The sequence below is a fragment of the Saccharopolyspora taberi genome, assembly GCF_039534165.1.
Lineage (GTDB): Bacteria > Actinomycetota > Actinomycetes > Mycobacteriales > Pseudonocardiaceae > Saccharopolyspora_D > Saccharopolyspora_D taberi.
Window position 1 is genome coordinate 499,355 of the sequence record NZ_BAAAUX010000014.1, and the last position, 56,239, is coordinate 555,593.

49 protein-coding genes (2 of these 49 cut by a window edge) are annotated in these 56,239 nt (G+C 72.5%); 20 read left to right on the top strand and 29 right to left on the bottom strand.

Going from position 1 to position 56,239, the window contains the following annotated elements; genetic code table 11:
- Positions 1–809, bottom strand: the start of a protein-coding gene (locus ABD691_RS16615; protein WP_344680639.1) for an Hsp70 family protein. 1,519 nt of this gene lie to the left of the window's left edge; 809 of the gene's 2,328 nt are visible here — the first part of the coding sequence; it begins with the start codon at positions 807–809; the stop codon falls past the left edge of the window.
- A 187-nt stretch (positions 810–996) separates the two neighbouring features.
- Here ABD691_RS16615 and ABD691_RS16620 point away from each other — a divergent pair, with 187 nt between their 5' ends.
- The 3 genes from ABD691_RS16620 to ABD691_RS16630 all read left to right on the top strand — a co-directional run bounded on the left by ABD691_RS16620 (position 997) and on the right by ABD691_RS16630 (position 5,408).
- Entirely contained in the window at positions 997–1,581 is a 585-nt protein-coding gene (locus tag ABD691_RS16620) for a histidine kinase (protein WP_344680641.1), read from the top strand.
- On the top strand, positions 1,572–2,237 hold the full coding sequence (locus tag ABD691_RS16625) for a LuxR C-terminal-related transcriptional regulator (RefSeq protein ID WP_344680643.1): 666 nt from the start codon (positions 1,572–1,574) through the stop codon (positions 2,235–2,237). Before ABD691_RS16620 ends, ABD691_RS16625 begins: the two co-directional genes overlap by 10 nt.
- A 441-nt stretch (positions 2,238–2,678) precedes the next feature.
- Positions 2,679–5,408, top strand: coding sequence for a GTPase (locus tag ABD691_RS16630; protein ID WP_344680645.1), 2,730 nt, complete (start codon positions 2,679–2,681; stop codon positions 5,406–5,408).
- Here ABD691_RS16630 and ABD691_RS16635 read toward each other — a convergent pair.
- Both ABD691_RS16635 and ABD691_RS16640 read right to left on the bottom strand, forming a co-directional pair.
- Entirely contained in the window at positions 5,395–7,605 is a 2,211-nt protein-coding gene (locus ABD691_RS16635) for a sensor histidine kinase (protein ID WP_344680647.1), read from the bottom strand. The two genes, ABD691_RS16630 and ABD691_RS16635, sit on opposite strands and share 14 nt — an antisense overlap.
- A gap of 77 nt (positions 7,606–7,682) precedes the next feature.
- A complete protein-coding gene (locus ABD691_RS16640; RefSeq protein WP_344680649.1) occupies positions 7,683–7,970 on the bottom strand; it encodes a hypothetical protein in 288 nt (95 codons plus the stop codon).
- A 218-nt stretch (positions 7,971–8,188) separates the two neighbouring features.
- Here ABD691_RS16640 and ABD691_RS16645 point away from each other — a divergent pair, with 218 nt between their 5' ends.
- From ABD691_RS16645 to ABD691_RS16655, 3 genes are all read left to right on the top strand, one after another.
- Entirely contained in the window at positions 8,189–9,385 is a 1,197-nt protein-coding gene (locus tag ABD691_RS16645) for a cytochrome P450 (protein ID WP_344680650.1), read from the top strand.
- Positions 9,386–9,480: 95 nt separating this feature from the next.
- The gene (locus ABD691_RS16650; protein ID WP_344680651.1) at positions 9,481–10,449 is read left to right on the top strand and encodes a DUF3048 domain-containing protein; all 969 of its coding nucleotides are present in this window, start codon (positions 9,481–9,483) and stop codon (positions 10,447–10,449) included.
- 85 nt (positions 10,450–10,534) lie between these two features.
- Positions 10,535–10,879, top strand: coding sequence for a cupin domain-containing protein (locus ABD691_RS16655; RefSeq protein ID WP_344680652.1), 345 nt, complete (start codon positions 10,535–10,537; stop codon positions 10,877–10,879).
- A 35-nt stretch (positions 10,880–10,914) separates the two neighbouring features.
- Here ABD691_RS16655 and ABD691_RS16660 read toward each other — a convergent pair whose 3' ends face one another.
- The 4 genes from ABD691_RS16660 to ABD691_RS16675 all read right to left on the bottom strand — a co-directional run bounded on the left by ABD691_RS16660 (position 10,915) and on the right by ABD691_RS16675 (position 14,299).
- Positions 10,915–11,802 (bottom strand): LysR family transcriptional regulator, encoded by an 888-nt coding sequence (locus ABD691_RS16660; protein ID WP_344680653.1) that lies wholly within the window; start codon positions 11,800–11,802, stop codon positions 10,915–10,917.
- 306 nt (positions 11,803–12,108) lie between these two features.
- Positions 12,109–12,741 (bottom strand): protein-L-isoaspartate(D-aspartate) O-methyltransferase, encoded by a 633-nt coding sequence (locus ABD691_RS16665; RefSeq protein WP_344680655.1) that lies wholly within the window; start codon positions 12,739–12,741, stop codon positions 12,109–12,111.
- Positions 12,738–13,841, bottom strand: a complete 1,104-nt coding sequence (locus ABD691_RS16670; RefSeq protein ID WP_344680657.1) for a CapA family protein — start codon at positions 13,839–13,841, stop codon at positions 12,738–12,740. The genes ABD691_RS16665 and ABD691_RS16670 overlap by 4 nt, the downstream gene beginning before the upstream one ends.
- A 62-nt stretch (positions 13,842–13,903) precedes the next feature.
- Complete coding sequence (locus tag ABD691_RS16675) at positions 13,904–14,299, bottom strand: DUF5313 family protein (RefSeq protein WP_344680659.1); 396 nt, start codon at positions 14,297–14,299, stop codon at positions 13,904–13,906.
- Between the two features lie 70 nt (positions 14,300–14,369).
- Between ABD691_RS16675 and ABD691_RS16680 the strand changes: the two genes are divergently transcribed.
- From ABD691_RS16680 to ABD691_RS16695, 4 genes are all read left to right on the top strand, one after another.
- Positions 14,370–14,855, top strand: coding sequence for a MarR family winged helix-turn-helix transcriptional regulator (locus tag ABD691_RS16680; RefSeq protein WP_344680661.1), 486 nt, complete (start codon positions 14,370–14,372; stop codon positions 14,853–14,855).
- 91 nt (positions 14,856–14,946) lie between these two features.
- The gene (locus ABD691_RS16685) at positions 14,947–15,375 is read left to right on the top strand and encodes a YciI family protein (protein WP_344680663.1); all 429 of its coding nucleotides are present in this window, start codon (positions 14,947–14,949) and stop codon (positions 15,373–15,375) included.
- 38 nt (positions 15,376–15,413) lie between these two features.
- Positions 15,414–16,658 carry an RNA polymerase sigma factor gene (locus ABD691_RS16690; RefSeq protein ID WP_425565092.1) on the top strand — a complete coding sequence of 415 codons (1,245 nt, stop codon included), beginning with the start codon at positions 15,414–15,416 and terminating at the stop codon, positions 16,656–16,658.
- 59 nt (positions 16,659–16,717) lie between these two features.
- Positions 16,718–17,764 carry a CobW family GTP-binding protein gene (locus ABD691_RS16695; RefSeq protein WP_344680665.1) on the top strand — a complete coding sequence of 349 codons (1,047 nt, stop codon included), beginning with the start codon at positions 16,718–16,720 and terminating at the stop codon, positions 17,762–17,764.
- A 10-nt stretch (positions 17,765–17,774) separates the two neighbouring features.
- Here ABD691_RS16695 and ABD691_RS16700 read toward each other — a convergent pair whose 3' ends face one another.
- Positions 17,775–18,461 (bottom strand): alpha/beta fold hydrolase, encoded by a 687-nt coding sequence (locus ABD691_RS16700; protein WP_344680667.1) that lies wholly within the window; start codon positions 18,459–18,461, stop codon positions 17,775–17,777.
- A gap of 105 nt (positions 18,462–18,566) precedes the next feature.
- Positions 18,567–19,439 (bottom strand): diacylglycerol/lipid kinase family protein, encoded by an 873-nt coding sequence (locus ABD691_RS16705; RefSeq protein ID WP_344680669.1) that lies wholly within the window; start codon positions 19,437–19,439, stop codon positions 18,567–18,569.
- Positions 19,440–19,615: 176 nt separating this feature from the next.
- Between ABD691_RS16705 and ABD691_RS16710 the strand changes: the two genes are divergently transcribed.
- Positions 19,616–20,824 (top strand): APC family permease, encoded by a 1,209-nt coding sequence (locus ABD691_RS16710; RefSeq protein ID WP_344680671.1) that lies wholly within the window; start codon positions 19,616–19,618, stop codon positions 20,822–20,824.
- On the opposite strand, the gene ABD691_RS16715 is transcribed toward ABD691_RS16710, so the two are convergent.
- From ABD691_RS16715 to ABD691_RS16740, 6 genes are read right to left on the bottom strand one after another with little or no spacing between them, the layout of a single operon-like run.
- Positions 20,819–22,390 (bottom strand): ABC transporter ATP-binding protein, encoded by a 1,572-nt coding sequence (locus tag ABD691_RS16715; RefSeq protein WP_344680673.1) that lies wholly within the window; start codon positions 22,388–22,390, stop codon positions 20,819–20,821. The genes ABD691_RS16710 and ABD691_RS16715 overlap by 6 nt on opposite strands.
- Complete coding sequence (locus tag ABD691_RS16720) at positions 22,383–24,680, bottom strand: sulfatase-like hydrolase/transferase (RefSeq protein WP_344680675.1); 2,298 nt, start codon at positions 24,678–24,680, stop codon at positions 22,383–22,385. The genes ABD691_RS16715 and ABD691_RS16720 overlap by 8 nt, the downstream gene beginning before the upstream one ends.
- Entirely contained in the window at positions 24,677–25,522 is an 846-nt protein-coding gene (locus ABD691_RS16725) for an ABC transporter permease (protein WP_344680677.1), read from the bottom strand. The genes ABD691_RS16720 and ABD691_RS16725 overlap by 4 nt, the downstream gene beginning before the upstream one ends.
- The gene (locus tag ABD691_RS16730) at positions 25,519–26,478 is read right to left on the bottom strand and encodes an ABC transporter permease (RefSeq protein ID WP_344680679.1); all 960 of its coding nucleotides are present in this window, start codon (positions 26,476–26,478) and stop codon (positions 25,519–25,521) included. The genes ABD691_RS16725 and ABD691_RS16730 overlap by 4 nt, the downstream gene beginning before the upstream one ends.
- 10 nt (positions 26,479–26,488) lie before the next feature.
- A complete protein-coding gene (locus ABD691_RS16735) occupies positions 26,489–28,066 on the bottom strand; it encodes an ABC transporter substrate-binding protein (RefSeq protein ID WP_344680681.1) in 1,578 nt (525 codons plus the stop codon).
- Entirely contained in the window at positions 28,063–29,259 is a 1,197-nt protein-coding gene (locus tag ABD691_RS16740) for an ROK family transcriptional regulator (RefSeq protein ID WP_344680683.1), read from the bottom strand. Before ABD691_RS16740 ends, ABD691_RS16735 begins: the two co-directional genes overlap by 4 nt.
- Positions 29,260–29,600: 341 nt before the next feature.
- Between ABD691_RS16740 and ABD691_RS16745 the strand changes: the two genes are divergently transcribed.
- The 3 genes from ABD691_RS16745 to ABD691_RS16755 all read left to right on the top strand — a co-directional run bounded on the left by ABD691_RS16745 (position 29,601) and on the right by ABD691_RS16755 (position 33,957).
- The gene (locus tag ABD691_RS16745) at positions 29,601–30,533 is read left to right on the top strand and encodes a TauD/TfdA dioxygenase family protein (RefSeq protein ID WP_344680685.1); all 933 of its coding nucleotides are present in this window, start codon (positions 29,601–29,603) and stop codon (positions 30,531–30,533) included.
- An 85-nt stretch (positions 30,534–30,618) separates the two neighbouring features.
- Entirely contained in the window at positions 30,619–31,758 is a 1,140-nt protein-coding gene (locus ABD691_RS16750; RefSeq protein ID WP_344680687.1) for a GDSL-type esterase/lipase family protein, read from the top strand.
- Positions 31,759–31,911: 153 nt separating this feature from the next.
- Positions 31,912–33,957, top strand: coding sequence for a diguanylate cyclase (locus ABD691_RS16755; RefSeq protein ID WP_344680688.1), 2,046 nt, complete (start codon positions 31,912–31,914; stop codon positions 33,955–33,957).
- 104 nt (positions 33,958–34,061) lie between these two features.
- On the opposite strand, the gene ABD691_RS16760 is transcribed toward ABD691_RS16755, so the two are convergent.
- The 6 genes from ABD691_RS16760 to ABD691_RS16785 all read right to left on the bottom strand — a co-directional run bounded on the left by ABD691_RS16760 (position 34,062) and on the right by ABD691_RS16785 (position 40,877).
- Positions 34,062–36,743 (bottom strand): fumarate reductase/succinate dehydrogenase flavoprotein subunit, encoded by a 2,682-nt coding sequence (locus ABD691_RS16760; protein WP_344680690.1) that lies wholly within the window; start codon positions 36,741–36,743, stop codon positions 34,062–34,064.
- Positions 36,740–37,516 carry an ABC transporter ATP-binding protein gene (locus tag ABD691_RS16765; protein WP_344680692.1) on the bottom strand — a complete coding sequence of 259 codons (777 nt, stop codon included), beginning with the start codon at positions 37,514–37,516 and terminating at the stop codon, positions 36,740–36,742. Before ABD691_RS16765 ends, ABD691_RS16760 begins: the two co-directional genes overlap by 4 nt.
- Positions 37,513–38,286 (bottom strand): ABC transporter permease, encoded by a 774-nt coding sequence (locus tag ABD691_RS16770; protein WP_344680694.1) that lies wholly within the window; start codon positions 38,284–38,286, stop codon positions 37,513–37,515. The genes ABD691_RS16765 and ABD691_RS16770 overlap by 4 nt, the downstream gene beginning before the upstream one ends.
- Positions 38,287–39,690 (bottom strand): ABC transporter substrate-binding protein, encoded by a 1,404-nt coding sequence (locus tag ABD691_RS16775; RefSeq protein ID WP_344680696.1) that lies wholly within the window; start codon positions 39,688–39,690, stop codon positions 38,287–38,289.
- Between the two features lie 7 nt (positions 39,691–39,697).
- Positions 39,698–39,925 (bottom strand): 4Fe-4S dicluster domain-containing protein, encoded by a 228-nt coding sequence (locus ABD691_RS16780; protein WP_344680697.1) that lies wholly within the window; start codon positions 39,923–39,925, stop codon positions 39,698–39,700.
- Between the two features lie 169 nt (positions 39,926–40,094).
- Complete coding sequence (locus ABD691_RS16785; RefSeq protein WP_344680698.1) at positions 40,095–40,877, bottom strand: GntR family transcriptional regulator; 783 nt, start codon at positions 40,875–40,877, stop codon at positions 40,095–40,097.
- A 253-nt stretch (positions 40,878–41,130) separates the two neighbouring features.
- Here ABD691_RS16785 and ABD691_RS16790 point away from each other — a divergent pair, with 253 nt between their 5' ends.
- Positions 41,131–42,249 (top strand): MsnO8 family LLM class oxidoreductase, encoded by a 1,119-nt coding sequence (locus ABD691_RS16790; protein WP_344680699.1) that lies wholly within the window; start codon positions 41,131–41,133, stop codon positions 42,247–42,249.
- 55 nt (positions 42,250–42,304) lie between these two features.
- On the opposite strand, the gene ABD691_RS16795 is transcribed toward ABD691_RS16790, so the two are convergent.
- Both ABD691_RS16795 and ABD691_RS16800 read right to left on the bottom strand, forming a co-directional pair.
- The gene (locus ABD691_RS16795; RefSeq protein WP_344680702.1) at positions 42,305–42,514 is read right to left on the bottom strand and encodes a hypothetical protein; all 210 of its coding nucleotides are present in this window, start codon (positions 42,512–42,514) and stop codon (positions 42,305–42,307) included.
- Between the two features lie 132 nt (positions 42,515–42,646).
- Entirely contained in the window at positions 42,647–43,405 is a 759-nt protein-coding gene (locus ABD691_RS16800; RefSeq protein ID WP_344681312.1) for an endonuclease I family protein, read from the bottom strand.
- A gap of 483 nt (positions 43,406–43,888) precedes the next feature.
- Here ABD691_RS16800 and ABD691_RS16805 point away from each other — a divergent pair, with 483 nt between their 5' ends.
- Positions 43,889–44,722 (top strand): SGNH/GDSL hydrolase family protein, encoded by an 834-nt coding sequence (locus tag ABD691_RS16805; RefSeq protein ID WP_344680704.1) that lies wholly within the window; start codon positions 43,889–43,891, stop codon positions 44,720–44,722.
- Positions 44,723–44,725: 3 nt separating this feature from the next.
- Here ABD691_RS16805 and ABD691_RS16810 read toward each other — a convergent pair whose 3' ends face one another.
- Positions 44,726–45,061 carry a hypothetical protein gene (locus tag ABD691_RS16810; protein ID WP_344680706.1) on the bottom strand — a complete coding sequence of 112 codons (336 nt, stop codon included), beginning with the start codon at positions 45,059–45,061 and terminating at the stop codon, positions 44,726–44,728.
- 690 nt (positions 45,062–45,751) lie between these two features.
- Between ABD691_RS16810 and ABD691_RS16815 the strand changes: the two genes are divergently transcribed.
- On the top strand, positions 45,752–46,090 hold the full coding sequence (locus ABD691_RS16815) for a DUF8129 domain-containing protein (RefSeq protein ID WP_344680708.1): 339 nt from the start codon (positions 45,752–45,754) through the stop codon (positions 46,088–46,090).
- A gap of 37 nt (positions 46,091–46,127) precedes the next feature.
- Here ABD691_RS16815 and ABD691_RS16820 read toward each other — a convergent pair whose 3' ends face one another.
- The 4 genes from ABD691_RS16820 to ABD691_RS16835 all read right to left on the bottom strand — a co-directional run bounded on the left by ABD691_RS16820 (position 46,128) and on the right by ABD691_RS16835 (position 51,490).
- On the bottom strand, positions 46,128–47,483 hold the full coding sequence (locus ABD691_RS16820; RefSeq protein WP_344680710.1) for an NtaA/DmoA family FMN-dependent monooxygenase: 1,356 nt from the start codon (positions 47,481–47,483) through the stop codon (positions 46,128–46,130).
- Between the two features lies 1 nt (position 47,484).
- Positions 47,485–48,630 (bottom strand): LLM class flavin-dependent oxidoreductase, encoded by a 1,146-nt coding sequence (locus ABD691_RS16825; protein WP_344680712.1) that lies wholly within the window; start codon positions 48,628–48,630, stop codon positions 47,485–47,487.
- 146 nt (positions 48,631–48,776) lie between these two features.
- Positions 48,777–49,997 carry an MATE family efflux transporter gene (locus ABD691_RS16830; protein ID WP_344680714.1) on the bottom strand — a complete coding sequence of 407 codons (1,221 nt, stop codon included), beginning with the start codon at positions 49,995–49,997 and terminating at the stop codon, positions 48,777–48,779.
- Positions 49,994–51,490, bottom strand: coding sequence for a nucleotide-binding protein (locus tag ABD691_RS16835; protein ID WP_344680716.1), 1,497 nt, complete (start codon positions 51,488–51,490; stop codon positions 49,994–49,996). The genes ABD691_RS16830 and ABD691_RS16835 overlap by 4 nt, the downstream gene beginning before the upstream one ends.
- Positions 51,491–51,761: 271 nt before the next feature.
- On the opposite strand from ABD691_RS16835, the gene ABD691_RS16840 reads away from it, so the two are divergent.
- From ABD691_RS16840 to ABD691_RS16850, 3 genes are all read left to right on the top strand, one after another.
- Positions 51,762–52,511 (top strand): CDP-alcohol phosphatidyltransferase family protein, encoded by a 750-nt coding sequence (locus ABD691_RS16840; RefSeq protein ID WP_344680718.1) that lies wholly within the window; start codon positions 51,762–51,764, stop codon positions 52,509–52,511.
- Positions 52,512–52,513: 2 nt separating this feature from the next.
- Positions 52,514–52,957, top strand: coding sequence for an FAD synthase family protein (locus ABD691_RS16845; protein WP_344680720.1), 444 nt, complete (start codon positions 52,514–52,516; stop codon positions 52,955–52,957).
- 98 nt (positions 52,958–53,055) lie between these two features.
- Positions 53,056–54,711: a right-handed parallel beta-helix repeat-containing protein gene (locus tag ABD691_RS16850; RefSeq protein WP_344680722.1), complete on the top strand. Its 1,656-nt coding sequence runs from the start codon at positions 53,056–53,058 to the stop codon at positions 54,709–54,711.
- Position 54,712: 1 nt separating this feature from the next.
- On the opposite strand, the gene ABD691_RS16855 is transcribed toward ABD691_RS16850, so the two are convergent.
- Positions 54,713–56,239 carry the 3' portion of a PQQ-binding-like beta-propeller repeat protein gene (locus ABD691_RS16855; protein ID WP_344680724.1) on the bottom strand. Its footprint extends 114 nt past the window's final position, so the window shows 1,527 of its 1,641 coding nt (coding positions 115–1,641); the start codon falls outside the window, past its right edge; the stop codon is at positions 54,713–54,715.

The following is a 56,239-nucleotide window of genomic DNA, read 5'->3' on the forward strand; positions in this document are numbered from 1 at the left end:
TTCACCGAGCAGTGCCGGTTCGGCAGGAACACCGGGATCGTGGTCTCGGTGTCGACCGAGAGCGCTTCCTTGGCCTCGATGCAGTCCTGCCGCAGCCTGCGCAGCGCGGTGGCCGCCTGCGGATCCTGGGGGTCGAGCTCGCTGATGGCTCCGGCCAGCTCGTGGTCGACGTGGGTGAGGACGGCCTCGTCGAAGTCGACCCCGCCGAGCCGTTCGATGCCCTCGGGGTTGCCGAGGATCGCGATCCCGTCCGGGAGCTTGCGCACCACGGTCGCGTCGAAGGTGCCGCCCCCGAGGTCGTAGACGGCGACCACCTCGCCGTCGGCGAGCTGCCGCTTGGCCGCGTAGTAGGCCGCGGCGGCCTCGGGTTCGGTGACCGTGCGTGCCGCGTCGAGCCCGCCGAGCCGGGGAACCTCGTCGAACAGCTCCCGCCGGTACGGGCCCCAGTTCGCCGGATGGGTCAGCACGACGTGACCGGGCGGCTCGCCCTCGGTCTCGGTGACCTTGTCCAGCGCGTCGCGCAGCAGATAGCCCAGCAGCGCCACCGCGGAGTACGGGGTGCCGCCCAGCATCAGCGGCGTGGGGTCGCCCAGCCTGCGCTTGAACTCGCGGCCGATCCGGTAGGGGTCGCTGACCGCTCTCCTGGCCGCCGCGTCCCCGGTGACGACCAGTCCGTCGTCGCGGGCGAACACCACCGCCGGGGCGACCACCGTCCTGTCACCGAGCGTCAGCATCTCGACCCGGTCGGTGCGGTCCACGGCTACAGCGGTGAAGGTCGTACCGAGATCCACCCCGAGGCTGTACCTCATCGTGTCCCCCGTTGGGATGAGCACGGATCTCTTCGGCCCACCTAACGTAACTCCGAACGGCGCCAACCCCATAGGGCAAATGGCCCGGCTCTGGGGACAGCCCTACCCCCTGGTTGGGGTCCGCCCCCTTCCCCCGTGCGCCCCGGCGGTGGAGGCTGAGCGCGGGACCGGAGAAGGGTCGATCGCGATGACCGAGCGGTTCGAGAACAGCACCGAACCGGGTGCCGTTGCCGAGTTCGGCGACAACGGCTGGGCGCACCGTCGGCGGCTGGAACGACAGCTGCACGACGGACCCGCACTGCGCCTGGCCGCGTTGTCGCTGCGGCTGGGCGTGTGCCGTCATCGCACCGAGCACGAGCAGGCGGTGCACGAGTGCCTCATCGGCGCTCAGGACGAACTGCACGCCGTGCTCCAGGAACTGCGCGACGTGGCCAGCCAGATCTACCCTCCGGTGCTGGCCTCGGCGGGGCTCGGCGTCGCCCTGCAGGCGCTGGCCGAGCGCGTCGGACTGCCGGTGACGGTACGCGCGCCGCGCCGCCGCTTCCCCGCCGCCGTGGAGGCAGCGGCCTACTTCGAGGTGGCCGAGCACCTGCCCGCGCTGGTCGACGGGGCTTCCGCGCTGGCCATCACGGTCGACGACAGCGAGCGGTCGCTGCTGCTGACCATGGCCGCCGAGCGCGACGGCGCTGGGCAAGATGGCGCTGGGCAGAACGCCACTGGGCAGTCCGGCACTGGGCAAGACGAGATCACGGTGAGGATCCCATGCGAGTAGCCATCGCCGAGGACGGCGCCCTGTTCCGGGAGGGGCTGGTGATGCTGCTCGGGGCGACCGGCCACGAGGTCGTGGCCTGCGTGGGCGGGGGCGACGAGCTGATCGCGGAGCTCGACCACGAACCCGCCGACGTGGCGGTGCTCGACATCCGGATGCCGCCGGAGCCCGAGGGCGGGCTGGTGACCGCCGAGCGTCTGCGCGCCACGCACCCGGGCCTGGGGCTGCTGCTGCTCTCGCACTACGCCGAAACGCACTACCTGATGCGGGTGCTCGACATCGGGACCGAGCGGATCGGCTACCGGCTCAAGGAGAAGATCGCCAGCGTCGACGTGCTGGGCGACACCCTGGAGCGGATCAACGCGGGCGAGATCGTCATCGAGCCGGTGCTGGCCAAGCGCCTGGTGGAGCGCCCGCGCGGGCGGGAGGAGAAGGCGCTGGCCGAGCTGAGCGAACGGGAGGAGGAGGTGCTCAAGCTGATGGCCGAGGGCCGCTCCAACCCCGGCATCGCGGGCCAGCTCTACATCAGCCCCAAGGCGGTCGAGAAGCACGTGGCCAGCATCCTGTCCAAGCTCGGCATCCCTCCGGACGACACCGGCCACCACCGCCGGGTGCTCGCGGTCCTGACCTACCTGCGCGCCCGCTGGATCGAGAGCTAGCCGAAGCGGTCCTGCCGCTTCGGAGCCCCATGCAAGCTAACGGGACTGTCCTCGCCAAAGGACGCCTGAGAACCCGCAAGGCAGAGCCGGCGCCCGACGCACAGATCCACTGCCGAAGCGGTCCTGCCGCTTCGGAGCCCCATGCAAGTGGACGGGACTGTCCTCGCCAAAGGACGCCTGAGAACCCGCAAGGCAGAGCCGGCGCCCGACGCAGAGATCCACTGTGGACCACCCACGTCGGACCACCCGATGAGGTCGGTTTTCCCTTGCGGGGCGGACACAGAACGGAAACCTGAGGGAAATCAGGCCGTTACGGGGCATTGGTCCCTATTCGGCCGCCGGGGCGCGTCCTAGCGTGGCTGGGTCGGTGGGAGAGCGCGGGCCTGGTCTCCCCGGGCCAACGTGGCTTTCCCCTGTGCCGGAAATGGTGATGCCGGTCTGATGTCGATCCCCCGGCTGCTGTCGGCGACCTACGTGGCGGTGGCCTTCGGTTCGGTGATGGGCGCGGGCGTGCTGCTGGGGTTGTCCGGGCAGGCGGTGATCGCACTTGCGTTCGTCGCTGCCGCGCTGTGTACCGCCGGGTTCGGCCCGGTGCAGCGCCTCGCCGCCAGGATGGCGCGGTCAAGGGCCGCGCCACCCGAAGGGCTCCCGGCGGTCGCGGGCGAGGTGTCCGCGGTCGGTTCGCTGGAGCAGGCCCTGCCGACGCTGGCGCGCATGCTCGCCGAGGGCACCGGGGCCGCGCACGCCTCGCTGTGGCTGACCGCGGGCGAACGCCTGGTCAGCGCGGCGTCGTGGCCGTCGCGCTGGGCCGGGTCGACCCACGCCGTGGCCGATCTCGACGCCCTCCGGGCGCTGCCGGGCGTCGACCACGCCGTGCCCGTCATCGACGCGCACCTGCGGCGCGGTGCGCTGGCCATCGGCAAACCCGGCCCGGTCACCGAGCGCGACCTGCGGTTCATGCACAACATCGCCGGAGGCGCTGGGCTGCTGCTGCGCAGCGTCGCGCTGAACACCGAACTGCGAGCGCGGGTCCAGCAGGCCGAGGAGCTCGGCACCGAGCTGAGCGAGTCCAAGCAGCGGCTGGTGCACGCCCGTGACGTCGAGCGCAGGCGGCTGGTCACCGAGATCACCGCGGTCACCGCGGGCAGCCTTGCCGAGATCCGCACCGAGCTCGACCAGCTCAAGCAGCTGGTCGACACCGATCCCACCGCCGCCCAGCCGGTGCTGGCCCGGCTGCGGCCCCGGCTGGACGAGGTCATCGAGCGGTTCCGCGCCGTGGTGCGCGGCGTCTACCCCGGCGTGCTGCGCGACGAGGGCCCCAGGGCCGCGCTGGAGGAGCTGGCCAGCGACCTGCCCCGGCCGGTCCTGCTCACCGGCCACTTCGGCGACCGGGTCGACTGGGAGACCGAGTCCGGCATCTACTTCGCCGCCGCGGCGGCGATGCGGCTGTTCGGCCGGGAGCCCTCGACCGTCCCGCTGAAGGTCCACATCGGACACGAGCGCGGCAGGCTGACCGCCAGGATCGAGGAGACCGGCCCGCTGGCCGCCGATCCGAACACCGCGCTCGCCGACGACGAGGACCGGCTGGCCGCCCTCGGCGGCGGCCTGCGCTGCCGCGCGACCACCGCGGGCGTCACGGTCACGGCGTGGCTGCCGGACCGGCTCGAACCGACAGTGCCGGAGCCCTCGGAGACGCCCGCCGAGACCGTCGCCGAGGAACCGGTGGAGCCGCGTCCCGAACTCGCCCCGACCGGCATCGGCGCCCGGGTCCGCACGCTGCTCGACGCCGCGATGGCGCATTTCGGCACCGCACCGGCCGGGGCGGTGCTGTCGGATCTGGCGCGCCGCCTGGACGAACCGCCGCGGGTGGCCGTCGCCGGACGCACCGGCGCGGGCAAGTCCACCCTCGTCAACGCGCTCGCCGGACAGGAGCTGGCGGATCCGGGCAGCACCCTGGCCACCACCTGGTACCGCGGCGCCGACCGGCCGTCGGTCACCCTGCACCCGCGCGACGGCGAGCCGCGCGGCCTGACCACCACCGCCGGCCTCGGCGGCCTGCAGCCCGAGCAGGTCGACCACGTCGTGGTCGGCTCGCGCTCCCCCGCGCTGCACGGGCTCAGCCTGATCGACCTGCCGCCGGTCGACTCGGTGGACACCGCCGTGGCCGAACGGGTCCTCAAGCAGCTGATCTCCACCCACCTCAGCATCGCCGACATCGTCGTCTACCTCGCCCGCGAGTTCGACGCCGCCGACGCCGACCTGCTGGCGCAGATCGACCGCAGGTCGGCCGCGGTCGCCGTGCTCTGCCACGCCGACGAGCTCGGCGGCTGCGGCCGGGACGCGCTGCAACGGGCGCGGCAGGCGGCCGAGCAGCACTTCCGCGACCCCCGGTTCCGGCGCTCGTGCCAGGAGGTCCTGCCGGTGGCGGCGCTGCTGGGCGCTTCCGGCGCGACCCTGCGGGAACCGGAGTTCCACGCCTTCGAACGCCTCGGCGCGCTGCCCCGCGAGCAGACCGACGACCTCCTGGGGTCGGCCGAGCGGTTCACCGGCCGCGTCCCGCTGCCCGACCTCGGGTCCGCGCAGCGGGCGGGCTTGCTCGGGCGGTTCGGGCTCTTCGGGGTCCGGCTGGCCACCGATCTGGTCCGGGACGGGGTCGGCTCCCGCGCGGTGCTGTCGGCGGAACTGGTGCGCGCCAGCGGGCTGCCACCGCTGCGCGATCTGCTGTCCGGTCCGCTGGCCGACCGGACCGAGGTGGTCAAGGCCCGGTCCGCGCTGCGCGAGGTCGACGTCCTGCTGCGCTCGGCCGCTGCGGGCGATCCGCAGCTGGGCGCGCTGGCCTACGAACTGGACCGGATCCGCAGCGGGGCGCACGAGTTCGTCGAGCTCGACGTGCTGGACGGGCTGCGCAGGCGACCGCCTCAGCTGTCCCCTGAGGACATCTCGGCCGCGCGCCGACTGCTCGGCGCGGCGGGCACCGACCCGCGCCTGCGGCTCGGGCTGGACGCCGGCGCCGGTGCGGGGGACGTCGAGCAGACCGCCGCGCGCCAGCTCGCCCGCTGGCAGATGCGGGCCGAGAACCCGGCCTCCAGCAGGGAGGTCCGCGAGCTCAGCCTCACCGTCGTGCGCACCTGCGAGGGCCTGATGCGACGAACGGGCGTCACAACGGGATGAAGCCCTCGACGGTCGTGCCCTCCCCAGGGGCGGACCGCACCGCCACGCTGCCGCCGACCGCGTTGGCCCGGTCGGCGAGGTTGTGCAGTCCGCGCCCGGCACCCCGGGCCCGTTCCAGGTCGAAGCCGGGGCCGTCGTCGCTGACCGCGAAGGCCAGCCCGCGGTACTCGCAGCGCAGGGCGATCCGGACGGTGGCCTGCGGCGCGTGCTTGAAGCTGTTGTTGATCGCTTCCAGGCAGGTGAAGTAGACGGCGGTCTCCACCGGCAGCGGGAACCGCCTGCCCGGCACGGCCTCGTCGATGTCGAGCACGACGTTGCCCGCGTCGCCCAGCTCCGCCGACAGCGCGGGCAGCAGCCCCTGCTCGGCCAGCAGCACCGGGAAGACGCCCGCGGCGGTGTTGGCCAGCACCCGGCGGGTTCCGTCGACCTGCGCGACGACCTGCTCCAGCCGGTCGCGGGCGGTGGCCTGCCTGCCGCGGGAGAGTTCGTGCTCGACCAGCCCGACGGTCATCCGCAGCGCCACGAGGTGGTGCTGGGCGCCGTCGTGCAGGTCCCGCTCCAGCGTCCGCCGCTCGTGGTCCATGTCCGCGGTCGCCCGCCGCCGGGACTCGGCGATCTCCTCGGCGTGGTCCAGCGCGGTGCGCAGCTGGTGCTCCAGCTCGATGCCGAGCCTGCTGTTGTAGAGCACCGGGCCCAGGACTCCCACCAGGTCGTCGGCCAGCCGGGCGCGTTCGCCGGGCACGCTGGCGACGCTGGTCCGGTCGACGGTCACCGCCCCGACCTCCTCGCCGCCGTAGTGCACCGGGAGCGTCACGTGCTCGGGCAGTTCGGCCAGGTCCGCAGGCCACTGGTAGCAGCGGTCGCCGAGGTCGGACAGGTGCACGGTCAGCCGGCAGTAGCTCGCGCCCAGGCCGTGGGCGACGACCTCGGCCAGCTCGCCCAGGTCGGGGTGGTCGGTGGCGCCGGAGACCTCGGCCACCTGGGACAGCACCGCGTTGGGCGCCGGGCGGCTGCCGTAGATCAGCCGGTCGACCAGCCGTTCGGCGCGCTCCCGGATCGCCTGGAACGCCACCGCGAGCACGACGAGCGTCACCGCGAACGAGGTCAGGCCCGCCACCAGCGACCCGAACACCGCCTCCAGCCCGGCGGTCAGCGCGATCCAGCCGCAGGCGATCAGCACCAGCAGCAGCACGGAGGCCAGCGCGCGGCTGAACAGCCGCTCGACGTCCCACGGCCGGGCGCGGCTGGTGGCGATGATCAGCGCGAAGGGCACCGCGGCGAAGATGAGCCGGACCGGCCAGAACACCACCGCGGCAGGCTCGCCGGAGTCGCGGCCCACCCCGTGCGCGGTGGGGTCGAACATCGTCAGCACCTGCGCGCCGAGCAACCACAGCCACGCGCTGAGCAGTCCGAGCATGACGACCACGCTCACCGCGACCGTCAGCGCGGAGAACAGGAGCCGGGACTGGCGCCGGTCCTCCGGCGTCTCCCCGTGGCGGGCGCGGTGCCGCTGGACCACCAGTCCGACGACCGGCACGAGCACCCCGAAGAACACGACGAAGCTGACCGTGTGCGGGTACTCGGTGGTGGACCCCGCCAGCAGGGCGAGCACCCCGACGACGCTGACCGCGACCGCCAGCTTGGCCAGCCACGGCGTCCGGCCGCCCAGATCCCACCGGCCGGTCGGGAACAGCACCAGTGCCAGGACGTAGGCCACCCCGCCCACACCGTGCAGCAGCAACAGGTGCCACCAGCTGATGCCGACGTCGAACGCGCCCTGCACGACGCGGATCGCCATGTGCGCCTGGAGGTTGAACGCACCCGCCGCCCCGACCAGCGCGAGCGCCAGCAGCCGGATCGACCAGTTCTGCCGCGCCGACAGCAGCAGCGCCAGCGCCACGGCCAGGCTCAGCGCGCTCAGCCCGTAGTCCAGCACCGCCTGGCCGAGCGGCTCGCTGTGCTTCGCGGCCACCAGGAACCCGTAGGACCACGACTCCAGCCACGGGTTGTCGGCGTCGGAGGCGGCGTCGAGCGCCTGCTGGAACCCCGGCCAGTACCGGGCCAGCGTCGCGACCGCCCCGATCATCAGCCACCCGACGGACAGCGCCGCATAGCCGACCAGGCCGGCGTAGTAGACGCCGAAGATCGGCCGGTCGGTTCGCCGCACCGCCTCGGCGGTGCTCCGCTCGTGGTTCATCGAGTGCGCGGCCCCCCGTCGCTCACCGCCGAGTCTGGTCGGCGCGACGGGGCGAAATCGAGGGCGAAAGTCCGTGTTCAGGCGGCCGGGAGCAGTTCCCGGTTGTAGGACAGGGTGCCGCTGGCGTGGCGCAGCGACCGGGCGAGCGCCTCGGCGTGCTGCCGGGCCAGGTCCAGGTGCGGTCCGACGGTGCCCCACTCGGCGAGTTCGGACTGCTCGGCTCCGGCGAGCTCGCCGAGCAGCGCGGCGACGGCGGACAGCTCGGACAGGACGGCGACCGGGTCGCCTTCGGGCCGGGGCTGGGCCGCGGCGGTGGACAGCGCCTCGTGGGCGGCTGCGATGCGGTCTTGTCCGAACTCGTTCATGGCCTTGCCTTCCCTGCGGTTCCACCGGAAACGATCCGCTCCCGGGGACGCGGTTTCGATGGAGCCCGCCCCCGGAACCGGTGGCCGGAACCCGCTTTCCCGCGGGGGTTCTCCCCACCGGATGAGGTGGTTCTCCCTCGGACCAGCCACGTGGCGGTGTCCGGTCGCGGCCGGATCCGGCGACCATGGGATCTCGTCGGCAGCGCTGAGGAGGGACCATGCCGGAGGTTCCGTTCCTGGACCTGACCCACCCCGACTTCTCCTTCGACTCCCCGGAGGTCGCCGAGGCCCGCGAACGAAGCTGGTACGCGCGGACGCCGGTCGGGATCATCGTGCTCCGCTACGCCGAAGTGCGGGAGCTGCTGCACGACCGCCGCCTCGCCCAGGACGGCCGCCGCTACATGGAGCTCAACGGCATCACCTCGGGCCCGGTCTACGACTGGTTCGTGCCGCTGATCCTGCACCGCAACGGAGACGACCACGTTCGGCTGCGCCGCGTGGTGCAGAAGGCGTTCACACCGCGGAGGATCAACGAACTGCGCCCCTTCATGCGCGAGACCGCCACCGCGCTGGCCGAGCGGATCGCCGAGTCCGGCGAGTGCGACTTCGTCGAGGCGTTCGCCGATCCGCTCCCGGTGGCGGTGATGAGCCGGCTGCTCGGCGTGCCGCCGGAGGACTACGACGTCTTCCACGGCTGGAGCACCGACATCGGTCTGGTGTTCTCCCTGACGAACGCCGACGTCTACGAGCGGGTGGAGCGCGCGGTGGTCGAGCTGCACGGCTACGTGGATTCCCTGATCGCGCAACGGAGATCCCGTCCCGAGGACGACCTGCTCTCGACGCTGGTCGCCGCGCAGCAGGAGGAGAACCGGCTCGACGCCGAGGAACTGCGCAACCTCGTGGTCTCCCTGGTGTTCGCCGGGCACGACACCACCCGCCACCAGCTGGGCCTGGCGATGGTCGCGCTGTGCGCCCATCCCGAGCAGTGGTCGGCGCTGCGCGACGATCCGGAGCCGGCCGACCGCGCGGTGGACGAGATCCTGCGGTGGTCCCCGGCCGCACCGGCGGTGTTCCGGTTCGCCCTGCAGGATTTCGATTACCAGGGACTGCACATCCCGGCCGGGACGTTCGTCATGCTGGGTTCGCACCCGGCCCACCACGATCCGCGGGTCTTCGAAGGCGGCGACTCCTTCGACATCACCGCGACCCGCCCCGCGGGCCACCTCACGTTCGGCGCGGGACCGCACTACTGCCTCGGCGCAGCGACCGCCCGCGCGGAAATCGCCGAAGCGCTCCCCGCGCTCGCGAGCACGCTCGGCACGCCGAACCTGGCAGGCCCGGTCAGCTGGCGCAGTCCGATCGGCGTCTATGGACCGACTTCCGTACCGGTGCGGTTCGGCCCGTCCCCGGCGTAACCTGGACGGGCAGGAACGGGTCTTCGCTCCGCATCAGCCGGAAGCGCACAACGGCGTTCGAAGACCGGTTCGCATGCCGTGCCCAGGAGATCTCGATGCGGCGTTGGAGCATTCCGGCGCTGCTGGCGGCAGCGCTGATCGTGCTCGTGGCGCTGGGTGTGGTCATCGTGCTGGCCCTCCTCCCACCACCACGCGCGGGTCCTCCCCCGCCCGCTCCGGCGCCGGCACCTCCGGCTCCCGTCTCCGAACAACCGCGCCCCGGCCCGCCGGTGCTCGCGGTCAAGATCGACAACGTGCCCGACGCTCGTCCGCCGATCGGCCTGGCAGCCGCCGACGTGCTCTACGTCGAACCGGTGGAAGGCGGGTACAGCCGCATCCTCGCGATTTTCGGGGCGAACCGGCCCCCGGTGGTCGGACCGGTGCGCAGCGCGCGGGAGACGGACCTCGAAGTGCTGCCGCAGTTCGGCGCACCGACGCTCGCCTACTCCGGAGCCGCACCCGAGCTGGTGCCGCGCATCGACGCGGCACCGATCGAGGACGCCTCCGACTCCCGGTTCCCGGCCGCCTTCTTCCGGGACAACTCCCGGCCGGTCCCGCACAACCTGTTCCTGCGACCGGAAAAGCTGCCGCCGGGCGGCGCCTGGCCACCCGCCGCGCAGCTGACCTACGGCGACGCGCCCTCCGGCGGACGGCCGTCCACGCACCAGGAGGTCCAGTACCCGGAGGCCGCGGTCTCGTTCGACTGGTCGGCCGCCGAAGGCCGCTGGCTGGTGTCGATGGACGGCGACCCCTACACCGCGGTGGACACCGGGCGGCTCGGCCCGCCGACCGTGGTGATCCAGCGGGTGCGGATCGGGCAGTCGAGCATCAGCGACACCGCGGGCAACGTCTCGCCGTTCGCCGAGACCATCGGCAGCGGCCAGGCGCAGGTCCTGCGGGGCGGCCAGGTGTTCGACGCGACCTGGTCCCGGCCCTCTGCCGAGGTCGGAACCACCTACCGCACCCCGTCGGGCGAGCCGCTGGCCTTCGCCCCCGGGCAGGTGTGGGTGGTCCTGACCTCCTGATCATCCACATCGGACTGCCAGGCGAGCGCCGTGCGGGTGCGGGACGATGGGGTGCGTCCGGCTTCCGTCGCGAGGAGGGGCCACGATGAGCGACACCACCATCATCAAAGTGGACGGAGCGCATTCACCGCAGGGCGCGCAGGGCCAGTACTACCTGGCCGAAGGGGTCGGCGTGAGCATGCGGCTGTGGCGGGAGGAACCGCCGGAGGCCGACAAGCCGGAGGCGGCCCGCGACTACGAGACCGTCGGCTACGTCATCAGCGGCCGCGCGGAGCTGCACAGCGAGGGGCAGACGGTCCTGCTCGAACGCGGCGACTCCTGGGTCATCCCCAAGGGCGCGCGGCACCGGTACAAGATCCTCTCGACGTTCACCGCGGTCGAGGCCACCCATCCGCCCGCGCAGGTCCACGGGCGCGACGAGCTGGGCTGACGGGCTACCGGAGCTCACGGGTTTGCGGGGGCGGGCTACCCCGCCCCGACCGCGTCGCGCAGCAGTTCCAGCATCCGGTGCGCCACGGCGTGATCGGCGACCGGCTCGCGCACGACGACGTAGAGCCGCCGGATGGATTCCGGCCTGCGCAACCTGCGCGCCACGACATCGGCGCCCGCTCCGGTCGACAGCCCGAGCGCGGGCGCCAGGCGCACGCCGAGCCCGGCGGCGACGAAACCCTGCGCGGTCAGGAAGTCATCGGCGCGCACCGCGATCTTCGGGCTGAACCCCGCCGCCGCGCAGATCCGCGCCAGCTGCCCGGCGCAGCCCTGGAGCTCGATCCACTCCTCGTCGGCGAGCTCGGCCAGGTCGACGACCCGGGAGCGGGCCAGCCGGTGCCCCTTCGGCAGCACGACCCGCAACGGGTCGTCGAGCAGGTGCGTGGCCGTCAGCCCCGGCGGAACCTCCAGTTCCCCGTCGTAGACGGCCACGATCGCCATGTCCGCGTCGTCGTCGACGACCTCGCGCAGCGGATCGGGGCTGACGCACGGTTCGAGGCGGACCTCGGGGTGCTCCCTGCGGAACGCCGCGACCGCGGGCGGCACGATCGCCGCCCCGGCGGTCGCGAAGAAGCGGATCCGCCACCGCCCCACCAGACCCGCCTGCAGCGCGGCGAGGTCCTTGCCGGTCTCGGCCAGGATCGCCGAGATCGCCTCGGCGCGTTCGGCGACCAGGCGTCCGGCCGCGGTCGGCGCCACGCCCCGGCCCTCCTTGGCCAGCAGCGCCACGCCGGCCTCGCGTTCGAGCACGGCGAGCTGCTGGCTGATCGCGGACGGCGTGTAGCCGAGGTTGTCGGCCGCGGCCCGGATCGACCCGGTGCGGACGACCGTGCGGAGCAGCTCCATGCGGCGGGTGTCGAGCATGCCCGCGATCGTACAGCTCCGCTAATTCGTGGTGTAGATATCTTCACTTGTCCTGAACTGTGCGGTTGCGCAGACTTGCGGTGAACGAACCGCGAGGAGGCGAAGTGTCCACCCCCACCGAGGAACGAACCCCGGCCCCGCCCCGGGAGCCCGAGGACCGGAATCCCGACTGGCTCAAGGAAATCGGCCGCTGGCGCGGAGATCTCTCCAAATAGGACCGACCACGGATGTGGACCGACGATGGACATGGACCGATCACGGATATGGACCGACCATGGACATGGGCCGATCACGAGTGTGGACCGATCACGGGTAGCCGTACCGGCCGTGCAGCCGGACGAAGCTCGCGAAGGTGAGCATCCTGCTGCGCCGCAACCCCTCGGGCCGCCGCTCGAAGAGCACCACCTCGTCCTGCCCGCCCGGCCCGATCGGCTGCACCAGCCGGCCGCCGATCCGCAGCTGCGCGGTCAGCGGGACCGGCACCGCGGGGAACGCCGCCGACACCAGCACCGCGTCGTAGGGCGCCCGGTCCGGCACCCCGCAGCTGCCGTCGCCGACCCGCAGGTCGACCTCGGTGAACCCGGCCCGCTCCAGGTTGCGGCGCGCCTGGTCGAGCAGGTCGGGCTGCCGCTCGACGCTGACCACGTCGGCGGCCAGCCGCGCCAGCAGCGCGGTCTGGAACCCCAGCCCGGTGCCGACTTCGAGCACGTGCTCGGTCCCGTCGAGCTCCAGGGCACCGATCATCACCGCCGACAGCGACGGCTGGGTGGTCACCTGGCCGTGCGCGACCGGGATCGGCACGTCGTCATAGGCGAGCCCGGTCGCCTCGGCCGGCACGAACTCGGCTCGCGGCGTCGCGCGGATCGCTTCCAGCACGCGCTCGTCCTCGACTCCGACCGCGCGGACGTCCCGGGCGAGGTCTTCAGGCGTTCTGCTCATGGTGGCCCCGCTTTCACCACGAGCGTGTCCTCCGGGCCGGAGTGCACGCTGGTTCCGAAGGGCTCGCTCACGCGCGAGAGCATCGACCGCAGCCACTCCACGTCGTCACTTTCCGCGTGGTGCAAGCGCATTCTGCGCGCCTGCATGACCACCATGCGCAGTTCGTCCACGAACCCGTCGCGGACGTCGGCGAAGTAGAGCACCCGCAGATCGTCGCGATATGCCTCGTAGCCCGGAATTCCCTCGTAGTCGTCGATGAAGTCGCCGCAGCCGTAGAGGATCAGGCCACCCCGGTACAGCTCGACCGGACGCGGGTGGTGCGACGAGTGGCCGTGCACGACGTGCACGCCACCGTCGATCAGCCGGTGCGCGAACTCGATCTCGTCCTCGGAGACCTCGTACCCCCAGTTCCCTCCCCAGTGGACGGACACGACCACGACATCCCCTCGCCGCACCCACGGCCCCATCGCACCGACCAGGGCGTCGGCCGTGACCTCCGACGGCCCCGGGAGGAAGTTCACCCCCGGGCGGTGCGGCTTCGCCGCCCATCGGGCCGGTATCCCGCTGGACGCCACGCCGCAGGCGAACACCAGCACCCGCCGGTCGCCCGCGGGCACGACCGCGGGCCGCCCGGCCTCGGCGTCGTCGCGCCCCGCGCCCGCCCAGCGCAGCCCGGCCGCCGACAGGGCGTCGAGGGTGTCGGTGAGCCCCCGCCTGCCGAAGTCGAGGACGTGGTTGTTGGACAGCACGCAGACGTCCGGCCGCCCGGCCGACAGGAACGGCGCGTTCTCCGGGCTCATCCGGTAGTGCACGCCCTTGCCCGGCGCGAACTCGCCGCCGCGGGTGATGGCCGACTCCAGGTTGATCACCCGGACGTCCGGCCGGACGCGGTCGAGCACGCTCAGCGCGCTGCCCCACGGCCAGCCGAACCCGACCGGGGTGCCGATGCGCCCGTTGACCGCCTCCGCGCCGCGGACGTAGCCGCGCGCGTCGCGGACCTGGACCTCGCGCAGCCGGGGATCGCCGGGGTGCGGCAGGATCTGGTCGACGCCCCGCCCCGGCATCACGTCACCGCACAGGAACAGCGTGGTCCGGCCCATCTGCGCTCGTCCCATCTCGACCGGGCCGGTCCATCATCGGCCGCGGCGCCGGTCCGCGCACGTCACTCCTGCTCGTGGCCGCGGTAGAGCGCGGCGTAGCGGGCCGCGCTCTCGGCGCGCTCGGCCGCCCTGGCCTCCTCCCGGGTGGCCCTGCCGGTCCCGAGCGGGAAGCCGTGCTTGACCAGCCGGTGTTCGGAGGTGTGCTCCATGTAGGCCGCCGAGTACCACAGCGCGAGCAGGACACCGCCGAGCAGCGCCATCGCCTTGATCCACATCGGCCCCGGCACCAGCAGGAACAGCAGTCCCGGGGTGAGCTGCACCAGCGACCGGATCAGGTGCCGCGGCACCCAGGTGCGGCAGGTGACGTCGTGCAGCACCCAGTCCCGGTGGCGCTCCGGCAGCCGCCCGCCGAACGCATACCAGACCCAAAGCACCGGGTTCGGCCGAACCGCGCCCATACCGACCTCCTTCGCCGCGCCTGCTGGCTACACTAACAATTAGCACACTAATCAATTGGAACGGAGCCCCATGAGCCGCCCCACGACTCCGGCCGACCTGGGCGAGGACCCGCTGGCGCTGGAACGCCAGGTCTGCTTCGCGCTGTCGGTCGCGTCGCGCAACGTCATCGCGCTCTACCGCCCGCTGCTGGAGCCGATGCGGCTCACCCACCCCCAGTACCTGGTGATGCTCGCGCTGTGGGAGCGCACGCCGCGCTCGGTCAAGGACCTCTCGGCGGTCCTGCACGCCGAACCCGCGACGCTGTCACCGCTGCTCAAGCGGCTGGAGTCGGTCGGCTACCTGACCCGCGGGCGCAGCAACGCCGACGAGCGGCTGCTCGCCGTCGACCTCACCGAGCAGGGGCGCGAGCTGCGGGCCGAGGCCGAGAAGATCCCGCACCGGATCGTCGAGCGGCTGGGCATGGAGCTCTCCGAGCTGGAGCAGCTCAACTCCGTGCTCACCCGCGTGATCGCCGCGACCCGGCGCACCGACCTCGACACCGCCCTGCCCGAATAAAGTTCCGGCACCCTGTCGAAACCGCGCGGCGCCGTTCGACGCACTGATGAAAGGCCCGGAAGAGCCGGGCCGAGGCCGGGAGGAACACGCGATGCGATTCATGATGATGGTCAAGGCCGACGCCGACTCCGAGGCCGGTGTGATGCCGGAGCAGGAGCTCATCGAGGCGATGGGCAAGTACAACGAGGAGATGGTGCGGGCAGGCGTGATGCTCGCCGGGGACGGGCTGCACCCCAGCTCCGAGGGCGCGCGGGTGTACTTCCGGGGCGGCGAGCGCACGGTGGTCGACGGGCCCTTCGCCGAGACCAAGGAGCTCATCGCCGGGTACTGGCTGATCGAGGTCTCCTCCAAGGAGGAGGCCGTGGAGTGGGCCCGGCGCTGCCCGAGCCCGATGGGCGAGGGCAAGGAGGCCCAGATCGAGATCCGCCGGGTCTACGAGACCGACGAGATCCTGCCGCCCGAGGCCGCGGCCCGCGAGGACCGGCTGCGCGAGGAGCTGGCCAACCGGTCCGCCCAGTAGCTTGCCGGTGCGGGCCGGAGGCTGTTCGATGAACGACCGTGGCAGCTTCCGACCCGCACCGCACCGTCGAGGCCGTCTGGCGGATGGAGTCGGCGCGGCTGATCGCCGGTCTGGCCCGGATCGTCGGCGACGTCGGCCTCGCCGAGGAGATTGCGCAGGACGCCCTGGTCGCGGCGCTGGAGCGGTGGCCGGAGTCGGGCGTCCCGCGCAATCCGGGCGCCTGGCTGATGGCCACCGGCAAGCACCGCGCGATCGACCTGCTGCGCCGCAGGCAGCGGCTGGACCGCAAGCTGGCTGAGCTCGCGCACGGCCTGGACGCCGACCGGGCGGGCGCCGAGGAACCGTCCGAGCCCGACGACATCGGTGACGACCTGCTGCGGCTGGTGTTCACCGCCTGCCATCCGGTGCTGTCGTCCGACGCGCGGGTCGCGCTCGCGCTGCGCGTCCTCGGCGGTCTCACGACCAAGGAGATCGCCCGGGCCTTCCTCGTCCGGGAGTCCACGATCGCGCAGCGGATCGTGCGCGCCAAGCGCGCGCTGGCCGATGCCGGGGTGCCGTTCGAGGTGCCCGAGGGACCGGAACGGCCGGAACGGCTGTCGTCGGTGCTCGAAGTGATCTACCTGGTGTTCAACGAGGGCTACTCGGCCACCGCCGGGGACGACCTGATGCGCCCGGCGCTGTGCGAGGAGGCGCTGCGGCTGGGCCGGGTGCTGGCCGAGCTGATGCCCGCCGAGCCCGAGGTGCACGGGCTGGTCGCCCTGATGGAGATCCAGGCGTCCCGTTCGCGCGCCCGGACCGGCCCCGCCGGTGAGCCGGTCCTGCTGATGGACCAGGACCGCGCCCGCTGGGACCAGCTGCTGATCCGCCGCGGCCTGGCCGCGCTGGAGCGCGCCGAAGCGCTGGGAGTGCTCGGGCCCTACGGGATCCAGGCGTCGATCGCGGCCTGCCACGCGCGGGCGACGACCCCGGAGGAGACGGACTGGGCGCGCATCGCGGAGCTGTACGGCATCCTCGCCGCGGTGTCGCCGTCACCGGTGGTCGAGCTCAACCGCGCGGTCGCGGTCTCGATGGCCTCCGGACCGGCCGCCGGGCTGGAACTGGTCGACGCGCTCGGGGCCGAACCGGCGTTGCGCCGCTACCACCTGCTGCCGAGCGTGCGGGGTGACCTGCTGGTCAGGCTGGAGCGCTTCGACGAGGCCCGGGCGGAGTTCGAGCGGGCCGCGGAGCTGACTGGCAACGAACGGGAGCGCGCGATCCTGCTCGGCCGCGCCGCCGAGTGCTGACGGCCGTTGGATATGCTCGGCGGCCGGTGTTCGGCGAGCGGCGGAGGCGAGGCCAGGCAGTGGACGGGCGGATCCCGGTGATCATCGTCGCGGGCTTCCTGGGATCGGGCAAGACCACGTTGCTCAACCACCTGCTCACCAACAACGCGGGCGCGCGCATCGGCGTGGTGGTCAACGACTTCGGCAGCATCAACATCGACGCCATGTCCGTGGCCGGGCAGGTCGACTCGATGGTCTCGCTGGGCAACGGCTGCCTGTGCTGCGCGGTCGACGCGCGCGGGATGGACGACCTGCTGTCCAGGCTGGCCCGCCCGGGTGCGGATCTGGACGTCATCGTGGTCGAGTCCAGCGGGCTGGCCGATCCGCGGGTGATGATCCGGCTGGTGCTGGCCTGCCAGAACAAGCGGATCGGCTACGGCGGGCTGGTCGAGGTGGTCGACGCGGCGGAGTTCGAGACGACCCGGGTCCGGCACCCCGAGCTCGACCAGCACCTCTGGTTCGCCGACCTGGTGGTGCTGAACAAGACCGACCGCATCGACGACACCGCGCACGCCCGGATCCGCGAGCTGGTCGCCGGGCTGGGCAAGGGCACGCCGGTGCTGTCCACCGCGCACGGCCGGGTCGACCCGGAGCTGCTGTTCGAGCGCCCGGAGCGGCCGCGCCGCGACGACGTCGCCCGGCAGCTGTCCTTCGACGAGCTGCTCGCCGAGCACGACCACGACCACGCGGATTCCGGGGACTGCCACCCGCATTCGGCGTACGAGACGGTCGAGTTCACCTCGGACGAGCCGATGGATCCCCGCGCGCTCATGGCCTTCCTGGACGAGCGGCCCGCCGGGGTGTACCGGATCAAGGGGTTCGTCCACTTCGGACTTCCCGGGCACCGGCAGAAGTTCTCCCTGCACACGGTGGGCAACTACCTGCGCTTCCAGCGGTCCCGCTGGGAGGCGGGCGAGCAGCGCCGGACCCGGCTGGTGGTGATCGGCACCGGGATCGACGCGGACTCCCTGCGGCAGCGCCTGGCCTCCTGCGTCGCCGACGGCGAGCACGGGGACGGGCTGATCGAGCACGGCATGCTGTCGGTCCTGCGCTTCACGCACAGCTGAGATTTCCCCGTCAGGACACCGAATCCAGCAGATCGGCGAGTTCCTCCGGCCGGGACAGCTGCGGCGAGTGCCCGCCGTCGAGCTGCACGGCCTCGACACCGAGCCGTTCCGGAGCGGTCTCGCGCGACCATGCCGGGTTGATCACGCGGTCCTCCCGGCACAGCACTGAGGTCACCGGAACGCCCTCAGGCAGCGCGGCCACCGGTTCCTTCTGGAAGCGCCAGAACTGCGGGCGCAACCGAGCCACCGCCGCGTCCGCGACCTCCCGCGGGCAGTCGTGGTAGAACGCCTCGGTCGCGGGGTCCGGCGGCCAGGCCGAGGAACCGTCACCGGGAGTGATCAGCCGCGCGGACAGCTCCGGCCAGCCCGGGGAGAACACCGGCTCGCGCGCGGTGAGCTCGCGCATCGAATCGCCCGGCGCCGCCGCCATCGCGCACAGGAAGACCAACCGGCGCAACGGAATCCGGACCTGCGGGAGCACCAGCCCCGCCACCGAGTGCCCGACCAGCACCGCGTCGCCGTCGTCGGGCACTACGGTCTCCACGGCCGCGGCGTACTCCGCCAGACCGGCACCGGGGTCGGAGGACGGCAGGTCGACGGCGACAGCCGCATGCCCACGCGCTTCGAGAAGCGGCACCAGCCGCTCCCAGCACCACGCGCCGTGCCAGGCCCCGTGCACAAGTACGAATGTGGTCATGGTCGGCCAGTATGCGCGATGACGTCCTGCGAAGGGGCGACGGATTCCGCGATCAGCACTGTGCCCGCGTGGTTCATGACGGCCGACCGCCCGATCCACGTGCGATCAGCGACCGTCGACCCAGGTGTGCGGGACGACGACGTGCAATGCGTTGCGCGCCACCGAGAACCGCTGCGGGGTGTCCGCGACCACCTCGCCGTCGATGTTGATCTGCATGTCCGGCTCGGTTTCCAGCTCCACGCAGCGGGTGCGGAAGTGCTCCCCGCCACCGCCGTTGCGCAGGTTGCGGGCGACCTCGACCAGTTCGCGCAGGCCGCCCTGCCGGATGACCGACACGTCGAGCGTGCTGTCGTCGATCCCGGAGTCCGGCGCGGCGACCTGCCCGCCGCCGAAGTACCGGCCGTTGGCGACCGACACCTGGAGCAGGCTGGCGTACTCGCGGGTCTCGTGGTCGCCGTCCGGGAAGGTCAGCCGCGCTCGGAACGGGCGGTGCCGCCTGAACGCCCTGACCGTGGCGATCGGGTACGCCAGCGCGCCGACGCGGCGCTTGAGCGTCGGCGACATGGCTTGCGCGACCAGCGCGCCGAGTCCGGCCGAGGCTCGGTTGACGTAGTAGTTGCCGCCGCTGAGCCCGAGGTCGATGTCGACGATGTGACCCATCGCGACGGTCCGGCATGCGGCGTCGAGATCGGTCGGGATGTGCAGGGTTCGGGCGAAGTCGTTCGCCGTGCCCAGCGGGAGCAGGCCCAGCGGGACCTCCCGGTGGGCGAGCACGTCCACCACGGAGCTGACGCTGCCGTCGCCGCCGCCCAGGACGACCAGGTCGTGACCGGCGTCGATCACGGCCTGCACCGTCTCCGGGAGCCGCGCGGGGTCGCGCAGCGCGTGCGTGGCGTCCAGCGGGACGCCGAGGTCGCGCAGCCGGTCGGCGGCGTAGGCGAACGCCCTGCCGCCCGTCCGGGAGTGGACGTTGACCACCAGGGCCGCCCTGGTCGCGGGCCGGTCGATGCGAATGGCGGGCCTCCCCTCCGCGCTGGTCCAGGGTCCGTTCTACTCCTTGCGGGTGACACGGGCACGTTCCGGGGTGAGGCTCCCGGGCCGCTCCGGCACCGCATAGGCTTCCTCCGACACGGCGACGACCCCGGGGGTTTCCGGTGAACCGACTGGTACGGCGGCTGGGAACGGCGGACGCGGTGGTCATCGGGCTCGGCTCGATGATCGGCGCCGGGGTCTTCTCCGCCTTCGCACCCGCTGCGGCTGCCGCGGGCAGCGGCCTGCTGGCCGGGCTGGTCATCGCCGGGGTCGTCGCCTACTGCAACGCCAGCAGTTCCGCCGCGCTCGCCGCGCGCTACCCGACCTCGGGCGGAACCTACGTCTACGGCCGGGAACGTCTCGGGGACTGGTGGGGATTCACCGCCGGGTGGGGCTTCGTGATCGGCAAGACCGCGTCATGTGCCGCGATGGCGTTGACCGTGGCCTCCTACGTCAGCCCCGCGTGGGCTCGGCCGCTGGCCGTCCTCGCCGTGCTGTCGTTCGCCGCAGTCAACTACTTCGGGGTGACCAGGACCGCCCGGCTGGCCCGGGTCCTGCTGGTCGTCACGCTGGTCGCGCTGGGGCTGACGCTGGTGGCCGTCTACGGCGGCGCAGCGGGCCCGGCGCCCGGCTGGACCAGCGGCGGGCCGCTGGGGGTGTTGCAGGCGGCGGGGCTGCTGTTCTTCGCCTTCGCCGGGTACGCGCGGATCGCCACGCTCGGTGAGGAGGTCCGCGATCCGGAGCGGACCATCCCCCGCGCGATCCCGATCGCGCTCGGCATCGCCTTCGCCGTCTACGCGCTCGTCGGCGTCGGCCTGCTGGCCTCCCTCGGACCCGCCGCGCTCGCGGCCTCACCCGCTCCGCTGGCCGACGCCGCGCAGGCGGGCGGACTCGCATGGCTCGCGCCCGCCGCGCGGGTCGGCGCGGTCGTCGCCGGGCTCGGCGCGTTGCTGGCCCTGCTGACCGGAATCGGCCGGACCGCTCTGGCGATGGCCCGCAACAGCGACCTGCCAGGCTGGCTGGCGGCCGTGCACCCGCGCCACCGGGTTCCCCACCACGCCGAGATCGTGCTGGCCGTCGTGGTGTGCGGGCTGGTGCTGACCGTGGATCTGCGCGGTGCGATCGGGTTTTCCTCGTTCGGCGTGCTCGTCTACTACGCCATCGCCAACGCTTCCGCGCTCACGCTGCGCGCCCTGCCCCGCTGGGTTCCGGTGCTTGGGCTCGCCGGCTGCCTGCTGCTGGCCGCCACGCTGCCGTGGCAGTCCGTCGTGGCCGGGCTCGCCGTGTTCGCCGTGGGACTCGCCGGGCGGGCGGTCGCGCGGCGTTCATGACCGCTGCACGAGCGGGTCCGGCACCGGGACCGAGCCGACCAGGCGCCGGGTGTACTCCGCCGACGGCCGGTGCAGGACCTCGTCGTGCGGTCCCTGCTCGACCACCCGTCCCCGGTGCAGCACCGCCACCCGGTGCGCCAGGCTGTCGACGACCGCGAGGTCGTGGCTGATGAACAGGCACGCGAATCCCAGATCCGCCTGCAACTGCCGGAGCAGTTCCAGCACCGCGGCCTGCACCGAGACGTCCAGGGCACTGGTCGGTTCGTCGGCGATGAGCAGTTCCGGCCCCAGCGCGAGCGCGCGGGCCAGGCCGACGCGCTGGCGCTGGCCGCCCGAGAGCTCGCGCGGGTACCGGCCGGCCGCGTCAGCGGGCAGGCGCACCTGGTCGAGCAGTTCGGCGATCCGGCTCCGGTAGCGCGAGCCGGGCGCGGCCCGGTGCACGCGCAGCGGTTCGCCGACGCAGTCGCCGACGGTGAAGCGCGGGTCGAGGGACGCGGCCGGATCCTGGAAGACGAAACCCAGCTTCGCGCGCTGATGGCGCCGCCGACGTGCCGGCAGCGCGGCGGGGTCGGCGCCCAGGAGCGAGACCGAACCCCTGGTCGGGCGCAGCAGTCCGGCCGCGACCCGCCCCAGGGTCGACTTGCCCGAGCCCGACTCGCCAACCAGCCCCAGCACCTCACCGCGCCGCACCCGCAGGCTCACGCCGTCAACCGCGCGGAAGCCGCCGTAGTCGACCACTACATCGTCCAACTCCAGCGCGGGATCACCGTCCTCGCTCGCCCGCGCGGGCTCGTGCCCCAGGCGCGGGACCGCCGCCAGCAGTTCGCGGGTGTAGGCGTGAGCGGGGCCGGCGAACAGCTCCCGCACCGGCGCCCGTTCGACGACCTCGCCCCGGCGCAGCACGACCACCCGGTCCGCGAGGTCGGCCACGACACCCAGGTTGTGCGTGATCAGCAGGACCGACACGCCCCGCCGGTCGCGGAGCTCCCGCAGCAGCGCCAGGATCTCGGCCTGCACCGTGACGTCGAGGGCGGTGGTCGGCTCGTCGGCGATGATCACCTCCGGATCGTTGGCCAGCGCCAGGGCGATCACCACGCGCTGCTTCTGGCCGCCGGAGAGCTGGTGCGGGAAATGCCGGACACGCCGCCGCGGCTCGGGAATCCCCACCAGTTCCAGCAGTTCCACCGCCTTCGCCCTGAGCTCCGAGCGGGTCAACGACCGGTGTGCGCGCAGTGCTTCGGCCAGCTGCGCGCCGATCGTGAGCACCGGGTTCAGGGCGGTCGAGGGCTCCTGGAAGACCATGGCGATCCGGTTGCCGCGAATCCCCTTCCACTGCCGCGTTCCGACCAGCTCCCGGCCGCCGAGGCGGATGCTGCCCGAGACCGACGCCGAAGGCGGCAGCAGTCCCAGCGCCGCCCGGGCGGTCACCGACTTGCCGGAGCCGGACTCGCCCACCACGGCGACGATCTCCTTGGCCGCGAGGTCGAAGCTCACCTCGTCGACCACCGCGCGGTCGCCGAACCGGACCGTGAGCCCGTTGATCTCCAGCACCTGTTCGCTAGTCATGGACGCGCTCCGCTTCCGCCCACAACCGGGCTACCTGCTGGGGGTCGTAGTCGGCCTGCTCACCGGGCACGTACCGGACGTGCCGGAGGGTTCCGGTGTAGGGGAACGAGCGCTCGCGCCGGTGCAGCTCCCAGTCGACCGGGCCGCCCTTGTCCGCGCCGATGCTGATCCCCGTGAACGGCGCCATCCCGAGCAGCTGCGGGACCGGCCCGAGCTCCGCTGCCCCACCGGCCTTCAGCCGCAACTGCCAGCGGAAGTCCTCCAGCGCGCGCACCACCAGCTCCGGCTCGGCTTCGCCGTGCTCCAGCGGAACCGGCGCGGCCCGGTGGACCCGGCCGTAGGCGTTGTAAACCAGGTGCGCGTGCCCTTCCTCGACGTACACGACGTAACCGCCGCCCTGGTCACCGTGTGCGAACAGGACCCCGCGATCGCCCGGGTCGTGCCGAATGCTTGCGGTGACGGTGAAATCGCGGAACTGCACGAGCCGGGCCGACCGGTAGCGCTCCAGCGTCGGCGTCCCCGGGTAGAGCGTGACCGGCTGCTGCATCCGCGATTCCTGCGGTCGGCGCAACTGCGCGGCGGGGCTGTGGTCGTTGAGCGGGAAGACGGCGTTGTGCCAGGCCGCCCGCTCCCATTCGGCGGCGAGTTCGGCCAGCCGGTCCGGATGTTCGGTCGCGACGTTGCGCGTCTCGGTGGGATCGGTGACCAGGTCGTACAACTCCCACTCCGCATCGGAGAAGGGAGCACCCGGAACGTGCCTGGTGACGATCTTCCAGCCGTCGGCGTAGTAGCCGCGGTTGCCTCCGGTCTCGGTGTACTGGCTGGTGTGCTCGCTCGCCGCGTCCGGATCGCGCAGCACCGCCGCCGCGCTCACGCCGTCCACAGCGGCGGCCGGAATTCCCTGCCGCTGCTGGGAACGCGGCAGGCCCGCAAGGTCCAGCAGGGTCGGGGCGACGTCGGTGACGTAGACGTACTGGTGGCGCAGCCCGTTCGCGTCCAGCCCAGCGGGCCAGTGCACGATGAACGGGGTCCGGACCCCACCGGCGAACGTGTCGAACTTGTAGAGGCGGAACGGCGTGTTCGACGCCTGCGCCCAGCCGCGCGGATAGTGCACAGTGGTCTGCGGACCTCCGAGCAGATCGGGATCCCTCGGCACGTCTCGCTCCCAGTCGTCCGGAAGTCCGGGCACGTGCGCGAACTGGCTGAAGTAGCTGCGGGTCCCCTCCTCGCCGCCTTCGGCGGTGGCACCGTTGTCGGAGGTGAACACGATGATCGTGTTGTCGAGTTCTCCGTGGCGCTCCAGTGCGTCGAGCAGCCGCCCGAGGCTCTGGTCGACGCTGTCGACCGCGGCGGCGTAGACCTCCATGTGACGCGCGAACAGCTCCTGCTGCTCCGCGTCGATCTCGTCCCACGGCGGCACGCTCCTGCCGGGCTCGCTGTTGCGCGGCGGGAGCTGCGTCCCCGGCGGGAACAGCCCGGCCGCCAGCTGCCGCTCGAACCGCTGCTCGCGCACCGCGTCCCAGCCGATCCCGTACCGGCCGCGGTACTTCGCGAGGTCCTGGTCCTTGGCCGCCAGCGGGCCGTGCACCGCGTGGTGGGCGAAGTAGAGGAAGAACGGCTTGTCCTGGTCGTTGGCCCGGAGCGCGTCGATCATGCCGACGGCGCGGTCGGTGATCTCGTCGGTGAGGAAGAACCCGTCCGCGGTGTCGGGGACCTCGTAGGGGCTGTTGTCCCAGACCAGCCGGTGCGGGTGGTGCAGGTTGGTCAGCCCCTCCAGGCTGCCGAAGTACCGGTCGAACCCCCGCTGCACCGGCCAGGACGCCCGGTCCGCGGCGTCGTGGCTGAGCGCGTCCCTGGTCAGGTGCCACTTGCCGACCGCGAAGGTGGCGTACCCGTTGTCCCGCAACGACTCCGCCAGGGTCGGTGCGTCGGCGGGCAGTTCGAACGAGTACGCCGGGTACCCCGGATCGGAGTTGGCCGGGACCGCGAACCCGGCGCGGTGCGGGTTCAGCCCGGTCAGCAGCGCCGCCCGCGACGGCGAGCACAGCGGGGTCGTGTGGTAGTTGGTGAGCTGGACCCCGTTGGCCGCCAACCGGTCCAGGTTCGGTGTGTCCACTTCGGACCCGTACGGGCCGGTGTCGCTGTAGCCGAGGTCGTCGACGAGCACCACCACGATGTTGGGTGCTCCCTCCGGCGCCCTGCGCTCGGCGGGCCACGCGGGGCGCGACTCGGCGAAGGTGCGCCCGATCCGGCCGCCGAAGTTCTCGTATCCCCTGGCGCTTGCGGTCATCTGCTCCTCCTCGCGGCACCGGCCTGCTGGGCGATCAGCTGGAATCCCAGGACCAGCAGGGCGATCACGACCAGCGGGCCCACCGCGAACATCGGGTTGGCGTCGAGGTAGTTCAGCGAGGTGTTGAGGATGCTGCCCAACGACGGTTCCGGAGGCCGCACGCCCAGCCCGAGGAAGCTCATCGCGCCCTCCAGGAACACCGCCACCGACATCGACAGCGCGAACTGCACGATCAGCGGTTCGAGGGAGTTGGGCAGCACGTGCGCGCGCAGGATCCGGGCCCGCCCGGCGCCGATCACCTCCGCCGCCTCGACGAACTGGGACTCGCGCACCCGCAGGACCTCGGTGCGCAGCAGCCGGGCGAAGACCGGGATCTCCACCGCGACGACGACGATGCCAATGGTGGTCAGCCCCGGCCCCAGCACGGCGGTCAGGCCGATGGCCAGGATCAGGTTCGGGAAGGCCAGCAGCACGTCGATCGCGCGCTGCAGCACCACGTCGAACGTTCTGTGCACAGTGGACAGCACACCGACCACTCCCCCGGCAACCGCGCCGAACGGTACGGCGACGACGCTGATCAGCAGGTCCACCCGGATTCCGTGCAGGACCCGGGAGAACACGTCGCGGTTGAGCTCGTCGGTGCCGAACCAGTGCGCGGACGAGGCGGCGAGCAGGTTCGCGCCCTGCAACTGCTCCCCCGGTGCGTAGCGGGTCAGCAGCGGCGCCGCCAGTCCGGCGGCGAACACCAGCCCCACGATGGTCAGTCCCGCGAGTCCGCGGCCCCGGAGCAGGCCGGACCCGCGGGCGGTCGTGGCCTGGCGTTGTGCGATGAAGTCGGTCAAGATCGGCTCCCGAGTCGGACGCGGGGGTCGAGCCCGGCGTGGACGAGGTCGGTGCACAGCTGCACCAGCACGAACACGGCCACCGACAGCAGCAGGAGCACCTGCACCACCGGGTAGTCGCGGCGGTCGATCCCCTGCTGGACGAGCATTCCGAGGCCCGGCCAGGAGAACACCGCCTCCACCAGCACCGCCCCGCCCAGCAGGTTGCCGACCTGGAGGCCCAGGACGGTGACCGACGCGGGCACCGCGTTGCGCACGGCGTGCCGCAGGACGATCCGGTGGCGCGGGATGCCCGCCGCGGTGGCCGTGGTGACGTGGTCCCGGCCCAGCTCGGTGCGCAGGGATTCACCGAAGAACCTGGTCAGCACCGCGGCCACCGGCAGCGCGAGGCAGACCGCGGGCATCAGCAGGTACTGCACGGTGATGTCGGGCCGGTCGGCCAGCCCGCCGGGCGGCACTCCCCCGGTCGGCAGCAGCCGGGCGGCGACCCCGAACAGCAGCACCAGCAGGACGCCGGTGACGTAGGGCGGCAACGCGACCGCGGCGGTGGTGAACCCGGTGAGCGCCCGGTCCAGCCACCGGTTGCGGCCGGCCGCCCACAGCGGGCCGAGCACCGCCGCCAGCGCCACCGCGAGCACCAGCGAGGCGGACGCCAGCACCAGGGTGTTGGCCGCGCCGTCGGCGAGCAGGTCGCCGACCCGGCCGCCGATCAGGTAGGAGCGGCCGAGGTCCCCGGTCAGCAGCGCGCCCAGCCAGTCCAGGTACTGCTCCGGGACCGGCCGGTCCAGCCCGAGCTCGCCGCGGATCGCCGCGACCGCCTCCGGCGAGGCGTCCGGCCCGGCCAGCGTTGCGGCCGGATCGCCCGGGATCAGGCGCAGCAGCAGGAAGATCAGCATCGACGCGAGCAGCAGCACCAGCAGTGCCGATGGCACGCGCCGCAGCACGTAGGTCAGCATCGGAGTCACCTCACGCCAGGAAGGCATCGGTCAGGTCGAGCTCCCGGCGGCGGCGGTAGCCGATCCCGCGCAACGCGCTGGTGTGCGCCCAGCGGTGCCAGTACACGCCGATCTCGATCAGGAACAGGCTGTCGAGCAGCTGGTCCGACAGCGCCGCGTAGGCCGCGCCGGCCCGCTCGCCGGTGGCCGAGGGCAGCTGCCACGCCGCGGTCGCGGCACCGGTGTAGCCGGGCGAGGAGAAGTGCGACGCGTTCTTGCGGGCGTTGAACGGGTAGGCGCTGACGGTCAGCGTCGACGGGGAGAACTGCGCCCAGGAGTGGTTGGCCACCCACAGACCCCGGAACTCGCCGCCGATCAGCTGCTTGGTGAACCGGGAGTTCTCCAGCGGGTCGAGTTCGACCCGGATGCCGGCCGCGGCCAGGTCGCTCTGCACGATCTGCGCGACCGCCGACTGCGAGGTGTCGTTGCCGACGTAGGTCAGCGGGATCACCGGCAGCGGGCCGCCGTGCTGGCCGACCAGCGACCGCGCGCGGGGCAGGTCGCGGACGTAGCGCGCGGCGCGCACCGGGTCGTGGGCGGGGCTGTCCTCGGGCCACGGCAGGGAACTCGCGAACCCGGTACCGCGGAAGACCTCGGCGATGATCCGGTCCCGGTCCAGCGCGTGGGCGATCGCCTGCCGGATCCGGAGATCGTCCAGCGGCGGAGCGGTCACGTTGGCACCGGTGTAGATCTGGAGCTCGGCGCCCTCCAGCGTGATCGGGGTGATCGCGCCGTACTTCTCGGCGGACTCGACGTCCCGGTGGCTCAGCGCGTCGGCGAAGTGCACCTGCCCGGCCTTGAGCGCCGACAGCAGGGACGACTTCTCCGGGATGATCCGCGCCTGGACCTCGTCCAGGTACGGCCGCTCCGGGACGAAGTAGTCGGGGTTGCGCTCGAACCGCAGGTCGGTGTTGGGCCGCCAGGAGACGAACCGGAAGGGACCGGTGCCGACGAACCGCTCGCCGGTGCCGATGCCCGCGGCGGTCTCGGAGTCGATGATCGGCACGGTGTCGAGCAGGTCGAAGACGTTCGACAGCGGGTGGGCGAAGCGCAGCGCCACCTCGTGCGGCCGGGAGGTGTCGATGCCGGTGATCGCCGCGGCGGTGCTGCGCAGCTGGCCGTTCCACTTCGGATCGGCGTAGGTGCGCAGCGAGAACTCCACGTCGGCGGAGGTGAACGTCCGTCCGGTGTGGAACCGGACGTCCTCGCGCAGCTTCAGCGTCAGCCCGAGGCCGTCCGGTGCGGGCCACCACTCGGTCGCCAGCGCGGGCCGCGGCTCCAGACCGCGTGCCGGGTAGCGGACCAGGGTGTCGTAGACCAGTCCGATCAGGGCGGTGATCGCGGGGCCGGTGTTGGTGAACAGGTTCTTCGGGATCAGGTCGAGGGTCAGGCCCAGCTTCGCGGTTCCGCCCGGCCTGGGGATCGCCACCGCGTTCGCCGCGCGCTCCTGCAGCCCGACCGCGGACTCGCAGCCCGCGGCTGCCAGCGCGGCAGCACCGAGCCCGATGCCGTGCAGCAGCCGCCGCCGGCTCAGGGGGTGGGAGTTCATGGGGTCTTCCTTCCGGCGCCCAGCAGGGCGAACGGGTGGTCGTAGACGTGGCGCAGCACGCCGGTGCAGGCGGCGACGGCCTGCACGTCGGGGCCGAACCGGGTGGTGGCGGCCACGCCCGCGTCGGGCAGCGCGCTGGTGGCCGCGAAGCTGTGCACGAGTTCGTCGATGTGGTCCGGGAAATCGGTGATGGCCTGCCCGCCGAGCACTACCAGGTCCGGATCGAGCGCGTCGCGCAACACGCCCACCGCGCGCCCCAGCGCGCGGGCACGTTCACCGAGCAGGCGGGCGGCCTCCGGATCACCGGCTTCGTCGGCGGCACGCAGCAACCGGATGTCGGGCTCGTCGATCACACCGTGCCGCATCGCCCGGCGCAGCAGCGCCTCCTCCGAGACGGTCGCCTCCAGGCAGCCGGTCCGGCCGCACTCGCAGCGGGCGTCGCCCCCGACGGGCAGGTGGGCGATGTCGCCCGCGCCGGTGGGGCCGCGGTGCAGCCGTCCCCCGACGGCGAAGGCGACGCCGACCACCTGCCGGGCGTAGAAGTACAGCAGGCTTGCGGGCTGCTGCCCGAGGCCGAACAGCAGCTCGGCCGCGGCCATCGCCTGCACGTGCCCGTCGAGGTGCACGGGCAGCCCGGTGGCGCGTTCCAGCAGCGCGCGGGCGGGAACGTCGTGCCAGCCGAGCCGCTCGTGGTCGATGACGCCGTTGGCGGTGTCGACCCGGCCGCCGGTCGCCAGGCCGAGGCCGACGACCGTGCGCTCCGGTCGGCGCCGCAGCAGCGCCCGCACCCGGCCCGCCAGGGTGGCCAGCGCGTCCTCCGGACCGGCCCGGGGAGTCGGGATCCGCTCGCTGACCAGCAGCCTGCCGCGCAGGTCGGCCAGCCCGCAGGTGGTCGTGGTGACCCCGATGTGCACGCCCAGCGCCGCGATCGTGCGGTCGTCGATGTCGACCGGGACGCGGGGGCGGCCGATCGCGCCGTAGTAGGTCAGCTCCGGCATCTCGCACAGCAGCCCGAGTTCGGTCAGGGCGCTGACCTGGCGGCTCACCGTGGGCATGCTCAGCGCGCTGCGGCGGGCGATGGCCGCCCGCGACAGCGGTCCGGCCTGCCGGACGGCGTCGAGCACCGCCGCCGCGTTGGACTCGCGGACGCTGCGCGGTTTCGGCCGTCCGGCCGGGGAAAGGGTGGTGGTCACGCTCCGCCTCGTCAATGCAGAATCGCCCGTGCGGGCAAGGGAAACCGGGTTTCGGCTACCTGGGAAACAAAGTCGGCGTCATGCCGCGGATCAGCGGAGACAACAGCCCAGCGGGCGGGAGCGGCGCGCGCCGGTCGCGCGGCGTCCGTTCCACTGGCATCCGGTGAGCTGTCGCATGCCAAGCAGAATCCGTTGCCACCACGGCGATGTCAAAGCCGCCCGCGATGCGGGACACCGGCGCCGACTTATTTTCATTCCGGCGGCCGTCCTTGCGACACCGGCCGTCGCATTCCTACGTTTCGGCTGTCTCCCCCGTTTCCCTTGTGCCGGAAGGAATCCAGATGACCGCACAGCTCGAACGCAACGCCGGGACCGAAGTCCGGGTCGTCAAGCTCGGCGCGAACATCGGCGCCCGCGTCGACGGCGTGCGCCTGAGCGGCGACCTCGACGCCGAGACGGTCGCGCGGATCCGGTCCGCGCTGCTGACCCACAAGGTGATCTTCTTCCGGGACCAGCAGCACCTCGACGACGCGGGCCAGCTCGCCTTCGCGCAGCTGCTCGGCGACCTGACGCTGGCCCACCCGACGGTCCGCAACAAGGACAACGCCAACATCCTGCCGATCGACTCCGACTACTCCAAGGCCAACAGCTGGCACACCGACGTCACTTTCGTCGACCGCGTCCCGGCGATCAGCGTGCTGCGCGCGGTGCAGCTGCCCGAGTACGGCGGGACCACGACGTGGGCCAGCACGGTGTCGGCGTACGAGAAGCTGCCCGCCTCGCTGAAGGCGCTGGTCGACTCGCTGTGGGCGGTGCACACCAACGCCTACGACTACGCGGCCAACGTGGACGAGGCCCGCATCGGCGGTGTGGACGTCAAGTTCCAGCAGTACCGCGAGGAGTTCGTCTCCGACGTCTACGAGACCGAGCACCCGGTGGTGCGGGTGCACCCGGAGACCGGCGAGCGGGCGCTGCTGCTCGGCCACTTCGTCAAGCGGCTCGTCGGGCTCACCAGCACCGAGTCGCAGGCGGTGTTCCAGCTGCTGCAGAACCGCGTCACGCAGCTGGAGAACACGGTCCGCTGGTCCTGGCAGGACGGCGACCTGGCCATCTGGGACAACCGCGCCACCCAGCACTACGCCGTCGCCGACTACGACGACCTGCCGCGGCGACTGCACCGGGTCACACTGGCCGGAGACGTGCCGGTGAGCATCGACGGCGTGCGCAGCACGACCCGCACCGGCGACGCTTCGCACTACTCGACGGTGTCCTGATTCGGCAATCCGCGCAGGACCGCGGCGCCGGTGAAGCCGCCCAGCCCGGGGAACAAACCCCCCGGGTGGTGATGTTGATCAGACCATGACGACTACCTGGGTCGCGGGATTCCGCTCCGCGGTCATCAGCCCGCACGAGGCCATTTCGCTCAACCCGGCGCTGGGTTTCGCCGACCGCACGGTGCGCCAGGTCCTGCACCTCGACGGCGGTGGGGCGGCGCTGCGGGTGCGGCTGAGCAACCGCTACGGCCGCGCCCCGCTCACCGTCGCCACCGCCCGGGTCGCGCTGCGCACCGCGGGCAGCGGGATCGACACCGGCACCGACACCCCGGTGCGGTTCGAGGGCGAGGCCGCGATCACGATCCCCGCCGGTGCGGACATCGTCAGCGATCCGGTCGAGCTGGCGGTGCGCGCGGGCGACGACCTGGCGCTGAGCCTGCACCTGCCCGAGGACACCGGGCCCACCACCTACTCGCCCCGGCCGGTCGAGACCGGTTACGTCGTCCCGGGCGACCGCACCTCGGACGAGGCGCTCGCCGATGCTGCGGAGATCGACGTTCGGCCCCTGGTCACCGGCGTGGACGTACTCGCGCCGGAGGGCACCGCGGTCGCGGTGGCGTTCGGGGACTCGTGGTTCGGCGGGGTCGGCAGCACCCCCGGCGCCAACCGGCGCATGCCGAACCTGCTGAACCAGCGGCTCGACCGCGGCTGGGTGGTCAACCAGGGGATCGCGGGCAACCGCCTGCTGCGCGACGGGATCGGCGAGCACGCGCTGGCCCGCTTCGAGCACGACGTGCTGGCGGTGCCCGGCGTCCGCCACGTGCTGCTGCACTTCGGGATCAACGACCTGGCCCTGCCCCGCAGCTTCGAGAAGGACCGCCCGCTGCCCACCGAGGCGGACCTGATCGCCGGGTTCACCGCGCTGGCGCACCGGGCGCACGACGCCGGGCTGACGGTCACCGCGGGCACCATCGGGCCGTTCGCGGGCGTGGCCCACAAGGGCGTCGACACCCCGGAGGGCCGGGTCATCCGGCACCGGGTCAACGACTGGCTCCGGGACAGCAAGCTGTTCGACGCGGTGGCCGACTTCGCCGCGGCGGTGCAGGACCCCGACCGGCCCGACCACCTGGCGGCCGAGTTCGACAGCGGCGACCACCTGCACCTCGGCGACGCCGGTGCGCAGGCGCTGGCCGACAGCGTCGACATCGCGCGGCTGGGGCTCTGACCTGCCCCGTTTCTGTCCTTGAAGGACAGTTCAGCGGGCGGGCGGCCCGCCCGCCGCGTCCGGGCCCCGGGTGATCGCCGGAACCCAGAATGCGGGAACCTGGTTCCCGCTACGCTGTTCTTCCGGCATCGCCCTCCAGGACGAAAGGCCGCGATGACTGCACCGTCACGCCCTGCCGTCGGCGACCGGACGTGGTTGTTCTACGTGATGTTCGGGTCGGCGCTGACGCTGGTCTACTACGCGCTGCCGACCGGCGGCGGCTGGGGTCCCGCCCGGGTTGTCGTGTACTTCGCGATCAGCGCGTCCGCGGTCCCGGCGATCGTGCTCGGCATGCGCGCGCACCGGCCGGTGCCGCCGTGGCCGTGGCTGTTCATCGGGATCAGCCAGCTCATCTTCGCGCTGGCCGACGCGAGCTTCTACACCGCGCACCTCGTCTTCGGCATCACCACGTTCCCGTTCGTGGCCGACGTGCTCTACATCTGCCACTACCCGGTGGTCGTCACCGGGCTCGCGCTGCTGATCGGGCGCCGGTCGCCCCGGCGGGACCTGCCGAACCTGCTGGACGCGGCGCTGCTCGCGGTGGTCGCGGCGATGCTGTCGTGGCTGTACCTGATCGAGCCGTACGTGCAGGCCGGGGCGCCGCAGCGGGTCAGCGTGGCGTCGCTGGCCTACCCGGTGCTCGACCTGGTGCTGTTCGCGGTGGCGCTGCGGCTGATCCTCAGCTCCGGGCGGCGGCCGACGGCGTTCTTCCTGCTGGCGTTCAACCTCGCGGCCTTCGTCACCGCCGACACGTTCTACGTGGTCCAGCAGATCGGCGGCGTCTACGGGCCGGGGACCTTCCTCGACGCGGTGTGGCTGTCGGGCAACATCGCCCTGGGCGCCGCCGGCCTGCACCCCACGATGGCCGCGCTCGGTGAACCGGCACCGCACCGGGACATGCACCTCGCGTCGTCGCGGGTCGTGGCGCTGGCCGCCGCCGCTCTGGTGGCGCCGGGGGTGCTCCTGGTGCAGCACTTCCGCGGCGCTTCGCACGACGTCCCGGTGATCGCGGCGGCGTGCGCGGTGCTGTTCCTGCTGACGATCACCCGCCTGGCCGTGATGGTGTCCCAGCAGCGCAGGCTGGCGGTCACCGACGTGCTGACCGGCCTGCGCACCCGCCGCTACTTCGAAGCCTCGCTGTGCCGGGCGCTGGCCCGCTGCACCCGCCCGCCCGCGGTGTTCGTCATCGACATCGACCGCTTCAAGGCGATCAACGACCGCTACGGTCACCCGGCCGGTGACGGCGTGCTGGTCGAGGTCGCGACCCGCCTGCGCGGAGCGGCGCGCGACGGGGACGTGCTGGCGCGCTACGGCGGCGAGGAGTTCGCACTGCTGGCGTTCGACGTGGAACCGGAGGCGGTGCCCGCGATCGCCGAACGGTTGCGCGCCGCGGTCGCGGGAGCGCCGGTCCGGGTGTCGGACGAGGACCGGCTCCCGGTGACGGTGTCGGTGGGCGCGGCGTGCGCCGGGCGGACCACCGAAGAGCTGATCGCCGAAGCGGATCGAGCCCTGTACGCGGCGAAGGCCCAGGGCCGCGACCGCGTGACGGTCGGCGATCCCGGCACCGACCACGCGGCGGCGCTGGCCTACCTGCGGTCCACCGCGGACCAGGTCGACGGCCTGCTGTCGACCTGCCCGCACGGCCGCCCGGTGGGCCGCTGGGCGCGGCTGGTCTGCGAACGGCTGGGCTGCGACCGGACGACAGCGGCCAACGCCGAACTGGCGGGACGCCTGCACGACATCGGCAAGATCCTCATCCCACCGGAGGTGCTGGCCAAGCCGTCGGCGCTGACCGAGGCGGAGTGGGGGCTCCTGCGCCAGCACCCCGACCACGGGTTCCGGCTGATCAACGCGGTCCCCGGGCTGGACGAGATCGCCGCGATCGTCCGCCAGCACCACGAACGCGTCGACGGCGCGGGATATCCACGCGGCCTGGCGGGAAACGCGATCCGCTTGGAGGCACGGGTGATCTCGGTCTGCGACGCCTGGGCGACGATGGTGTCGGACCGCCCGTACGCCACCCCGCGCACTCCCGAGGACGCGGCGGAACAGCTGAGGCTGGGCCGGGGGTCGCAGTTCGACGCCGACGTGGTGGACGCTTTCCTCGCGCTGCACGCCGAGGGCCAGATCGAGGCGCTTTGGGAGCGCGCCGCTCTTTGAGCCCGGCACCCAACCGCCCAACGCCGCATTCCGAAGCGGCGGAGCCCCTTCGGTCCCGAGACCTGGGGCGCCGAGCGCCCCGGAAACCACAGCGAAACCGAAGATCACCCCACGACCTGCCGCGCGAAAGCGCGCACGTCGGCGTCGGAATCCGAAAGCGCCGCCCGCAAAGCCGCCCGGACCTCGGCGTCGCCGCTCCACCCGGCCAGCGACTTCGTCGCGGCCTTGCGCACGTCCAGGTGCGGATCACCGAGCAGTCCGATCAGCGCCCGCTTCGCGCGCTCCTCGCCGAGCGCTCCCAGCGCCTGCGCAGCGCCCTTTCGCACCTGCCACGCGGGTTCGCCCACCGCCCCGAACGCCCGCTCCGCGAGCGGACCGGACGTCCCCAGCGCCTCCGCCGCCGCCAACGCCGCCGCGCGCACCAGCACGTCCTCGTCAGAAGCGAGCTGAGCCAGCACCGGAGCCGATCCGCGGTCGCCGACCGTGCCGAGGCCGGTCGCCACCACCACCCGCACCGCGCGGGAAGGATCGGCTGCCGCCGCGGCGAGCACGTCGGCGGCGTCCAGCGACACCGCACCGCGCACCGCCTCGATCCGCACCGGCACGTCGGAGTCGGCCAGCCCCGACCGGAACGTCTCCCGAGTTCCCAGCCCGAGCGCCCGGAGCAGGTCAAGGACGCTCGCCCGCACCACCGGGTCCGGGCTGGTCAGGGTGTCGGTGAGCGCGGTGCCCAGCGTCGGCTCTCCTGGCAGGACCTCGGCGAGTTCGAGGAGTCCGGACGCGGCGGCGCGCCGGACCTCGGCGTGCGCGTCGGTCAGTGCGCGAACGAGCGCGAAGCCGACACCCGTCGGCGCCGTCTCGGTGAGCGTCGTGATCGCTGCCCGGCGCACGTCGGGGTCGTCGTCGGTCAGGTACTCGTCGATCTCGTCGAGGGTGGGCTGGGACTCCGCGAGCGCCACGACTTCCAGGATCCGCCGCGAGTCCTTCGGCGACTCGCCCGCGCGCTCCGCACGGACCGCATCGGACGCCGCTCGCTGGCCGGGGACGTCCAACCGGTCCGCCAGCACCACGACGTCCTTGTCAGCCGGGACCGTGAACTCCGGCACCGGCACGAGGTAGTCGGCCACCGGCCGCTTGCGGAACTCCATCCCGGACTCGGTCTTGCGCAGGTTCAGGTGGTACATCCAGGTGTCGTCGTCGCGGTCCGGGTGGTCCAGGTTGTCGTGGTAGAGGCCCCAGCGGCTCTCGGTGCGCGTCAGCGACGCGCGGGCGGCCATCTCCGCGCAGTCCCGGATGAACGAGACCTCGGCGCAGCGCATCAGCTCGTGCGGGGTGCGCGCCCCCATGCCGAGCAGTTCCCGCTCCATCCTGGCGAAGGTCTCCACCGCGATCCGCAGCTTCGCCTCGCTCTTGGGCGGAGCGACGTAGTCGTTGACGAACCGCCGCAGCTTGTACTCGACCTGCGGCTGCGGCGGGCCGTCGGGATTGTCCAGCGGCCGGTAGACCAGCTCCCGCGCGGCGTCGAGCTGGTCGGCGGGCAGCTCGGCGGAAACCGGGTTCTCCCTGGCGAATCCGGTCGCGTGCGCGCCCGCGAGATCGCCGAAGACGAAGGCGCCGATCATGTAGTTGTGCGGCACGCACGCGAGGTCGCCCGCCGCGTAGAGGCCGGGCACGGTGGTCGCCCCGTGCTCGTCGACCCACACCCCCGAGGCGGAATGCCCGCCGCACAGCCCGATCTCGGAGATGTGCATCTCCACGTCGTGGCTGCGGTAGTCGTGCCCCCGGTTGGCGTGGAAGGTGCCGCGGGTGGGCCGCTCGGTGGTGTGCAGGATCCCCTCCAGCGCCGAGATCGACTCCTCGGGCAGGTGGCTGAGCTTGAGGTAGACCGGCCCGCGCGCCGAGGAGATCTCCCTGGCGACCTCGGCCATCATCTGCCCGGACCAGTAGTCGCAGTCGACGAACCGCTCGCCCCGGTCGTTCACCTGGTAGCCGCCGAACGGGTTGGCCACGTAGGCGCAGGCCGGGCCGTTGTAGTCCTTGATCAGCGGGTTGATCTGGAAGCACTCGATCCCGCTGAGCTCGGCCCCGGCGTGGTAGGCCATCGCGTAGCCGTCGCCCGCGTTGGTGGGGTTCTCGTAGGTGCCGTACAGGTAGCCGCTGGCGGGCAGGCCCAACCGCCCGCACGCCCCGGTCGCCAGCACCACCGCCCCGGCGGCCACCTCGACGAAGTCACCGCTGCGGGTGTCGAACGCGGCGACGCCGACGGCCCGGCCGCCGTCGGTGAGCACCCGCACCGGCATCACCCGGTTCTCGATGGTGATCCGCTCCCGCATCTCGCGGCGGCGCAGCACCCGGTACAGCACCTTCTTGACGTCCTTGCCCTCGGGCATCGGCAGCACGTAGCTGCCGGACCGGTGCACCCGGCGCACCGCGTACTCGCCGTACTCGTCCTTCTCGAACTTCACGCCGTAGCGTTCGAGCCGCTGCACCATGTCGAAGCCGCGGGTCGCGGTCTGCCGGACGGTGCGCTGGTCGACGATGCCGTCGTTGGCGCGGGTGATCTCGGCGACGTAGTCCTCCGGCGTCGCCTTGCCGGGGATCACGGCGTTGTTCACGCCGTCCATGCCCATCGCGAGCGCACCCGAGTGCCGCACGTGGGCTTTCTCCAGCAGCAGCACCGAAGCGCCGTGCTCGGCGGCGGTGATCGCGGCCATCGTGCCCGCGGTGCCGCCGCCGACGACGACCACCTCGGCAGCGAGCCGCCGGGTCGCGGCTGGGTAGGTCATGATCCACCTCTCCTGGTCGGGTCGGTCAGCGCGGCCAGGACGCGCGCTCTCGCGGCGTCCTGCGGTGCGCCGGAACGGGGCTCGGCGATGGTGATCTCGTCGACGACGCCGGAGCCACCCAGCGCGCCGGAGCCACCCAGCACCACGACGCGGTCGCCCAGGCGCACGGCCTCGTCGACGTCGTGGGTCACGAACAGCACGGTCGCCGGCCGGGCGGTCCGGACTTCGAGCAGCAGGTCCTGCATGGCGGCGCGGGTCTGCGCGTCGAGCGCGCCGAAAGGTTCGTCCATCAGCACCAGCCCGGGCGCGGCGACGAGTGTTCTGGCCAGCTGCACGCGCTGGCGCATGCCGCCGGATAGCTCCTTGGGCAGCCGCTGGGCGTGCTCGGCGAGCCCGACGCGGGCCAGCCAGTCCGCCGCCCGCTCGCGACGCTCGGACCTGCGAACTCCCCTGAGCGCCAGGGGAAGTTCGACGTTGCGGGCGACGGTGAGCCAGGGCAGCAGGGCGTCGTCCTGGAACACCAGCGCCCGGTCGGCGTCGGTGCCCGCGACCGGACGGCCGCCCACCCGCAACGCCCCGGAGTGCACCGGCAGCAGACCGGCGACGGCGCGCAGGAGGGTCGACTTGCCGCAGCCGGAGGCTCCGACGATGACGACGATCTCGCCCGGCCGGACGTCGAGCGCGACGCCGTCGAGCACCGGGCGCTCGCCGTAGCGCAGGCTCAGGTCGCTGATGCCGACCGCGGCGCCCGCGGGCGCTTCGAGCGTGGTCACCGGCTCACCTCCGGTTCCCCGGGCAGCCAGCGGGTGAGCCTGCCGCCGAGCCGTTCGACCCCGGCCGAGGTCGCCCAGCCCAGCACGCCGATGGTGATCATCCCGACCAGCACGCCCGGGTAGTCCACGACGGTGTAGGACTGCCAGGTGCGGTAGCCGGTGCCGAACTCGCCGGAGATCATCTCGGCGGCGATCAGGCAGATCCACGCCACCCCGATGCCGACCGACAGGCCGCTGAACACGCCGGGCAGGATTCCCGGCAGCACCACGGTCCGCAGCACCTGCGCCCGCGACGCGCCCATGGTGCGCACGGCGTCCTCCCACACCGCAGGCAGCGCCCGCACCGCGTGCCGGGTGTTGACCACGATCGGGAAGAACGCCGAGACGAACGTGATGAACACGATCCCCTGCTCGTTGCTGGGGAACAGCAGGATCGCGATCGGAACCAGCGCGATCGCCGGGACCGGCCGCACCACCTCCAGCAGCGGTTGCAGCAGGGTCGCCGTCGTGCGGGAGCGGCCGACCGCGACCCCGACGGCGATCCCGGCGAGGGCGGCGAGCGCGAAGCCGCTCAGGATCCGCAGCAGGCTCTGCGCGAGGTCCCGGTAGTAGACCGTGGTGGTCAGCTGCGCGGCGAACGCCTCGGCGACCTCCGACGGCGCGGGCAGCCGGTCGAAGTGCAGCCAGAGCTCGGCGTCGGCGCCGGAGAGCAGTTCCCACAACAGCAACGCGGTGACCAAGGAGGACACCCGCAGCAGCGCACGTCGCATCTACGCCTCCCCGATCGCGTCGCGGTAGCCGACCTCGACCGCGCCGAGGTGCTCGGCCTGGTAGCGCCGAGCGGACGCCGGGGTGGCGAACGGCACGAACCGGGATTCCGGCGATGCGGCGGGATCCCGCACCCAGGTCGCCTTGTCCGCGAACCACCGGGTTCCGGTCAACGCGTCCGGCACGTACGCGGCGCGCACCGCCCTGCCCTGGGTTTCCGCCTGCCTGATCTGGCGCAGCAGGCAGGTCGGACTCACCGCCGGGCTCGTGCTGTCCTCATCGGACAGCCAGACCTCACCCGCTGTCGCGGGATCCCGCACCTCGGCTCCGCAGACCGGGTCGGTTCCCCTGATGGGACTCGGGTTCGCGGTGCCGGCCGCGTCGGCGTCGTAGCGGTCGCCGTAGGCCGCGCGCAGCGGCCCGTCGTCGATGAACGAGCCGAGGTCCAGTTCCTGGAGCGCGCTGATCTCCTTGAGGAACGGGACGTCGGCGGCCAGCGCCTCGCGCTGGCCCGGCTTGATCGTGGGGTCGAAGGTCACCTGACCGCCCGCGCCGTTGTAGAGGTAGACGACCTCCGGCGGCAACCCGGTCGCGTCGGCGACCTGGCGGGCGGACCGCAGCGGGTCCTCGTGCAGGTAGCGGGTGGCGTCGAACTGGGCCTTGAGGAACGCGTCCAGCACCTCGGGCCGCTCCTCGATGACCTCGTCGCGGGCCACGACTCCGTGCAACGTGGGCACGTCGAGCTCGGCGCCGTCGTAGACCGGCCGCGCTTTGCCCTGGAAGACCAGGAGCCCCGGCCACGCCACGAACTGCGCCAGCCCCTCGGCACCGCCGGACTCCAATGTGGAGGCACCGACCGCCGGTTCCTGGTTCTGCACCGAGACCTCCGCGCCCGCCCGGCGCAGGGCCTGCACCAGCGTGCCGTGCGCGGCCGAGCCGACGCTGGTCGAGACCCGCTTCCCGGCGAGGTCGCCCAGCTCGCGGACCGGCGATCCGGGGCGGCTGACCACCATGTTCAGCGCCCCGCGCTGGTTGTAGCCGGTGACCGACACCAGCTTGGTGCCGTCCCCGCCCCGCGCCCGCGAACCGTTGATCAGCAGCGGGTAGTCGCCCATCGAGCCGATGTCGATCTTGCCGGCCAGCATCTGCGCGGTGATGGGCGCGCCGGTCGAGAAGTCCTGCCACGACACCGAGTACCGCTTTCCGGTGCGCCGACCGAGCTCGTCGAGCCTGCGTTCCAGGAACCCGGTGGCGCGCAACAGGGTTCCGGCGGTCACAGTGTTGATCGTCTTCGACTGGTAGCCGACGACCACCTCGACGTCGTCGGAGGCCGCCGCGCTGCACCCGGTCAGCGCGGCGGACAGGGCGGCGAGCGCGATCAACGCGCGTTTTCCTGGTGATGTCATGGGTTTCTCACCTGAGCAGGTAGGGCATGTTCACGGTCACGGCTCCGGTGGGGCAGCGCGCGGCGCACGGTCCGCAGTACCAGCACTCGTCGACGTGCATGTAGGCGTTGTCGGTCTCGGGGTCGATGGCCAGGGAGTCCAGCGGGCACATGTCGACGCACAGGCGGCAGCCGTTCAGGCACAGCGATCCGTCGATCGTGACCGGGACGTCGGCCCGGTTCTCGGCGAGGGACATGCGGGACCTCCGTGTGGTGGTGGGAAATCCGCCCGGGAAGCGGGCAGCACGAGGACACCGGCGCCGACGGCCGGTGCGGTCTTCCTAGCAGTGGTGCGGGATCAGCGCGGACACAAGGAGCTGGCGACGCGGCGCAGGTCCACGTACGCGCGGGTGACCAGGTCGACGCTCATCGCCGGTCCTCCCGCGCAGGGCGGTGCAGCACCGTGTTCATCGTCATCCGGTCGCCCCGGAAGCGCAGGAACTCCAGGTCCACCGGGCTGCCGTCAGCGAGCCGGGTGAACCGCTCGGCGACCAGCATCGCGCCCCCGAGGGGAAGTCCGAGCATCGCCGCGGAGTGCGCGTCGGCGTTGACCGCCTCCAGCGTGACCTCCGCGGTTCCCAGCGGCTGGCCGCAGATCTGCTCGATCAGCCCGAACACGTCGCGGTTGCGCAGGTCGTGGGCGATCAGCTGCTCGCCGATCTCGGGCACCAGGTAGGTCAGATCCACCGACAGCGGCAGCCCGTCGAGCCTGCGCAGCCGCTCCAGGTAGATCACCGGCGATCCGGCGGGAAGCCGGAGCCGGTCGGCGACCGAGCGCGGCGGCCGGATCGGGCCCGCGGTGCGCACCTCGTTGGTGATCCCGCCGTAGGGGCGCATGGTCTCGGCGAGGCCGCGCAGGTGGTCCAGCGGATGCGCGTACTTCTCCGTCGACACCCGCGTGCCCAGTCCGGGCACGCGCTCGATCAGCCCTTCGCCGCGCAGCAGCTCCAGCGCTTCGCGAATCGTGTTGCGGGACATGCCGAACTCCGCGCCCAGCTCCCGCTCGTCGGGCAGGTGGCCCTGCGGGAAGTCGCCGCGGTCGATCTGCCTGCGGATCACCTCGGCGACCTGCCGGGCTCGGTCGGCGCGCCGCCTGCGGCCGAGCACGTCGGGGCGCAGGACAGCGGATCCGGGGCGTGCAGTCGTCACGGTCCGACCTTCCTGCGTCGACGGGCTGGGTGTGGCGTCCAACCTCGGTTCGCCGTGTTTCCGAGATGTTCCGCTGGTGTTACGCACGTGTTACGCCACTTGATCATGAGCTGTTCCGGCGCTCCCACCTGCGGCGGCCCGCCCGGGACCGGCCCGATCCGCCAGCTCGGCCGCGCGGCGGGATCTCCCGCATCCTGGAACGCGGCATCATCCGGCGCGCGGGGCGTTGCACCGGGTGACGAAAGGAAACGAGATGCCTGCTGCCACGCCGTTGTCCGTGCTCGACCTCTCCCCCGTCGTCTCCGGCCAGACCGCGGCCGACGCCCTGCGCAACACCCTCGACCTCGCCCAGCACGCCGAGCGGTTCGGCTACCGGCGCTTCTGGCTGGCCGAGCACCACCTGGCCCCGGGAGTGGCCTCGTCCTCGCCCGCCGTGCTGGTGGCCGCCGTGGCCGGGCGGACCCGGACCATCCGCGTCGGTTCCGGCGCGGTGCTGCTGGGAAACCGCACGCCGCTGGAGGTCGCCGAGGACTTCGGGACCGTCGCGCAGCTGCATCCCGGCCGCGTCGACCTCGGCCTCGGCCGCTCGGCGTACGGGCGGATCGGCGATCTGGCCCGGAAATCGGCCGCACCGCCGCAACCCGCGGCCGACCGGGTGGTGGACGGCCTGCTCGTCCCGGCGCCTCCACCGCGTCAGCACGCGCCGCACCTGGTGGAACGCCTGCGCACGCACGCCGGACTGCTCGGCGCGTTCGAGTCCGGCGACTACCGCGACCAGGTCGGGCACGTGCTGGACTTCCTCACCGGCAGGTACCACGGCGAGGACGGGTCGGCGCACCGCTCAGCGGTCGCGGAGGGAGCCGACCTGGAGACCTGGATCCTCGGTTCCAGCGCGGGCCCCAGCTCGCGGGCGGCGGGCGAGCTCGGGCTGCCGTTCGGCGCGAACTACCACGTGACACCGTCCACTGTGCTCGGTTCGATCGCCGCCTACCGCGAGGCGTTCGTCCCGTCGCGGCGGCTGCCCCGCCCGCACGTCATGGTGTCGGCCGACGTCGTGGTGGCCGAGGACGAGGACACCGCGCGCGAACTGGCCAAGCCCTTCCCGCGGTGGGTGCACAGCATCCGCGCGGGCGACGGCGCGATCCCGTTCCCCAGCCCGGCCGAGGCGGACGACTTCGAGTGGACCGACGAGGCGCGGGCCGCGGTCGACGACCGGGTGCGCACCCAGATCGTCGGCACTCCGCGGGCCGTGGCGGCGCAGCTGCGGGTCCTGCGCGACGCCACAGGAGCCGACGAACTGCTCATCACCACCATCACGCACGACCACGCCGACCGGCTGCGCTCCTACGAACTGCTCGCCGAGGTGTGGTGAGCGACGAAAAAGGGGCCGGGGCGATCGCCCCCGGCCCCTTGGACGCTGAACGGGATCAGTCCTCGACACCGCTCACGGGGCGGCCGTCGAACTCACCGCCCACGCACCACTGACCGTTCCCGTCCGGCACGACCGTGCCGCCGCGCTCGGCGCACAGCAGTCCCGGGACGGAGCCGTCCGCGGCCCCCTCCGCGCCCGCCGTCGCGGCAGCGCCGACCAGCGCGAGGCCCACCAGCGCGAACGCGGACACCGCTCGACCCATCATGAAGCTCTCCTCTCGGCATCGGCCCCGCCCGGAGGCCGAAGGGAACCAACGCCCCGAAGGTCATCAGCAGGTGGCCGCGCCCGCCACGGGAGTCACCGGGATGATCGTCACCCACCCCGTGCCCGGGGGTGCTCAGCGCCAGATCTCGGCGACCCACTCCGGGTGGTCGATGAACGGGTTCCGGTTGTGCTGGAACTGGTCGAAGATGACCTGGTTGCGGCGCTGCTCGGACTCCGACACCGGGTCCTGCTCGTGCCACTGGCGCAGCACCGAGAGCCTGCCCATGAACGGCGCGGAACCGTTGTCGACGTTGTCGTTGAGCTCCAGGTCGGCGAACCCGCCCTCGCCCTCCCAGCGCACCGCCATGTAGAAGATCATGCGCGCGACGTCGCCCTTGACCTCGTCGCGGGGCTCGTAGGAGTCGTCGTCGGTGAAGTTGCCCGGCGCCTCGCCGACCTCGGTACCGCCGTTGTCGAAGTCCTTGCTGCCCCGGGTGCTGTTGACCGAGACGTCGGTCGGGCGCAGGTGGTGGACGTCGGTGCCCGGTCCGGGCGAGGTCCCGAAGTCGCCGTGGGACTTGGCCCAGACGTGCTCGCGGTTCCAGTCGTCGGCGTCGCCGCCGTTGGAGTCCTTGCTCTGGGAGCGGCCGGTGTAGAGCAGGACGACGTTGGCCGGGTTGGCCGGGTCCTCGTCGGTGGCCTTGAGCGCGTCCCACACCTGGTCGTAGTCCAGCGTGGTGACACCGTTGCTGATGATGCCGTGCAGGGCGGCTTCCAGCTCGGGGCCGGTCTTGCCGATCGCGCCCTGGTAGTAGTCCTCGACCTGGTCGGCCGGGGCGGGCGCGGCGGCGGGCGCCACCGGCGCGGTGGCCACCAGCGCGGCGCCGATCATCAGGGGTAACGGTTTCCAGCGGGTGATGCGCACGGGCTTTGTCCTCTCCCCGGGGCGAGCCGGGGCACACCGCGGACAGCACCGCTCGCACCCCAGCCCTGCTGTCGGTCAGCTCAGCGCCGACCCTGCCACAGTTCGATCACTTTCGAGTGAACCGAACGGAGCAGTTCGGTGGCCGCGAGTAATGGGCGCGGCGAACCGGGCAGGGGGCGGGGCGCGGCGGGGCCTGGGGCGCGGGGCCTGGGACGCGGCGGGCAGGGCCGGGGCTCACGGTGGGTCGGCCGGGCTCGCAGTGGGCCGGGCCGGGGCTCACGGCAGGCCGGGACCGGAGCGGTCGCGGCGAGCGGAGTCCGGCCCTCGCACCGAGCGCAACCCTGCCCCCGCCGCGGGCGGAACGCCGAGCCCCCGAGACTTCGCCTGGTGGTCGCCGGATCGCCACCGCCACCTCACCGGCTGGGGAGCCGCGCTGAGAATCATGTGCGCGTGCACGCAGAGGTGATCACTCCGGATCCCCGGCCGCTGGGGAGGCCTACCACGCTCGCGGTACTCGGGGACTCCATCGCGGTCGGCATCGGCGACCCGGTCCACGGCGGCGGATGGCGCGGGTTCGCGCCGCTGCTGGCCGACTCGCTGGGAGTCGCCCGGCTGGTCAACGTCTCCACCAGCGGTGCCCGGATCGGCGATCTGGCCACCGGCCAGCTGCCCGCCGCCCTGCGCTCGCAGCCGGACGTCGCGGTGGTGATGGCCGGGATGAACGACACGATGCGCTCGGACTTCGACGTGCGGCGGCTGCACGCCGACATGGACCACGTGCTCTCCAGGCTGACCGACGCCGGGGCGACCGTGGTCACGATCCGCTACCACGACCACGGGCGGGTGTTCCGGTTGCCCGGTCCGCTGCGGCGGTTCCTCACCGGCCGCATCGACGACCTCAACATCGCGCTCGACGCCGCCGCCCAGCGCCACGGCGCCGGGGTGGTCGACCTGGACCGGCTGCCCGGCGCCTACCACCCGGCGACCTGGAGCGTGGACCGGCTGCACCCCGGCGAACTCGGGCACCGGATGCTCGCGCACGCCTTCGCGCGCGAGTTCGCCAACGCCGGGGTCGCGCTGTCGCGCGAGGTGTCCCTGCGGTGCTCCGGTGGGAGGCGGGTCAGCCGGCTCGATCACCTGCTGTGGCTGCTGGCCAAGGGAATCCCGTGGCTGGTGACCCGCAGCGCGGACCTGATCCCCTACTTCGCGAACGCGCTGCTGCGCCCGCGCGGGATCCCGGACCCCGTCGACGACGACCTGCCACGCAGGCGGACCACCGGCTGACGGTCACACCGGGCGCGCGTCGGTGACGTACAGCGGGATCCCCTGCATGCACGTCGTCGGCGTCCCCGGCCGGGCGTCGCCGCGCACGATCAGCCGCGCGCCCACGTCCCGGATGTCCGGGTCGTCTCCGATGAGCAGGTACGGGCGTCCGGAGGTCCGCAGCAGGTAACAGCCCTGCTCGACACCTCGGGCCACAGTGCCGATCACCGTGATGTGGCCCGGGACCGCGCGGGAATGCGCCACCTCCACCGGTGGAGCCGGGCCGGGCGGCTGCGGGGAACCGGAGGCGGCCACCGCGACGACCGCCGCTGCCAGGACCAGAAGTCGTAATCCACCCATGGGCCCATTGGACTACCGGGCGACGGCGGACGCGAGGTCGGAAACCCTTTACCGGAACGGGAAATCCGGGGAAACCAGGGCTTCTCGGCGGAACGCTCCCAAGATCGTTCCGGGCATCCTCGCCGCACCCACACGGGGGACAGTGAGGAGAAGTCCTGATCGCACGCCCGCTACTCTGCGCAGTCACCGATGCGCTCGCCCTGACCGGCCTGCCGCCGCAACACCGGCCCGGTGCTCGACCTGACGTTGCGGGCACCAGCGCCTGACCCGCACCGCGAAGCGGTCTGGCCGACTGAACCCGCAGCCCCGCAGCCCGCGCACCACGGCTAGGAAACCGGGCCGCCGCACGCGTCGCAGCGGACCACGTCTGTCCAATCTGGACAACTTTCCGTCCCGGTTCCGCTGCCACTCCTCATCGCGGTCGTGGCCCCGGCCCTCGTCGAGCCACGCCGCGATCCCTGCCGGACCTCGGACCCGCCGCTGAACCGATCGAGCGGTGCGGCGGGCACCACCTGATTACCACGTGCGACTTCCGGGTAGTCCGGTCCAAGATACCCGGGGAGGAACCGGAGCACCATGGTCCACATTGCACTTTCCACGCGGGACGCGTGATGATGCCCGGGTGTTCGAGGCCCGGCTGACGTCCGGGTGTTCGAGATGCCCGGCTGTTCGAGTCCAGGAGGGTTCACCATGGCGGAGAAACGACTTCCCCTGCCCGACTACGACGAACTGCCCGTCGGCGTGCTTCGCTACCGCATCCGCTCGCTGGACGCCGACGCGCTCGGCGTCCTGCTCGACCACGAGAAGGGCCACGCCGACCGCGCGCTGGTCGAGGAACTGATCACCAACCGGCTGCACGAGCTGGAGCAGGGAGCCCGGCCGTCACCCGGCTCCCCCGCCGACATCCCGGAAGCCCGCCGCCACGCCCGCTCCGGTTCACCGGTGACACCGGGTAGCGGGCGGCAGCCGAGCGGGCCGCCCGCCCGGCACGGCGTCATCGGCGAACAGGGCAGGCCCAAGCCCAACTGAGGCGGGCAGCGGGCAACCGGCACGGCCGCAGGACGGCTTATCCAAGCCGCGAAGCAGCCTGGACACCGAGGTGGTCCCGCAGGGTCTCCCCCTCGTACTCCGTCCGGAAGACACCGCGCTCCTGCAGCAGCGGGACCACCGTGTCGGCGAACTCGTCCAGCCCGCCGGGCGTGACGTGCGGGACCAGGATGAATCCGTCGCTGGCGTCGGCCTGCACGAGCCGGTTGATCTCCTCGGCGATGGTGGCCGCCGAGCCGACGAAGGTCTGCCGCGCGGAGACCTCGATGATCACCTCCCGCAGCGACAGGTTCTTCGCCGCGGCCAGCTCGCGCCACTGGTTGGCGGTCGCGATCGGGTCGCGGTGGTTGCGCACGCTGGCGCGGCCCTTCGAGATCGTGTTCTCCCCCACCAGCGGGTCGATCTCGGGCAGCGGCCCGTCCGGGTCGTAGCCGGACAGGTCGCGGTTCCACAGCTGTTCGGCGAACTTGATCGCGGTCTGCCCGCTGACCTGCTGCCTGCGCACCACGGCGGCCTTCTCCGCGGCGTCGGCGTCGGTGTCGCCGAGCACGAACGTCGCCGCGGGCAGCACCTTGAGCTGCTCGTGGGTGCGGCCGTGGCGGGCGAGCCGCCGCTTGACGTCGGAGTAGAACGCCTGGCCCGCCTCCAGCGTGCCGTGCCTGCTGAAGATCGCGTCGGCGGTGGCGGCGGCGAACTCGCGGCCCTCGTCGGAGTCGCCGGCCTGGAGGATCACCGGCCGCCCCTGCGGGCTTCGGGGCACGTTGAACCGGCCGGAGATGTCGAAGTGCGCGTCGTGGTGGGCGAAAGAACCCGCGGCCGGGTCGGTCAGGAACCTGCCCGACTCGCGGTCGGCGACGATCTCGTCCCCGCGCCAGGAGTCGAACAGCTCCCACGCCGTGCGCAGGAACGTCTCGGCCCGCTCGTAGCGCTGGTCCTGCGGGAGGAATCCGCCGCGCCGGAAGTTCTCGCCGGTGAAGGCGTCCCACGAGGTGACCACGTTCCACGCCGCCCGCCCGGCCGAGAGGTGGTCGAGGCTGGCGAACTGGCGGGCCACCTCGTAGGGCTCGTTGAAGGTGGAGTTGATCGTGCCCGCCAGGCCGAGCCGGTCGGTGACCGCGGCCAGGGCCGCCAGGACGGTGAAGGTGTCCGGCCTGCCGACCACGTCCAGGTCGTAGATCCGGCCCGCCTGCTCCCGCAGCCGGAGCCCCTCGGCGAGGAAGAAGAAGTCGAACTTGGCGCGCTCGGCGGTCCGCGCCAGGTGCGCGAACGAGCTGAACTCGATGTGGCTGCCCGCCTCCGGATCGCTCCACACGGTCGTGTTGTTCACACCGGGGAAGTGCGCGGCCAGGTGGATCTGCTTGAGCGGCTTGGTCATCTCACACTCCCGCGTAACGGTTGGCAGGGCGGGGCAGGCCGAGCAGCCCGCGCAGGGTCGAGGCGGTGTACTCGCGGCGGAAGGCGTCCCGCCGCTGGAGTTCCGGCACCAGGCCGCGGGTGATCGCGGTCAGGTCGTGCGGGATCGCGCCAGGGCGCAGCCGGAAACCGGTCAGCCCGGCGGAGTTCCACTCCAGCAGCAGGTCGGCCAGCTGCGCCGGAGTACCGGTGAACACGTGCGCGTCGGAGGTGTGCTCGGCACCGGCGAGATCGTCCAGGCGCGCCTTGCGGCCGGCCGCGGCCCCGGGAGTCCCGTCGAGGAAGACCAGGAGGTCGCCGAAGACGAGAGGTCCCCGGACGTCACCGGCGATCGCGGACACCTCGCCGGTGTCCTGCGGGGTCACGAAGACGATGTCGGCGCTCTGCTCCGCCAGCCGGTACACGACCTCCTCGTGCGCGAGCACCGCCACCGGGGGCTGCCCCTGCGGCGGGCGCGGGGTGATCGACGGTCCCTTGACGTTGAACCACCTGCCCTCGAAGTCGATGTAGTGCAGCTTGTCCCGGTCGATGAACCGGCCGGTGGCCACGTCGCGGATCTCGGCGTCGTCCTCCCAGGAGTCCCACAGCCTGCGCACCACCTCGACGTAGTCGGCCGCCTCGCCGAACAGCTCGGCCGCGAGCTCCCCGCCGAGCCGGTCGAGGGAGAACGGCTGGAACTCCCGGCGGCCGAAGTGCGCTGCCTCGCTGGCGCGGGGGGTCACCTGGGCGCGCAGGCCCGCGCGACCGTTGCTGACGTAGTCGAGGGTGGCGATCGCCTTGGAGATGTGGAACGGCTCGGTGTGGGTGACCACCGCTGTCGGCACGATGCCGATGCGGGAGGTGCGCGGTGCGACCCGCGCCGCGATCAGCACCGCGTCGAGCCGCCCGCGCACCTGGTCGGTCCGGTCGTCCGGGCCGTCCTCCAGGGTGGACTGCGGCCCCAGCCCGTCCTCGATGGTGACCAGGTCCAGCAGGCCGCGCTCGGCCTCGGTCACCAGGTCCGTCCAGTAGTCGGCGGTGAACAGCTCACCGGGCCGCGCGGTCGGTTCCCGCCACGCCGCCGGATGCCAGCCCGCGCCGTCCAGCGCCACCGCAAGGTGCAATGTCATCGGTGTGGTCCCTTCTTCGTCCTCCCGAAGACCATCACCAGCTGCAAGACACCTCGCGGGATCGCTATTCCGGCGTCCACAGCGTGGGAACCCGCCTTGACCTCGGCGGAATGCGACGATCCGTCCCGCCGGGCGGGACAGCGTGCTCAGGCCCGCGAGCGGATCGCCAGCCGCCGCACCCGCCAGGAGGAATAGGCCCCGCCGCACGCCATGAGCCAGGGAACGACCGCCACGCCGTCCCACCAGAGCAGCGCCGCGGCGACCAGCGCCAGCCCGAGCAGCGAATCCACCAGCCTGATGAGGAAGACCTCACGCGCCTTCCTGCGCGCCACCGCCTCGGTGACGTGCGGAAGCCCAGCCGCCCAGGACATCAGGTAGGCGACCCATCCGAGCACCAGGAGTGGATCCACCTCGCTTCCTGTGAGCAAACGCCCCAAGGGATTCGACAGCAACGCCAACGAAATCCCACCGATTCCAGTGCCCAGCAGCAGGATCTTCGCCGCGCGGCTCGCTCTCCCGTGCGCGCGAGCCGCGGATTGCCGCTCCCTCGCGGCGAAGTCGGACAGCAGGAATCCGCCGGCTCCGTTGATCACGACCTGCAACGGGGCCACGACAAGCCGGCCCGCTTCCAGCGCACCGACGGCGGCCAGCGACAGGAAGGCCGACACCAGCACGCGCGAGGCGAGCAACGCGGCCGGCCGCAGGGCCGCCTGGAGCGATCTCCACGCCGCGAACGACAGCACCTGCGCCAACGCCGCACGCCCGGGGCGCACTCGGCGCAGCTCGTCAGCGGGTAGTTGCAGGATCCCCGTGAGCACCGCCGCACCCGCGCCCATCGCCATCGACGCCAGCAAGCCGAGCAGCGTGATCCGGCCGGTCGCGGCGAAAATCCCCACCGCGACCAGCGTGACGACCAGATGCGCGGTGTCGTTGACGACCAGGCGCCAGAACTCCAGCCGGGCCATCAGCAAGCGCCGCGCCGTCTCGGCGGCCAGCCGCAGCACCACCATCGCGGCGAAGGCCGCCGCGACCCACGGCTCGCCCTCCGCCACCACCAGGGCGGTGCCGACCGCGACGGCCAGGCAGAGCGCCCAGCAGCCGAGCGCGCTCGCCGCGATGCCCGCGCGGGTGGCGGGATCGTGCCGGTCGAGCACCGCGAGCGCGTCGCCCACCCCTCCCGTGTAAAGGCCGCTCGCGGTCACCAGGAGTGCCAGCAGCAGCGCGAAAGCGCCGAACTCGGCGAGCCCGAGCGCTCGCGCGGCGAGGATCTGCAACACCAGGCTCGTGCCCGCCGTGATCCCCTGCGACAGGACCGGCGCCGCCTTCGCCGCGAGCCCGCGCACCGACCGCGCGGCGGTCGCCGTCACCGCGCGGGAGCGGGCTCGGCTGGTTCGGCGCCGCGTGCCGGTGCCGAACCGGCGAAGGTGAGCACGTAGCCGGTGATCGTGCCGCCGAACAGGTGCAGCTGCTCCCGCAATCGCCGCAGCGAGCCCAGATCACCGTCGCGCCGCACGGTGACCACCACGCCGTCGGAGGCACCGACCAGCGGGGTCGTCTCGGGCTGGGCGATCAGCGGCGGGAGGTCCACCAGCACCAGGTCGTAATGCGCCCGCATCTCGGTGATCGCCTGCCGCAGCAGTGCCGACCGCAGCTGCTCGCCGGAGTACGGGTGGCCGTGCCCGGCGGGCACGACGCTGAACCGGACGCCGTCGCCCAGGTGCACCGGCAGCGTCGCCTGCGCCAGCGACGCGGTGCCGGTCGCGATCGAGGTCAGCCCGGCCCACTCGGCCAGCCCGAGGTGCCGGGACAGGTCGCGGGAGCGGACCGCCGCGTCGACCACCAGCACCCGCAGGCCGTCCCGCGCCGCCGCACCGGCGATCTGCAGGGCCGTTGTCGTGGCGCCCTCGCCCCCGGACGCGCTGGTCACCAGCACGACTCCGCTGCCGATCCGGCTGCGCAGGCCGGAGGCCACCAGCTGGTAGGAGCGCAGCGGCGGCACGCCGGGGCGGCTCAGCGCCGGGGCCGCCTGCGACGGCACCGTCTCGATCTCGCCGAGCACCGGTTCGTCGACGACGCGGACCAGGTCGTCGGCGTCGCGGACCCGGCGGTCCCGGTCGGCCCGGAACCACGCCAGCGCGGCGGCCAGCATCATGCCCACCGCGGTGCCGATCGCGGTGTCGCGCAGGGTGCCGCGCCAGGGCCCGACACCTCCCGCCGAAGCGACATCCACAAAGGACACACCGTCGTCGAACTGGGCCGCGACCAGCTTGATCCGGGCGATCTGCTGGTCGAGGTCGCTCAGCGTCTGCCCGGCCGCGGAGCCGATCGGCGCGCCCGGCGGGACCCCGGCGGCCTCGGCCACGATCCCGGCGCGCTGCGCGACCAGCGTCTGCAGGCCCTTCTCGGTCGCCGCCGCGACCTCGGCGCGGGACTGCTCCTGGTAGGCGGCGATCACCTCGTTGGCGATCAGCGCCGAACGCTCCAGCCCGGGGCCGTCGACGGTGATCTCGATGGATTCGCCGCTGGAGGACGCCTCCGCGGTGATCGCCGAGCGCAGCTGGGGCAGGGACTCGGCACCGAGCCGGACCCGCGCCGCCGCCAGCACCCGGTCGGAGGTGACGAACAGCGCGCGCTGCTTGACGTAGCGCACGAAGCTCGACTCGCTGGTCATCTCGATCCCCAGCGCGCCGGTGTGGTCCGGTGCCTTGAGCACGATCCGCGCCTGCGCGGTGCGGCCGTCGCCCGCCGCCAGCGAGAACGCGAGGCTGACCAGCACCGCGACCGCCACGATCGCGAGCGAGATCCAGCGGTACCGCCACAGCGCCCCGAAGATCGTCGGTGTCGGGTGGGCGTCGTCCATCGGCCGTCTTTCCGCTCTGTGCCAGAAGGGGGAACTGCATCCTGGTGTTCGGCGCCCGAGGTAACGCACCGGGCCCCTGCGGCGAATACCGCGTGAACACAGCACGCCGATCTCCGGGGATGCGCCGGCGAAAGCGGACGGGATCGGCCACGACCAGGGGGTGAAATACCGTTTTCGAGTATTCATACGACGGTGATCGCCTGTCAAGCTGCTCCGCCCGCGGCGGAGCATCCCGGCTGTGCCGCCGAACCCGGCACGCGAAAGGGTCCCATTGACCAGTACCGGCATTCCCAGATCCGGGTTCCGCTCCGCTCTGCGGCGGCTGCCGTCCGCGCAGAAGTCGGCGAAGGGAGCACCGGCCTACTCCCGCTTCGTCAACCGCCGGGCGGGCGGCTACCTGGCGGCAGCGGCCTTCCTGGTGCGGGCGACGCCGAACCAGGTCACCGCGATCAGCGCGGTGTGCACGTTCGCGGGCATCGCCGCGCTGTTCGCGCTGCCGCCTTCCTGGCCGACTGGGATCGGGGTGAGCCTGGCTCTGCTCGTGGGATACGCGCTCGATTCCGCCGACGGCCAGCTGGCGCGGTTGCGCGGCACCAGCAGCGTGTCCGGTGAATGGCTGGACCACGTGATCGACAGCGCGAAGATCGCCACCCTGCACATGGCGGTGCTCGTGTGCGCGTTCCGGTTCTTCGAGCTGCCGAGCGCCTTCCTGCTGGTGCCGATCGGTTACGGGGCCGTGGAAACGGTGCTGTTCTTCGCGATGATCCTCAACGACCAGCTGCGCCGCGTGCACGGCGCGAGCACCCGGCAGGAAGGGCGCCCGTCGACACTGCGTTCCCTGCTGGTCCTGCCGACCGACTACGGGGTGCTGTGCCTGTCGTTCGCCCTGCTCGGCTCCCGCACGGCGTTCGCTGTCTGCTACGGCCTGCTGTTCGCGCTCAACGCGGCGTTCCTGCTGGCAGCGCTGCGGAAGTGGTTCGGGGACATGCGGGCGCTGGACCGCGCGGAACGGGGGCGGTGACCGTGACCGTCATCGGATACGCGCCGGGCGCCTACGACATGTTCCACATCGGACACCTCAACATCCTGCAGCGGGCGAGCCTGGAGTGCGACCACCTGATCGCCGGGGTGGTCACCGACTCGGTGCTGCTGCGGGTCAAGGGCCGCACTCCGGTGATCCCCTTCGACGAGAGGCTGGAGATCGTGCGCAACATCCGATGCGTCGCCGAGGCCATCCCCGACCAGCACGAGGACAAGTTCCGGATGTGGGAGCGGCTGCGCTACGACGTGCTGTTCAAGGGAAGCGACTGGCGCGGCACGCCGCGCGGTGCGGAGCTGGAGGACAAGCTGCGGCGGGTCGGCGCGCGGGTGCGCTACTTCCCCTACACCCGGCACACCTCCAGCACGTTGCTGCGGCAGCGGATCTCGATGCCCGCGCCGGCCGCGCTCGAACCGGGGCCGGCGTGATCCGCCGCGGCCGGCTGGTGCCCAGTCGCGCGCTCCCCAGTCTCGCGCTTCTCTGTCTCTTGCTTGCCGGCTGCACGTCCGCCGGATCCGGGCCGCCGGTGGCACCACCGCCCGCCCAGGTCGTCACGACCGACTACCCGGTCCCGCCCGGAGCGGTATTCGTCGCGCCCAACGGCGACGACTCCGCTCCGGGGAACGAATCCCGCCCGCTGCGCACCTTGGGAGAGGCGGTGCGGCGGGCCGCGGCGGGCGCGACGATCGTCCTGCGGGAGGGCACCTTCCGCGAAACCGTCGGCCTCGTCGGCAAGAAGCTGTCGATCCAGCCGTATCCGCGGGAACGGGTGTGGCTCAAGGGAAGCCGCGTGGTGTCCGACTGGACCCGCTCCGACGCCGTCTGGCGGCACGAGGGCTGGGACGTGCGGCTGTGCCGGACCTGCTTCCTGCCCGGCATCATCGATCCCGCCCATCCGCTGGCGGGACTGCCCGACATGGTGTTCGTCGACGGACGGCCGCTGCGCCAGGTCGACGGCCGCGGGGCGGTCACCCGAGGCACCTTCTTCGTCGACGTCAAGCGCAAGGAACTGCTCATCGGCGACGACCCCACCGGGAAGTCGGTCGAGGCGACCGAGTTCGACTGGCTGCTCCAGTTCGACGGGGCCGGTGCGGCGGGCAGCATGCTGCGCGGCGTCGGCGTCGCCCACTACGGCTCGAACCAGCAGTACGGGCAGCGCGGGGCGATGGTCGTGGTCAACGCGCCGTCGGTCACGCTGGAGAACAACGTCTTCCAGTCGTCGGCCTCCAGCGGTGCCGCGGTCTTCCAGCCCGGTGCCGCGGTGACGGGCAACCGGTTCCTGGACAACGGCCTGGTCGGCATGATGGCCAACCGAGCCGACGAGCTGCGGATGACCGGGAACACCTTCGCCCGCAACAACAACGAGCACTTCTCGCTGACCGGCGAGGCGATCGGTTCAGCGGGGGCGAAGATCACCCGCACCAAGCGCGCGAGGGTCACCGACAACACCTTCGCCGACAACTTCGCGACCGGCTGGTGGTGCGACCTCGGGTGCACCGACGCGGTCGTGGCGCGCAACGTCGCGCGGGGCAACGCCGTCAACGGGCTGTACTACGAGGTCTCGGCCCGGGCCGTGATCGCCTCCAACGTGGTGGCGGGCAACGCCGGGCGCGGGATCAAGATCTCCAGTTCGGACCACGTCCGGCTGTTCCACAACACCTTCGTCGACAACGGTGTGGCCCTCGGGCTCTACAACGACCCGCGCTCACCCAGCTCCGATCCCTACAGCGAGGAGCTGGGGCTGTCCTGGATCACCTCGGGCACCGAGCTGGTGAACAACTTCCTGATCCGCCAGCGCGACGCCGCGCGCTTCGTCGAGTCGGCCGACCACAAGCCGGATCCCAAGCCGGAGGCGGCGTTCGTCTCGGCCGCCGACGGCAACGCCTACCTCCGGACGCCGGGTTCCGAACCGTGGGGAACGTGGTCGACGGGCCACGGGAAGGTGGTCACGATCGCCTCGCTCGAACAGTTCCGGGAGGTCACCGGCCACGACCGGCACGGCCTGGCGGCCGGCCCGACGCCGAGCCCGTTCCGGGATCCGGGCAAGGGTGACTACTCGCTGCGGGAGTCGGCTCCGGGGAAGCAGGCGGGACGCCCGCTTCCCCGCGACATCGCCGCGATCATCGGTGTCGCCCCCGGTGGGCGTCCCGACATCGGCGTGCTGGCCGGGCCGCGGCGGTGAGTCAGCCGATGCTGGTGCGCGGTGAGCTCAGCACCGCGCCGTCGGCGTCGACGGCCCGGATCCAGTACTCCACCCGGCCGCGCGGCGGGTTCTGGTCGGTGAAGCTCAGCTCCGAGAGCGTCCACGGCCACGCGCTGCGGGTCGTGGTGTGGATCGGCTGCGGGGTGTCGCTTCGCATGACCTCGTAGCCGAGCTCGCGGTTCTGGGCGTCCCAGGTGCCCTGCCAGCGGATCACGTTGCCGCCGAAGAGCCGGCGGTTCACCGAAGGCGCCGGGAACGGGACCTGCGGGCCGTTGTTCACCGCACCGGGCACGCCCCGGGCCGCGAACCGGGTGAGCGACTGCTGCGGGACGCCGTTGACGACGGTGAACTCGCCGCCCACGACGACGTAGCGGCCGTCGGTGTCCACCGCCCACGGCCCGTTGAGCCACGGGCTGGTCGACGGGCCGCCGTTGGTGTTGGGCAGCCAGGGCAGCAGTTCAGGCACCGGGTCGCCGCTGCGGACGTGGTTGACCGAGCGCTGCGCGGTGCCGGTGGCCGTCGTCGTCTCGGCCAGCAGGCGCTGGTAGTCGATGCGGCCGTTCTCCGGAACAGCGTTGATGGCGGCGCAGTCGTGGGTGTGCGATGCGCTGTAGAGCACTCCCCCGGCCACCGCCACGCTTTGGGTGTCGCCGTAGCAGCCGTCCATCCACTTCGGACGCCCGGTGGCGATGTCGAGCGCGCCGCGGCCCTCCAGCCGCGGATCACCACCGCGCCAGTTGTAGGAGCCGAGGTAGACCGTGCCGGAACCGTCGGTCACCAGGTCCGTGACGGTGTCCGCATCGGACGGTGTGACCCACTCCCACGGCACGGGCGCGCCGCTGACCGCGTCGACGGCGGTCAGGCCGTGCCGGTAGTTGCCGCTGACCTGGTCGAATGCGCCGCCGATCACGGTGCGCCCCTGGGCGGTCAGCACCGCGAACACCTCCTTGTCCGCGGCAGGCGCCCACGGCAGCAGTGCGCCGGTACCGGTGCTCACCGCGGCGAGCCGGGTCCGCGGCACGCCGTCGACGGCGTTGAAACCACCGCCGAGGTAGACGGTGTCGGCCATGATCGACAGCCCGCGCACCCGCCCGGCGACGCGGGGCCGGAAACCCGGGTCCAGTGCTCCGGTCGCGACGTCGAATGCCGCGACGCGCGACCGCCACTGCCCGTCGATCCGGTCGAAGTCGCCGCCCACGTAGACCTTGCGGCCGTCCGGCGAGGTCTTGATGCGGAACACCGCGTCGCAGACCCACCGGCCGTCCCCCGCGGGCTCGCAGAACGGGCCCGGGTCCGGGCCGGAGAACGTGCTGCCGCTGACCACCGGCGCCCATGGGAGCAGGTCCCCGGTGGTGACGTCGAACGCAAGCAGGTTGTCGCGGGTGACCTCACCGGGCCCGCCCGGTGCCACCCCCGCGGGCCGGGCCTTGCTGAAACGTCCCCCGGCGATGGCGACGTTTCCCGCTATGGCGACGGAAAACACGATCCCGTCGGTCTGCGGCGTCGG

What these genes read in the sequence shown, in the direction of transcription:
- ABD691_RS16620 (WP_344680641.1), top strand. Translation starts at nt 997, where the DNA reads ATGACCGAGCGGTTCGAGAACAGCACCGAACCGGGTGCCGTTGCCGAG.
- ABD691_RS16625 (WP_344680643.1), top strand. Translation starts at nt 1,572, where the DNA reads ATGCGAGTAGCCATCGCCGAGGACGGCGCCCTGTTCCGGGAGGGGCTG.
- ABD691_RS16630 (WP_344680645.1), top strand. Translation starts at nt 2,679, where the DNA reads ATGTCGATCCCCCGGCTGCTGTCGGCGACCTACGTGGCGGTGGCCTTC.
- ABD691_RS16635 (WP_344680647.1), bottom strand. Translation starts at nt 7,605, where the DNA reads ATGAACCACGAGCGGAGCACCGCCGAGGCGGTGCGGCGAACCGACCGG.
- ABD691_RS16640 (WP_344680649.1), bottom strand. Translation starts at nt 7,970, where the DNA reads ATGAACGAGTTCGGACAAGACCGCATCGCAGCCGCCCACGAGGCGCTG.
- ABD691_RS16645 (WP_344680650.1), top strand. Translation starts at nt 8,189, where the DNA reads ATGCCGGAGGTTCCGTTCCTGGACCTGACCCACCCCGACTTCTCCTTC.
- ABD691_RS16650 (WP_344680651.1), top strand. Translation starts at nt 9,481, where the DNA reads ATGCGGCGTTGGAGCATTCCGGCGCTGCTGGCGGCAGCGCTGATCGTG.
- ABD691_RS16655 (WP_344680652.1), top strand. Translation starts at nt 10,535, where the DNA reads ATGAGCGACACCACCATCATCAAAGTGGACGGAGCGCATTCACCGCAG.
- ABD691_RS16660 (WP_344680653.1), bottom strand. Translation starts at nt 11,802, where the DNA reads ATGCTCGACACCCGCCGCATGGAGCTGCTCCGCACGGTCGTCCGCACC.
- ABD691_RS16665 (WP_344680655.1), bottom strand. Translation starts at nt 12,741, where the DNA reads ATGAGCAGAACGCCTGAAGACCTCGCCCGGGACGTCCGCGCGGTCGGA.
- ABD691_RS16670 (WP_344680657.1), bottom strand. Translation starts at nt 13,841, where the DNA reads ATGGGCCGGACCACGCTGTTCCTGTGCGGTGACGTGATGCCGGGGCGG.
- ABD691_RS16675 (WP_344680659.1), bottom strand. Translation starts at nt 14,299, where the DNA reads ATGGGCGCGGTTCGGCCGAACCCGGTGCTTTGGGTCTGGTATGCGTTC.
- ABD691_RS16680 (WP_344680661.1), top strand. Translation starts at nt 14,370, where the DNA reads ATGAGCCGCCCCACGACTCCGGCCGACCTGGGCGAGGACCCGCTGGCG.
- ABD691_RS16685 (WP_344680663.1), top strand. Translation starts at nt 14,947, where the DNA reads ATGCGATTCATGATGATGGTCAAGGCCGACGCCGACTCCGAGGCCGGT.
- ABD691_RS16700 (WP_344680667.1), bottom strand. Translation starts at nt 18,461, where the DNA reads ATGACCACATTCGTACTTGTGCACGGGGCCTGGCACGGCGCGTGGTGC.
- ABD691_RS16715 (WP_344680673.1), bottom strand. Translation starts at nt 22,390, where the DNA reads ATGACTAGCGAACAGGTGCTGGAGATCAACGGGCTCACGGTCCGGTTC.
- ABD691_RS16720 (WP_344680675.1), bottom strand. Translation starts at nt 24,680, where the DNA reads ATGACCGCAAGCGCCAGGGGATACGAGAACTTCGGCGGCCGGATCGGG.
- ABD691_RS16730 (WP_344680679.1), bottom strand. Translation starts at nt 26,478, where the DNA reads ATGCTGACCTACGTGCTGCGGCGCGTGCCATCGGCACTGCTGGTGCTG.
- ABD691_RS16735 (WP_344680681.1), bottom strand. Translation starts at nt 28,066, where the DNA reads ATGAACTCCCACCCCCTGAGCCGGCGGCGGCTGCTGCACGGCATCGGG.
- ABD691_RS16745 (WP_344680685.1), top strand. Translation starts at nt 29,601, where the DNA reads ATGACCGCACAGCTCGAACGCAACGCCGGGACCGAAGTCCGGGTCGTC.
- ABD691_RS16750 (WP_344680687.1), top strand. Translation starts at nt 30,619, where the DNA reads ATGACGACTACCTGGGTCGCGGGATTCCGCTCCGCGGTCATCAGCCCG.
- ABD691_RS16755 (WP_344680688.1), top strand. Translation starts at nt 31,912, where the DNA reads ATGACTGCACCGTCACGCCCTGCCGTCGGCGACCGGACGTGGTTGTTC.
- ABD691_RS16760 (WP_344680690.1), bottom strand. Translation starts at nt 36,743, where the DNA reads ATGACCTACCCAGCCGCGACCCGGCGGCTCGCTGCCGAGGTGGTCGTC.
- ABD691_RS16770 (WP_344680694.1), bottom strand. Translation starts at nt 38,286, where the DNA reads ATGCGACGTGCGCTGCTGCGGGTGTCCTCCTTGGTCACCGCGTTGCTG.
- ABD691_RS16775 (WP_344680696.1), bottom strand. Translation starts at nt 39,690, where the DNA reads ATGACATCACCAGGAAAACGCGCGTTGATCGCGCTCGCCGCCCTGTCC.
- ABD691_RS16780 (WP_344680697.1), bottom strand. Translation starts at nt 39,925, where the DNA reads ATGTCCCTCGCCGAGAACCGGGCCGACGTCCCGGTCACGATCGACGGA.
- ABD691_RS16790 (WP_344680699.1), top strand. Translation starts at nt 41,131, where the DNA reads ATGCCTGCTGCCACGCCGTTGTCCGTGCTCGACCTCTCCCCCGTCGTC.
- ABD691_RS16795 (WP_344680702.1), bottom strand. Translation starts at nt 42,514, where the DNA reads ATGATGGGTCGAGCGGTGTCCGCGTTCGCGCTGGTGGGCCTCGCGCTG.
- ABD691_RS16800 (WP_344681312.1), bottom strand. Translation starts at nt 43,405, where the DNA reads ATGATCGGCGCCGCGCTGGTGGCCACCGCGCCGGTGGCGCCCGCCGCC.
- ABD691_RS16810 (WP_344680706.1), bottom strand. Translation starts at nt 45,061, where the DNA reads ATGGGTGGATTACGACTTCTGGTCCTGGCAGCGGCGGTCGTCGCGGTG.
- ABD691_RS16815 (WP_344680708.1), top strand. Translation starts at nt 45,752, where the DNA reads ATGGCGGAGAAACGACTTCCCCTGCCCGACTACGACGAACTGCCCGTC.
- ABD691_RS16820 (WP_344680710.1), bottom strand. Translation starts at nt 47,483, where the DNA reads ATGACCAAGCCGCTCAAGCAGATCCACCTGGCCGCGCACTTCCCCGGT.
- ABD691_RS16825 (WP_344680712.1), bottom strand. Translation starts at nt 48,630, where the DNA reads ATGACATTGCACCTTGCGGTGGCGCTGGACGGCGCGGGCTGGCATCCG.
- ABD691_RS16835 (WP_344680716.1), bottom strand. Translation starts at nt 51,490, where the DNA reads ATGGACGACGCCCACCCGACACCGACGATCTTCGGGGCGCTGTGGCGG.